The sequence below is a fragment of the Arthrobacter silvisoli genome, assembly GCF_003369445.1.
GTDB lineage: Bacteria > Actinomycetota > Actinomycetes > Actinomycetales > Micrococcaceae > Arthrobacter > Arthrobacter silvisoli.
This window is the reverse complement of sequence record NZ_QRCU01000042.1, coordinates 1-44798: the sequence shown is the minus strand read 5'-3', so window position 1 is coordinate 44798 and position 44798 is coordinate 1. Positions and strand designations below refer to the sequence as shown.

General features: G+C 66.9%; 45 protein-coding genes, 1 tRNA gene and 1 riboswitch. Of the genes, 10 read left to right on the top strand and 36 right to left on the bottom strand.

Features of this window, described 5'->3' with window-relative positions; all coding sequences use genetic code 11:
* On the top strand, positions 1-1371 hold a 1371-nt coding region (locus DWV11_RS12825), incomplete at its 5' end, for a tyrosine-type recombinase/integrase (RefSeq protein WP_210725740.1).
* A 107-nt stretch (positions 1372-1478) separates the two neighbouring features.
* On the opposite strand, the gene DWV11_RS12820 is transcribed toward DWV11_RS12825, so the two are convergent.
* The 23 genes from DWV11_RS12820 to DWV11_RS12710 all read right to left on the bottom strand — a co-directional run bounded on the left by DWV11_RS12820 (position 1479) and on the right by DWV11_RS12710 (position 25024).
* Positions 1479-1552: transfer RNA gene (locus tag DWV11_RS12820), tRNA-Leu, on the bottom strand.
* 91 nt (positions 1553-1643) lie between these two features.
* The gene (locus DWV11_RS12815) at positions 1644-2579 is read right to left on the bottom strand and encodes an N-acetyltransferase (RefSeq protein WP_115789315.1); all 936 of its coding nucleotides are present in this window, start codon (positions 2577-2579) and stop codon (positions 1644-1646) included.
* Between the two features lie 167 nt (positions 2580-2746).
* Positions 2747-4195 (bottom strand): NAD(P)/FAD-dependent oxidoreductase, encoded by a 1449-nt coding sequence (locus DWV11_RS12810; protein ID WP_115789314.1) that lies wholly within the window; start codon positions 4193-4195, stop codon positions 2747-2749.
* A 72-nt stretch (positions 4196-4267) separates the two neighbouring features.
* The gene (locus tag DWV11_RS12805) at positions 4268-5662 is read right to left on the bottom strand and encodes a S8 family serine peptidase (RefSeq protein WP_115789320.1); all 1395 of its coding nucleotides are present in this window, start codon (positions 5660-5662) and stop codon (positions 4268-4270) included.
* Between the two features lie 14 nt (positions 5663-5676).
* Positions 5677-6639, bottom strand: a complete 963-nt coding sequence (locus tag DWV11_RS12800) for a Ppx/GppA phosphatase family protein (RefSeq protein ID WP_115789313.1) — start codon at positions 6637-6639, stop codon at positions 5677-5679.
* Positions 6636-7319: a DUF501 domain-containing protein gene (locus tag DWV11_RS12795; RefSeq protein ID WP_210725739.1), complete on the bottom strand. Its 684-nt coding sequence runs from the start codon at positions 7317-7319 to the stop codon at positions 6636-6638. The genes DWV11_RS12800 and DWV11_RS12795 overlap by 4 nt, the downstream gene beginning before the upstream one ends.
* Before the next feature lie 66 nt (positions 7320-7385).
* Positions 7386-8099, bottom strand: coding sequence for an FtsB family cell division protein (locus tag DWV11_RS12790; protein WP_115789311.1), 714 nt, complete (start codon positions 8097-8099; stop codon positions 7386-7388).
* 172 nt (positions 8100-8271) lie between these two features.
* A complete protein-coding gene (eno, locus tag DWV11_RS12785) occupies positions 8272-9552 on the bottom strand; it encodes a phosphopyruvate hydratase (RefSeq protein ID WP_115789310.1) in 1281 nt (426 codons plus the stop codon).
* A gap of 120 nt (positions 9553-9672) precedes the next feature.
* Positions 9673-10269: a MazG nucleotide pyrophosphohydrolase domain-containing protein gene (locus tag DWV11_RS12780; RefSeq protein WP_115789309.1), complete on the bottom strand. Its 597-nt coding sequence runs from the start codon at positions 10267-10269 to the stop codon at positions 9673-9675.
* Positions 10270-10375: 106 nt separating this feature from the next.
* Positions 10376-11521: an adenosine deaminase gene (locus DWV11_RS12775; protein WP_115789308.1), complete on the bottom strand. Its 1146-nt coding sequence runs from the start codon at positions 11519-11521 to the stop codon at positions 10376-10378.
* 68 nt (positions 11522-11589) lie between these two features.
* Positions 11590-12246 (bottom strand): DedA family protein, encoded by a 657-nt coding sequence (locus tag DWV11_RS12770; protein ID WP_245953619.1) that lies wholly within the window; start codon positions 12244-12246, stop codon positions 11590-11592.
* A gap of 256 nt (positions 12247-12502) precedes the next feature.
* Positions 12503-13120: a DedA family protein gene (locus tag DWV11_RS12765; RefSeq protein WP_115789306.1), complete on the bottom strand. Its 618-nt coding sequence runs from the start codon at positions 13118-13120 to the stop codon at positions 12503-12505.
* 38 nt (positions 13121-13158) lie between these two features.
* Complete coding sequence (locus tag DWV11_RS12760) at positions 13159-14472, bottom strand: thymidine phosphorylase (protein ID WP_115789305.1); 1314 nt, start codon at positions 14470-14472, stop codon at positions 13159-13161.
* Positions 14456-14818, bottom strand: coding sequence for a cytidine deaminase (locus tag DWV11_RS12755; protein WP_245953618.1), 363 nt, complete (start codon positions 14816-14818; stop codon positions 14456-14458). The genes DWV11_RS12760 and DWV11_RS12755 overlap by 17 nt, the downstream gene beginning before the upstream one ends.
* 57 nt (positions 14819-14875) lie before the next feature.
* Positions 14876-16165, bottom strand: a complete 1290-nt coding sequence (locus DWV11_RS12750) for an ABC transporter permease (protein ID WP_115789303.1) — start codon at positions 16163-16165, stop codon at positions 14876-14878.
* A complete protein-coding gene (locus tag DWV11_RS12745; protein WP_115789302.1) occupies positions 16162-17511 on the bottom strand; it encodes an ABC transporter permease in 1350 nt (449 codons plus the stop codon). Before DWV11_RS12745 ends, DWV11_RS12750 begins: the two co-directional genes overlap by 4 nt.
* On the bottom strand, positions 17501-19021 hold the full coding sequence (locus DWV11_RS12740) for an ABC transporter ATP-binding protein (RefSeq protein WP_115789301.1): 1521 nt from the start codon (positions 19019-19021) through the stop codon (positions 17501-17503). The genes DWV11_RS12745 and DWV11_RS12740 overlap by 11 nt, the downstream gene beginning before the upstream one ends.
* A 165-nt stretch (positions 19022-19186) precedes the next feature.
* Positions 19187-20293: a BMP family lipoprotein gene (locus DWV11_RS12735; RefSeq protein WP_245953616.1), complete on the bottom strand. Its 1107-nt coding sequence runs from the start codon at positions 20291-20293 to the stop codon at positions 19187-19189.
* 242 nt (positions 20294-20535) lie between these two features.
* Entirely contained in the window at positions 20536-21552 is a 1017-nt protein-coding gene (locus DWV11_RS12730) for an NADP-dependent oxidoreductase (protein WP_115789299.1), read from the bottom strand.
* Positions 21549-21980: an organic hydroperoxide resistance protein gene (locus DWV11_RS12725; RefSeq protein ID WP_115789298.1), complete on the bottom strand. Its 432-nt coding sequence runs from the start codon at positions 21978-21980 to the stop codon at positions 21549-21551. Before DWV11_RS12725 ends, DWV11_RS12730 begins: the two co-directional genes overlap by 4 nt.
* A gap of 57 nt (positions 21981-22037) precedes the next feature.
* Positions 22038-22478, bottom strand: a complete 441-nt coding sequence (locus DWV11_RS12720) for a MarR family winged helix-turn-helix transcriptional regulator (RefSeq protein ID WP_115789297.1) — start codon at positions 22476-22478, stop codon at positions 22038-22040.
* 125 nt (positions 22479-22603) lie between these two features.
* Entirely contained in the window at positions 22604-23803 is a 1200-nt protein-coding gene (locus DWV11_RS12715) for an amidohydrolase (protein ID WP_115789296.1), read from the bottom strand.
* An 87-nt stretch (positions 23804-23890) separates the two neighbouring features.
* On the bottom strand, positions 23891-25024 hold the full coding sequence (locus DWV11_RS12710; RefSeq protein WP_115789295.1) for a mannose-1-phosphate guanylyltransferase: 1134 nt from the start codon (positions 25022-25024) through the stop codon (positions 23891-23893).
* A gap of 240 nt (positions 25025-25264) precedes the next feature.
* Here DWV11_RS12710 and sdhC point away from each other — a divergent pair, with 240 nt between their 5' ends.
* The 5 genes from sdhC to DWV11_RS12685 all read left to right on the top strand — a co-directional run bounded on the left by sdhC (position 25265) and on the right by DWV11_RS12685 (position 29692).
* The gene (sdhC, locus tag DWV11_RS12705) at positions 25265-25645 is read left to right on the top strand and encodes a succinate dehydrogenase, cytochrome b556 subunit (RefSeq protein WP_074586309.1); all 381 of its coding nucleotides are present in this window, start codon (positions 25265-25267) and stop codon (positions 25643-25645) included.
* A 3-nt stretch (positions 25646-25648) separates the two neighbouring features.
* Entirely contained in the window at positions 25649-26125 is a 477-nt protein-coding gene (locus tag DWV11_RS12700) for a succinate dehydrogenase hydrophobic membrane anchor subunit (protein WP_115789294.1), read from the top strand.
* An 87-nt stretch (positions 26126-26212) separates the two neighbouring features.
* Positions 26213-28012 (top strand): succinate dehydrogenase flavoprotein subunit, encoded by a 1800-nt coding sequence (gene sdhA / locus DWV11_RS12695; RefSeq protein WP_115789293.1) that lies wholly within the window; start codon positions 26213-26215, stop codon positions 28010-28012.
* Positions 28012-28794 carry a succinate dehydrogenase iron-sulfur subunit gene (locus DWV11_RS12690; RefSeq protein WP_115789292.1) on the top strand — a complete coding sequence of 261 codons (783 nt, stop codon included), beginning with the start codon at positions 28012-28014 and terminating at the stop codon, positions 28792-28794. The genes sdhA and DWV11_RS12690 overlap by 1 nt, the downstream gene beginning before the upstream one ends.
* A gap of 133 nt (positions 28795-28927) precedes the next feature.
* Positions 28928-29692 carry an alpha/beta hydrolase family protein gene (locus tag DWV11_RS12685; RefSeq protein ID WP_115789291.1) on the top strand — a complete coding sequence of 255 codons (765 nt, stop codon included), beginning with the start codon at positions 28928-28930 and terminating at the stop codon, positions 29690-29692.
* A 75-nt stretch (positions 29693-29767) separates the two neighbouring features.
* Here DWV11_RS12685 and DWV11_RS12680 read toward each other — a convergent pair whose 3' ends face one another.
* The 11 genes from DWV11_RS12680 to DWV11_RS12630 form a co-directional block, all read right to left on the bottom strand.
* Positions 29768-30913: a YihY/virulence factor BrkB family protein gene (locus DWV11_RS12680; protein WP_245953614.1), complete on the bottom strand. Its 1146-nt coding sequence runs from the start codon at positions 30911-30913 to the stop codon at positions 29768-29770.
* Complete coding sequence (locus tag DWV11_RS12675; RefSeq protein ID WP_115789290.1) at positions 30795-31523, bottom strand: 2'-5' RNA ligase family protein; 729 nt, start codon at positions 31521-31523, stop codon at positions 30795-30797. The genes DWV11_RS12680 and DWV11_RS12675 overlap by 119 nt, the downstream gene beginning before the upstream one ends.
* A 4-nt stretch (positions 31524-31527) precedes the next feature.
* Complete coding sequence (gene trpS, locus DWV11_RS12670) at positions 31528-32601, bottom strand: tryptophan--tRNA ligase (protein ID WP_115789289.1); 1074 nt, start codon at positions 32599-32601, stop codon at positions 31528-31530.
* Between the two features lie 18 nt (positions 32602-32619).
* Positions 32620-33453 carry an exodeoxyribonuclease III gene (locus tag DWV11_RS12665; RefSeq protein WP_115789288.1) on the bottom strand — a complete coding sequence of 278 codons (834 nt, stop codon included), beginning with the start codon at positions 33451-33453 and terminating at the stop codon, positions 32620-32622.
* A 9-nt stretch (positions 33454-33462) separates the two neighbouring features.
* Positions 33463-34035, bottom strand: coding sequence for a hypothetical protein (locus DWV11_RS12660; RefSeq protein ID WP_115789287.1), 573 nt, complete (start codon positions 34033-34035; stop codon positions 33463-33465).
* A gap of 103 nt (positions 34036-34138) precedes the next feature.
* On the bottom strand, positions 34139-34996 hold the full coding sequence (locus DWV11_RS12655; protein WP_115789286.1) for an ABC transporter permease: 858 nt from the start codon (positions 34994-34996) through the stop codon (positions 34139-34141).
* Positions 34993-35856: an ABC transporter permease gene (locus DWV11_RS12650; RefSeq protein WP_245953612.1), complete on the bottom strand. Its 864-nt coding sequence runs from the start codon at positions 35854-35856 to the stop codon at positions 34993-34995. The genes DWV11_RS12655 and DWV11_RS12650 overlap by 4 nt, the downstream gene beginning before the upstream one ends.
* Positions 35849-36778 (bottom strand): ABC transporter ATP-binding protein, encoded by a 930-nt coding sequence (locus tag DWV11_RS12645; RefSeq protein ID WP_115789285.1) that lies wholly within the window; start codon positions 36776-36778, stop codon positions 35849-35851. Before DWV11_RS12645 ends, DWV11_RS12650 begins: the two co-directional genes overlap by 8 nt.
* A gap of 186 nt (positions 36779-36964) precedes the next feature.
* Positions 36965-37231, bottom strand: coding sequence for an SHOCT domain-containing protein (locus DWV11_RS12640; RefSeq protein ID WP_115789317.1), 267 nt, complete (start codon positions 37229-37231; stop codon positions 36965-36967).
* A 160-nt stretch (positions 37232-37391) separates the two neighbouring features.
* The gene (locus tag DWV11_RS12635; RefSeq protein WP_115789284.1) at positions 37392-38057 is read right to left on the bottom strand and encodes a response regulator; all 666 of its coding nucleotides are present in this window, start codon (positions 38055-38057) and stop codon (positions 37392-37394) included.
* Complete coding sequence (locus tag DWV11_RS12630; RefSeq protein ID WP_115789283.1) at positions 38054-39250, bottom strand: sensor histidine kinase; 1197 nt, start codon at positions 39248-39250, stop codon at positions 38054-38056. The genes DWV11_RS12635 and DWV11_RS12630 overlap by 4 nt, the downstream gene beginning before the upstream one ends.
* 171 nt (positions 39251-39421) lie before the next feature.
* On the opposite strand from DWV11_RS12630, the gene DWV11_RS12625 reads away from it, so the two are divergent.
* Complete coding sequence (locus DWV11_RS12625; protein WP_115789282.1) at positions 39422-39868, top strand: CHRD domain-containing protein; 447 nt, start codon at positions 39422-39424, stop codon at positions 39866-39868.
* 102 nt (positions 39869-39970) lie between these two features.
* Here the strand turns inward: DWV11_RS12625 and DWV11_RS12620 are convergent, their stop codons facing one another.
* Positions 39971-40864, bottom strand: a complete 894-nt coding sequence (locus DWV11_RS12620) for a bifunctional methylenetetrahydrofolate dehydrogenase/methenyltetrahydrofolate cyclohydrolase (protein ID WP_115789281.1) — start codon at positions 40862-40864, stop codon at positions 39971-39973.
* Positions 40865-40872: 8 nt separating this feature from the next.
* Positions 40873-42168, bottom strand: a complete 1296-nt coding sequence (gene glyA / locus DWV11_RS12615) for a serine hydroxymethyltransferase (protein WP_115789280.1) — start codon at positions 42166-42168, stop codon at positions 40873-40875.
* Between the two features lie 125 nt (positions 42169-42293).
* Positions 42294-42379: riboswitch (ZMP/ZTP riboswitch) on the bottom strand.
* Between the two features lie 35 nt (positions 42380-42414).
* Here glyA and purU point away from each other — a divergent pair.
* From purU to DWV11_RS12600, 3 genes are all read left to right on the top strand, one after another.
* Positions 42415-43275 (top strand): formyltetrahydrofolate deformylase, encoded by an 861-nt coding sequence (gene purU, locus DWV11_RS12610; RefSeq protein WP_115789279.1) that lies wholly within the window; start codon positions 42415-42417, stop codon positions 43273-43275.
* Between the two features lie 93 nt (positions 43276-43368).
* Positions 43369-44073 (top strand): class I SAM-dependent methyltransferase, encoded by a 705-nt coding sequence (locus DWV11_RS12605; protein ID WP_115789278.1) that lies wholly within the window; start codon positions 43369-43371, stop codon positions 44071-44073.
* Positions 44074-44156: 83 nt separating this feature from the next.
* Positions 44157-44675: a gamma carbonic anhydrase family protein gene (locus DWV11_RS12600; protein WP_115789277.1), complete on the top strand. Its 519-nt coding sequence runs from the start codon at positions 44157-44159 to the stop codon at positions 44673-44675.
* Positions 44676-44798 lie beyond the last annotated feature (123 nt).

The following is a 44798-nucleotide window of genomic DNA, read 5'->3' as shown; positions in this document are numbered from 1 at the left end:
AACCGTCACAACCACACCGGCGAGTCAGGAAGTGGGGCCAGAAATAACCGTCCTACCGGGGCCAAACAAACCTGTCACAGTCACCCGAAAGGCGACGGCGGTGAGGCTTACCAACTCCCGGACGGGCGGTGGCGCGCCGAGGTTGACCTCGGCCGAGGCGCGGACGGCAAGCGGCGCCGGGTCGCTGTCTATGGCAAGACCGCCGCTGCGGCGAACGCGGCGCGGCGGGATGCGGTGCGCCGGAAGGAAGACGGGCTCTTGGCCAGCACCCGATCTCCCACCCTGATCGACTGGCTGGAGTACTGGCTGACCAACATCGCCGCGGTCAAGCTGAAACCGCGAACACTGGTCGGCTACCGCTCCTACATTCGGACATGGGTAGTCGGAACCAAGGTCGCCAAGGTCCGCCTGGACAAGCTCACCCCTGAGCACCTGGAGCAACTCTACGGGGCGATGCGCGAGGCCAAACGATCCGAATCGACAGTCTCCCAGCTACACCGGATCCTTTCCCGGTCGATGACTGTTGCCGTGCAGCGCGGCCGACTTGGCGCCAACCCGGCCAAGAAGTTGGAAGCACCCCAGCCGGCGGCATTCGATCCTCACCTGCTCACTCCCGACGATGCCCGCAAGCTTCGCGTCGTCGCCGAGCGGACTGAGGGCGGCACGCGATGGCTTGTTGCTCTGGCCCTCGGACTACGCCAGGGCGAAGCCCTCGCGCTTGCCTGGGACAAAGTCGATCTCGACACCGGCGTCCTGCACGTCCACCGCGAGCTCTACTCCCTCTCATGGCAACACGGTTGCCCCGAGAGTGAGCCGTGCGGCCGGCACGCTTTCAAATGCCCCGAGCGGCACGGGGGCGGCCGGTTCGTTGGGACGCCGAAGTCGGCCGCCGGCAGGCGCACCCTTCCCCTGCCACCCCAATTGCTCTCCGCACTCCGGCGCCACAAAGAGACGCAGGCCCGGATCCGCATCGAAGAGGGCAAGCACTGGACCGGCTTCAAGCCACAGAACGGTGACAAGCTCGACCTCGTGTTCTCGCAGCGGGACGGCAAGGCGTTCCACGCTTCCACGGACTGGGAGACCTGGAAGGCTTTCATCGCTCAGTGCGGAGTGCCCGAGGTGCGGCTGCACGATGCCCGCCATACGGCAGCCACCCTGCTCCTGCTCATGGGGGTGGACGGGCGCATCGTTATGGAGATGATGGGCTGGTCGTCGGTGACCATGCTCAAGCGCTACCAGCATGTCCTAGAAGAGATGAAGATCGAGGCCGCGAAGCGGGTCGAGCAGGCCCTGTGGGAAGCGCCTCGGCCGACCGAGCCGGACGCCGCGGTTGTCTCGCTGGATGCCTTCCGACGCAAGCGGAATGCCTGATAGGCCACCAAATAGGCCACCGTCCAAGGCCCGGGCAGGCTCACTGAAACGTCGAAGCAGCCCCGCCTCCCTTGAAAAACAAAGGGAAGCGGGGCTGCCTTGCGTCGTGCCCCAGCAGGGACTCGAACCCTGACTTTGCGGATTTTAAGTCCGCTGCCTCTGCCAATTGGGCTACTGGGGCGCCCGGATTATCCTAACCCGGCGGACCAGCCCAGGTGGGGCTGCGGCGGACGCGCCACGGCCTGGCCCCGCCGGCCGCCTCCCGGGCCCAGCTACAGCCGCTGGAAAGGCGCCGCATAGCGGAAGGTCCCCCTGACGCCGCCGGATGTGCCGCCGTCGGGCATTCCGGGCAGCGGCAGCACCTGGAAATGCTCGCCCCAGGCAGGATCGGGAGCGCCAATGCCCACCGAGCCGGCGGGGACAAAGCCGAAGCGCGGGTAGTACACGGTGCTGCCGAGCAACGCGATGCCGGCCTCCCCCGCAGCCTCGGCGCGGCGGGCTGTTTCGCGGAGCAGGGCCGAGCCGATTCCGCGCCGCTGCAGGTGCGGCTCCACGCTGATGGGCCCGAGCCCGAGGAAGGCGAGCCCGTCCACGGCGCCGCGGGTGCTGATGACGTGCCCCACGATCTCACCGCCCAACTCGGCCACGATGCTGAACTCGGGGAGGTATTCCTCACATGCGAAGAGTTCCGCCAGGAGCCCCACCTCCGCCGGGATACCGTCCACCGGCAGGCCGGTGACCGGGCTGATCGAGAACGCCGATGCTGCCAGGGCCAGGATCGCCTCGCGGTCCGCAGGGACCTCGCCGCGCAGCACCAGCCCCTGCTGAAGGAGGGTGAGGACTTCCATCGCATGGCCTGCCTGTGCGGTGGGCACCAGGAGGTGGTCGTGGTGGAAGCCGGCCAGGACGTTGCAGCTGATCCCCGCAGCACCGAGCGCAGAACTGACGGCAGCCGTCAGGCCCACGGCTTCCAGCGCGGAATGGACCTGCAGGGTGATCCAGGCTGCCACGAAGTCGTAGGCGAGGCCCAGCCGTTCGGCTTCGTCGCGGTGCAGCACCACCGTGAGGCCCTCGGCTTCGCGGACGGCAGCCTCGATGTCGCCCTCCAGGGGCTTGCCATGCGGCCACAGCGCATATACGTACTCGCCCTCCCGGAGGACCGGATGCATCGATGCGAGAAGCGCCGTCAGATCAGTTTCGCCTGCCATGGCAGACAGTCTAGGGCTGGGCGGTCCGTGTCCGGGCATGTGCCCGGCAGATACGACGACGGCGGCCGCCTCCCCGCGCGGGGAGACGGCCGCCGTTCTCGTAAGCAGGGGCCACGCCGCCCGGGTTCCCTGGCTGAGCGTAGCGAAGCGAGGGGGGCGGTGGGGACTTACTTGGCGTCGGCCGTGACCGGCGCCTTGTCCTTGTCCTCGGCCGGGGCCGCGGGTGCCGGGGCAGCAGCGGGCTTGGGGGCCGGGGTGGCAGCGGCCACGAAGGCGCCGCGCGGGTTGTCCAGGTCGATCAGCTGGGTGGTGTCTCGGCCTGCGAAGAAGGCCAGGATCCAGCCGAAGATCACGCGGAACTTGCGCTCGACGGTGGGCATGGCAAGGCCGTGGTAGCCGCGGTGCGCCAGCCAGGCCAGGCCGCCCTTGAGGCCGATGCGGCCCAGGAGGTTGATGTTGGCAACGCCCTTCCATTCACCGAAGCCGGCCACAGCACCGAGGTTCTTGTGCTTGTAGTCGGTCAGCGGCTTGTCCCAGCGGGAGGCCCAGAGGTTCTTGGCGAGCTTCTTGGCCTGGCGCAGGGCGTGCTGGGCGTTCGGCACGCAGGTACCGTCCGGCAGGCCCTTGCCGGTGAGGTCCGGAACAGCGGCGATGTCGCCGGCGGCCCAGGCGTTCTCCACGATGCCTTCGTCGCCGCCGATGCGCAGGTCCGGGAGGACCTTGACGCGGCCGCGGGGTTCCAGCGGGAAGTCGGTGGAGCGGACCATCGGGTTGGCCTGCACGCCGGCGGCCCACACCAGGGTGTCGGCAGCTACTTCCTCGGCCGGGGACTTGTCCGGCATGTTGATCAGCTTCAGGGTGCCCTCGGCGTTGTCGAGGGAGGTGTTCAGCAGCACCTCGATGCCGCGGCTGCGCAGGTGCTCGACGACCCACTCGGCCTGCGGTGCGGTGACCTCGGGCATGATGCGGCCCATGGCTTCGACCAGGATGAAGCGGACTTCCTCCTGCTTGATGCGCGGGTTGTTCTTGACCGCGGCGCGGGCGAGGTCTTCCATTTCGGTGATGCACTCGATGCCGGCGAAGCCGCCGCCGACGACCACGAAGGTCAAGGCCTTGGCGCGCGCTGCAGCGTCGGTCATGGTGGACGCGGCTTCGATGCGCTCGAGGACCTTGTTGCGCAGCGCAACGGCTTCCTCGATGGTCTTCAGGCCGATGCCCTTGTCCGCGAGGCCCTTGATCGGGAAGGTGCGGGTGATGGCACCGGCGGCCAAGACGACGTCGAAGTACGGGATCTCGAACGGGGCGCCGCCGTCGGCCGGGGCAACAACCGCAGTGCGGTTGGCGTGGTCGATGCTGGTGACGCGGCCCTGGATCAGCTCGGTGTGCTTCAGGTGCTGGCGGTGGGAGACGACGGCGTGGCGCGCCTCGATGTTGCCACCGGCAACTTCCGGGAGGAAGGGCTGGTAGGTCATGTAGGGCAGGGGATCGACGACGGTGACGATGCCGCCGGCGTTTGCGATCTTCTTCTGCAACTTCAGTGCGACGTAGAGGCCGACGTAACCGCCGCCGACAACGAGAACACGGGGACGGTCAATAAGCTCAGGGGTGGGTGCCATGAATCCAGAATAGCGCACTTTGTGAAAATCTTCACTAGCTGCTTTTGAGGGCTCCCCTGCGGGGCACGGCGGCTACTTCCTGGCGCCCGGCTCCACTGCGTCCAGGGTGCCTGTGTCCGGTTCTGCGGGGGTGGTCCGATAGACCCTGCGCAGCTGGATGACGGCGCCCGCAACGATGGCGACGAACAGGACACCGAAGCCGATCACCACCACGCCCGGAAGTGCAGTTCCGGCGTCGGCCGGGGTTTTGGCCGCGGGGACAGTGGGGTCCTTCAAGGTGGGCTTGGCGCTTGCCTTCTTGGTGGGGCTTGGCTCCGGCGTCGGGGTGCTGAAGTCGCCGCGCCGGTGGACGCGGATCCAGTCGCTGATGGAACCGAGAGGGTTGCTCTTGGCCTCAGGGACGGTTGCGCCCAGGGCTGCCTTGGCGTCGAGCACCCCGTAGCCATAGATCGGGTCCTTGCCCTTGACCCCGGAGTCCTTCGCGGTGCTGACGATCCGGTTGATCACCTGCTTGGCGCTCATGTCCGGCCACTTGGAGCGGATCAACGCTGCCACGCCCGAGACGATCGGCGTGGCCCCGGAAGTTCCCGCCCAGTCGGCGTAGCGCCCGCCCGGCATGCCGCCGACGAGCTCTTCCGCAGGGGCCGCGACCCCGATGCTGATGCCCTGCGACGACGAATCCACGCTCGCATTGCCGTCCCGGTCAAGGCCACCGACCGTCAGCACGCCCGGGATCGTGGCCGGCGCGCCGACCTGCACGTTCCCGCCGATGCGGTTGCCCGCGGCGGCGACGATCACCACATCCTTCTGTTCCGCGTACAGGAAAGCCGCGTCCCAGCTTTGCGGCCACTCCGGGGAGGTGCTGCCCAGGGAGATGTTGATGACCTTGGCCCCGTGGTCCACAGCCCAGCGCACGGCCAGTGGGATCTGCTCCTGGTCGGTCTTGCCTGCGGGGTTCGCCGAACCGAGCCAGGTGGAGACGGAGAGGATGTCCGCCTCGGGGGCGACCCCGATAATGCCTTCCGGTCCCCCGCTGCTGTCGGCACCGGCCGAGGCGGAGGGGCTTGCCTTCTGGTGGCCGCGGCCTGCAAGCATGGTGGCCACGAGGGTGCCGTGTTCGGGCTTGGCGCCGATGCTCTTCTGCCCGTCCGGGTTGCCCGCACCGGACACATCCGTGCCGCCGACCACCGCACCCTTCAGGTCCGGGTGGCGGCCGTCCACGCCGCTGTCGATGATCGCGACCTTCACCCCGGCGCCCTTGGATTCCTTCCAGGCTTCGGCGATCCCGGATTCCTTGAGCCAGTACTCCTTGTCCCGCCAGGTGTCGGCGGCGGCGGGCTGCGCCGTGGCCAGGCCGCCGGCGGCCAAAACCGCGGCGAGCCCGGTGGAGGCAAGCAGGCCCGCCAGCGTGGCAGACAGGGTCCGGCGGCGCCGTCGTGGTCCGGAGGCCTTCGGCAGATGCGTCATCAGCGGCTCCCCCATTACTTGATGCTCAGCGCGATGCCGTCGAGGATGTCATGTTCGCTGGAGGTGGCACCGGTGATGGTCCCGGCGCTGGACTGCGCGAGCCGCTGCAGGATGCGCCGCCAGACCAGTGCGCCTGCGCCGATGACGTCCACCCGTCCCGGGTGCATGTACGGCAGTTTCGCGCGCTCTTCGCGGGTCATGTCCAGCAGCTCCGTGGCGGCTTTGCTGATCTGCTCGAGGCTGAGGGTCGCGCCGTGGATCCGCTGGGGTTCGTAGCGGTCCAGGCCGAGCGCGTGTGCCGTGATGGTGGTGATGGAACCGGCCACCCCGACGACGGCGGTGCTGCGTTCCAGCGGAACGGTTCCGGCTGCGAGGTCGAGGGCGGCGTCGACGTCGGCTTCCGCCGCGGCGATTTCCGCCGCGGTAGGCGGATCGCTGCGCAGGTGCCGTTCGGTGAGGCGCACGCAGCCGATGTCGACCGACTTGGCCGCGATCACGCCGTCGGCGTCGCCGAGCACGAACTCGGTACTGCCGCCGCCCAGGTCCACCACCAGCACCGGGTCCTTGCCGCGCGACGGCAGCACGCTGCTGGCGCCGGCGAAGGACAGGGCGGCTTCCTCGTCGCCGGACACCACTTCCGGCTCGACGCCGAACAAATCGCGGATACCGTCCACGAAGACCTGCCGGTTGCGGGCGTCACGGCTCGCTGAGGTGGCCACGAAGCGGACGCCGCCGGCGCCGTGCTCCTCGATCAGCCGGGCGTAGTCGCGGCTCGCGTCGAAGGTCCGTTCCAGGGCTTCCGGGGCGAGCTCGCCGGTGGCGTCCACGCCCTGGCCGAGGCGCACCACGCGCATTTCGCGGACGACGTCGCTCAGCGGGGCGCCTCCGCCAGTACCGTTCACATCGGCCCCGTTCACGTCGGCAATGAGGAGGCGGATGGAGTTGGTGCCGCAGTCAATCGCAGCCACGCGCTTCATGCGGTGCCTTCTTCCGTGGTCTCGGCGGTGTCCTGGCCCTTGCGGACAGGTGCGGGGCGGCCCACGATGGCGGGCAGGCCCTGCGGTCCGTGCCGGCTGAGGTCTTTGGACGGCGCCTCGCCCTCGGTCTCCCAGGCGCCCTCGCAGTAGCAACGGTCCTTGGTCCACCACTCGGCGATGGCTTCCAGTGCCTCGTCGCCCAGGGGGTTGACGCCCGGGCCCGCGGCCAGGGAATGCCCCACCAGGACGTGCAGGCACTTGACGCGGGTGGGCATGCCACCGGCAGAGACACCGGCGATTTCCGGAACCTCGCCCGTGCCCGCGCGGCCGGCGATCTCGTCCCGGGCCCGCAGGTAGGCCTCATGCGCTTCGCGGTAGGCATCGGCCAGCCTGGAATCGGCGGCAAGGCGGTCGTTCATCTCGTTCATCGTGCCGCCGGCTTCGAGGCGCGACACGGCGGAGGTGATGACCGGGTGCGTCAGGTAGAAAGTGGTGGGAAACGGAGTACCGTTGCCCAGCCGGGGTGCCGTTGCCGCAACCAGGGGGTTGCCACAGACGCAGCGGGCGGGGATTTCCACCACGTCGCGCACGGGCCGGCCGAGCTGGCGGCTCAGGACGTCCAGGTCATGTGCCGAGGGCATGCGGGATTCCTCCGTCGCAGGGGCCGTGTTCTCTTGCACTGGCGCTGCCACCTTCCTGCCCTGTTCTGCCGTTCCCTCAGGGCGCGACGGCGGCGGGCACCGCGTCTAGTCTGTTGCCGAGCGTCGGATCGACTCCCACAGGCCATCCACCCAAGGCAGGTTTCCAGGGGTTCCGGACGCTCCATCGCCGGTGCGGCCACCGGGTGTACCGGCGGGAACTTCCGCACCAAATACCCAGTAGCCCGTTTCACCCGGCATAACCATGTTAATGCGGTCGCGCGCCTGCTGTTTGACGTAGTTGGGGTCCTGCCAGCGCGAGATCTGCTTTTTGAGGTCTTCCTGCTCGGCCTGTTTGCCCGCGATTTCGGCCTCCAGGGCGGAGATCTCGGCGCGTTTCTCCAGGAAGATTTTCACCGTCGGGGCAAGCAGGATGGTAATGGCGACCATGACGACGGCCAGCGCCAGCATGCGTCCCGAGAAGCCTTTCGCCGGGACAGGATCGTCCCCCTCCCCGGTGGCGCCGCCTTCTTTGCCATCAGTTCTGGAAATCACCGGCCGCGGCGCGGCCCTGCCCGGGGCGGCCTTCGACGCCGGCCCTTTCGGTTTTGCAGCCGTGGCAGTCTTTTCGTCTGTGCCTTGTGCCGCCGCTGTGCCGGTTGCCGAAGCAGCGGCAGCGGGCGACGCCGGGGCGTGGATGTCCGGAGCGGGGGCGGCTTTGCGGGATTCGCCGAAATCCGCCCGGATAACGTCGCCGCCGGCCTTCTGCTGGGGCCGGCCGAGGGCGTCAGCCCGGGGGACCTTGGGGCGGCGGGTTGCCATGACACTCCTGTACTGCTCGCCTGTACTACATGGTGCACGCCCGGCTGCTTGCTGGGTTCTACGCTCGCACGGCCGCCCGACGCGCTGTTCGATTAAACGCGGTGTCCGATTAAACGGAACCGGCGGCCATGGTCTTTCCACCATAGCCACCGGTCAGCCGTTTTCGCGGATACTAGCCCTTGAAACGCGGGAACGCGCTGCGGCCGGCGTAGCGTGCGGCGTCGTCGAGTTCCTCTTCGATGCGCAGCAGCTGGTTGTACTTGGCAACGCGCTCGGAGCGGGCCGGGGCACCGGTCTTGATCTGGCCGGCATTGGTGGCGACGGCGATGTCAGCGATGGTGGTGTCCTCGGTTTCGCCGGAGCGGTGCGAGGTGATGGTGGTGTAACCGTTGCGCTGTGCCAGGGACACGGCGTCGAGGGTTTCGGTCAACGAACCGATCTGGTTGACCTTGACCAGCAGGGAGTTGGCCGTGGCGGCGTCGATGCCCTGCTGCAGGCGCTCCGGGTTGGTGACGAAGAGGTCGTCGCCCACCAGCTGGACCTTGTCACCGATGGCGTCGGTGAGGATCTTCCAGCCTTCCCAGTCGTTCTCGTCCAGCGGGTCCTCGATGGAGACCAGCGGGTAGTCGGCAACGAGCTCGGCGTAGTAGGCGCTCATGTCGGCGGAGCTGAGGGCCTTGCCTTCGAACTGGTAAGCGCCGTCCTTGAAGAACTCGGAGGAGGCAACGTCCAGGGCCAGGGCGATGTCCTTGCCCGGGGTGTAACCGGCCTTCTTGATCGCTTCCTGGATAAGGTCCAGGGCGGCGCGGTTGGACGGCAGGTTCGGGGCGAAGCCGCCCTCGTCGCCCAGGCCGGTGGCCAGGCCCTTTTCGTTCAGCACGGACTTGAGGTTGTGGTAAACCTCCACGCCCCAGCGCAGGCCCTCGGAGAAGGTCTCTGCACCGATCGGGGCGATCATGAATTCCTGGATGTCGACGTCGGAGTCGGCGTGGGAGCCACCGTTGAGGATGTTCATCAGCGGGACCGGCAGGACGTGGGCGTTCGGGCCGCCCAGGTACTTGTACAGCGGCAGGTCGGCAGAGGCGGCGGCGGCGTTGGCCACGGCCAGGGAGACGCCGAGGATGGCGTTGGCGCCAAGCTTGCCCTTGTTCGGGGTGCCGTCCAGGTCGATCATGGCCTGGTCGATGCTGCGCTGGTCGGTGGCGTCGAAGCCGATCAGGGCCGGGGAGATTTCGTCGATGACGGCGTCGACGGCCTTCTGGACACCCTTGCCGAGGTAACGGCCCTTGTCGCCGTCGCGCAGTTCGACTGCCTCGTGCTCACCGGTGGAGGCACCGGAAGGAACCGCGGCGCGGCCGATCTGGCCGTCGGAGAGCAGAACCTCTACTTCTACGGTCGGGTTTCCGCGGGAGTCAAGGATCTCGCGGGCGTGGATGGCATCGATAAGCGCCATGGATTGCTCCTTATGGTGAAGCGATTTACTGGGAATCTAGAGGGAAAGTCTCGACGTCCTCGTCGGCACTAGCCTAGTCGAGAGTGGCCAAGGTTACGGAACGGTTTCCTGGAAGGCACCTCAGGGGGTTCCTTCCTCGCGGCCCTGGTAGCGGCGCACGGCGCCACGCAGGGCCCGTTCGGCGTCGAATCCCTGCTCCCTCGCGGCCGCGGTGACGGCGAGCAGGTAGTCGCCGAGCTCGGCTTCCGTCTCATGGACCGGGACGGGCACGACGGCGGGATCCGGCTTTCCGGCGCGGCCCGCTTTTTCTGCCCGGTCAGCCCGGTCGAGGGATTTCTGCGCGAGCGCGAGGGCGGGCAGGTGCGGCGGGATGCCTTCGAAGGGATCACTGCGCCCCGGCTTTTCGGCTTTCTTGACGGCATCCCATTTCTGCACGATCTCCTCCACCGTGGCCGGGAAAGAATCCTGCAGGGTACCGTCGGGCCGGAACACGTGCGGGTTGCGGCGGACCATTTTCGCGGTGATGGCACGGGCGACGTCGTCGAAATCGAAGCGGCCGTTCTCCTCGGCGAGCCGGGCGTGCAGCACCACCTGGAGCAGGACGTCGCCCAGTTCACCGGCGAGTTCCTCCTCCTTGCCCGCCTCGATCGAGTCCACCACTTCGTAGGCTTCCTCGATCAGGTACTCCACGAGTGATTCGTGGGTGAGGGCGCCCATCCACGGGCAGTGCTCACGCAGGGCCGCGATCACCTCCACGAGACGGGACACGGCTCCCCCGGGGACAAGGCCGCCGGAGGAGCCATCTGCGCCGTGTGCCGGATGGTCAGCCGGCAAGGTTGGCGTAGGCGTCATTGATGTATTCGACCAGGGCTTCCTTCTCGTCCAGCGAGAGGAAGGAGGCCTCGGCAGCGTTGAGGGTGAGCTCCAACAGGTCGTCGAGATCGTAGTCGAAGGTTTCCACCAGCAGCTCGAACTCGTTGGTGAGGGTCACGCCGCTCATGAGCCGGTTGTCGGTGTTGACCGTGACGTTGAAGCCCAGCTGGTACAGCATGTCGATCGGGTGGCTCTCGATGCCCTCGCCGAACTCGGCGATGGCTCCGGTCTGCAGGTTGGAGGAGGGGCAGATCTCCAGGGCGATGCCGCGGTCGCGGACCCAGGCGGCCACCTCACCAAGGGTCACCATGCCCACAGCCTCTTCGCCGTCGTTCTCCGGATCCACCTCGAACTCAACGGAGATGTCCTCGGCGATCCGGACGCCGTGGCCCAGCCGCAGGGCACGGCCGTCGACGAGGGCGGAACGGATGCTGTCCAGGCCCGCCGCTTCGCCGGCGTGCACGGTGGCCGGGAAGTGCTGCTCGGCGAGGTAGGTGAAGGCGTCCCTGAAGCGCGACGGCGGGAAGCCGTCCTCGGCGCCGGCGATGTCGAAGCCCACGGCACCGTTTGAGCGGTGGCGGACGGCGAGTTCGGCGATCTCCTGGCTGCGGTCCGCGTGGCGCATGGCGGTGATGAGCTGGCCCACCTGGATGTCGCGGCCACGTGCGGCGACAGCTTCCACACCTGCTTCGATGCCTTCCTGAACGGCGTCCACGGCCTCGTCCAGGGTGAGGCCCTTCCGGAGGTGCTGCTCCGGCGCCCAGCGCACCTCACCGTAGACGACGCCGTCGTCCGCGAGGTCCTCGACGAATTCCTTGGCAACTCGCACCAGGGCGTCCTTGGTCTGCATCACGGCGATGGTGTGGTCGAAGGTCTCGAGGTAGCGGACCAGCGAGCCGGAGTCCGCGGACTCACGGAACCATTCGCCCAGGGCCACGGGATCCGTGGACGGCAGGGTGTGGCCGACGGCTTCGGCGAGTTCAATGATGGTGGCCGGGCGCAGTCCGCCGTCCAGATGGTCGTGAAGGGAGACCTTGGGCAGGCTCTTCAGATCGAAGTCGAGGGCAGGGGCGGCATCAACAATGGGTTCAGTCACGGACTAAGAGTAACGTGCAGGGGTCCCCGGCCGTGGGCCCACATCGCGGGGGCGGTGGAGGCGGCCGTTTACCCGGCGTCCGGGATCCGGGCGGCTTCCTTCTCGTCCTGCACCTCCGGCTCCGCGGCCACGGCGGCATCCTTCTTCTCCAGGTGCCGGTGCCACCAGCGCAGCGCGTGGTCCACCACGAAGCCAAGGACGACGGCGAACGCCACCGCGATGCCGACGCCCAACAGCGGGTTGTTGTGCACCCAGCGCCCCGCGAGGAGACCGACGCCGATCGAGTAGCCCACCCAGGTGAGGCAGGCGAAGGCGTCCAGGAAGAAGAAGGTACGGTGCCGGAACCCGGTCTGCCCGGCGACGTAGTTGACGGCCACACGGCCCCAGGGGATGTAGCGGGCGGTGAAGATCAGCACGGCCCCGCGCTTGCCGAGCTCGTACTGGGCCCAGGCGAACATCTTCCTGACCTTCGGCCGGCGCATCCATTTCCAGCGGTCCAGGCCGATCTTGCGGCCCAGCAAGTAGGCCATGTTGTCCCCGGCCATCGCGCCGACGAGGGCAGTGGCGCCGAGGATCCAGAGGTTCGGTTCGCCGTGGTGCAGGGAGAGGGCGGACAGGCCCACGATGGCGGTTTCGCTCGGCAGGATCGTGGCGAAGCCGTCGATGAAGAAGAACACCAGGAGCACAGGGTAGATCCACGGTTGCCCGGCGGCGTGCTCAAGCATCTGGTTCAGGAATTCCACGGACGACGGCTCCTAGTACTGACCGGGCGATCTGACCGGGGGAAATAAGGGCGGGGAAATAAGGGCTGGACAGCTTGTCCAAGTGTCCCACGGCCGGCGCGTCGTTCGCTACGCCCCGGCCGGGGGAATCACCGCTTCAAACGCTATCCCGGCAGGCGGCATCGGCGGCTCCCCCTGCGGGGTGATTTTCCGGCGTCGGGCGCCTCATACCCAGGGTTGAGGGGCCACAGGGACGGGATCAGGCCCTGTCCAGGTCTTCGGGCAGGGGACCGCGCACCTTGCTGATGATCCGGTCCACGATCACGCCCAGGATCACTGCGGCAATGATGGCGATCACGGCGCCCAGCAGGTGGTTGTGCTCAAACCATTGGCCGAAGAAGACGCCGATCCCCACCGAGTAGCCGGCCCACAGGACGGCGGACAAACCGGTGAGGGCGATGAACTCGCCGTGCCGGAAGTGCGTGGCGCCGGCAGTGAGGTTCACCGCTACCCGCCCGATCGGAATGAAGCGGGCCACCAGGATGAGTGAGGCTGCCCGGCGGCCCAGTTCCCGCGACGCCCAGCGGAACGCCCCCTGCATGCGCTGGGTCCGCATCCACCCCCAGCGCCTGGTCCCTATCCTGCGGCCGAGGAGGTAGGCGATGTTGTCGCCACTGAAAGCGCCGATGGCGGCCACGAGGATCAGCAGCCAGGCGTTGGGCACCCCGGCCGTGGCGGAGACTGCGGCCAGGCCCACCACCACGGATTCGCTGGGGATCGGCGGGAAGAAACCGTCGATCAGGCAACAGGCGAGAACAAGGAACAGGACCCAGGGTTGCCCGGCGGCCGCGAGGATGAAGTCATTGATTGCCTGCACGGTTTCCTAACGAGGGGTCCGGCCGTGGCGTTCCGATTCTAGGAAATCCGGTCAATGATCAGCCGCTGTGCCGGACGGGAGCCTTCCGGGCCGATCACGACGGAGTCCTGCAGCGCTTCCTTGGCCCGCTCGAACTTTTCCGGGGTGTCGGTCAGGAGGGTCATGAGCGGTTCGCCGGCGCGCACATAGGCGCCGGGCTTGGCGTGCATCCGCACCCCGGCCCCGGCCTGCACGGCGTCTTCCTTCCGGGCCCGGCCGGCCCCGAGCCGCCAGGCCGCCACGCCCACGGACAGCGCGTCCAGTTCCAGGAGCACGCCGTCGGCCGGAGCGTAGACCACCTCGGACTCCTTCGCCACCGGCAGCGGTGCTTTGGGGTCTCCGCCCTGGGCCTCGATCATCCGGTTCCACACGTCCATCGCCCGGCCGTCCTTGAGCGCGGCGGCGGGATCGGCGTCGTTGATACCGGCGCAGGCCAGCATCTCTTCGGCGAGCCGGACGGTGAGTTCGACGACGTCTTCCGGGCCGCCGCCGGCCAGCACCTCCACGGATTCCTGGACCTCGATGGCGTTACCGGCGGTAAGGCCCAGCGGGGTGTCCATGTTGGTCAGCAGGGCCACGGTGTTCACGCCCGCGTCCTTGCCCAGGGCCACCATGGTCTCGGCCAGTTCCCGCGCCCGGTCCTCGTCCTTCATGAAGGCACCCGAGCCCACCTTGACGTCCAGGACCAGAGAGCCGGTCCCTTCGGCGATCTTCTTGCTCATGATCGACGACGCGATGAGCGGAATCGCCTCGACCGTTCCAGTGACGTCGCGGAGGGCATAGAGCTTCTTGTCTGCCGGTGCCAGGCCGCTGCCGGCGGCGCAGATGACGGCTCCGATGTCCTGCAACTGGTCCAGGATTTCCTGGTTGCTCAGCGCTGCCCGCCACCCGGGGATGGCCTCGAGCTTGTCCAGGGTGCCGCCGGTGTGGCCGAGGCCGCGGCCGGACAGCTGCGGCACGGCCACCCCGAACACGGCCACCAAGGGCGCGAGCGGAAGGGTGATCTTGTCCCCCACTCCCCCGGTGGAGTGCTTGTCCACCGTTGCCTTCACACCGCCGTCGGGACGCCGCAGGCCGGAGAAGTCCATCCGCTCGCCCGAGGCGATCATCGCTGCCGTCCAGCGGGAGATTTCCGCCCGGTCCATGCCGTTGAGCAGGATGGCCATGTTCAGCGCGGACATCTGCTCGTCGGCGATGACGCCGCGGGTGTAGGCGTCGATGGTCCAGTCGATCTGTTCCGGGGTCAGGGTGCCCTTGTCCCGTTTGATGGTGATGATCTGGACTGCGTCGAACGGTTCATTTGCTTGTGTCATTGAGGTTCCTCCAAATTTCCGGACCAAAGGCATCGGGCAGCACCTGGTCCATGCTCTTGATGCCCTGCGTAGTCATGAGCTGCATCCCCGGCGCCCGGAATTCGTAGAGCAATTGCCGGCAGCGGCCGCAAGGCATGAGCACGGCGCCCTGGGCGTCGACGCAATAGAAGGCCGCCAGGCGGCCCCCGCCGCTCATGTGCAGTGCCCCCACGAGCGCGCATTCGGCGCACAGGGTTAGGCCATAGCTGGCATTTTCGACGTTGCAGCCGCTGATGATCCGGCCGTCCTCGGTGAGGGCTGCCGCTCCCACCGGAAACTTCGAATACGGCGCGTAGGCCCGTTCCATAGCGGCGACGGCGGCCGACTCCAAGGCCTCCCAGTCCACGTACCTTTCGACCAAGGCTCAGCCCTTCACGTACGGTATGCCGCTGGCCGCCGGGGGCCGGGACCTGCCCACCAGCCCGGCGACGGCGAAGATCGTCACCAGGTAGGGCAGCATCGCCATGAACTGGCTGGGCACGGGGGTGCCGATGATGCCCAGGATGGACTGGAGATTGTAGGCGAAACCGAACAGCAGGGAGGCCAGAAAGGCACCGATCGGGTTCCACCGGCCGAAGATCAGGGCCGCCAAGGCGATGAAGCCGCGGCCGCCGGAAATCTCCTTGGTGAAGGAATCGATGGTCACCAAGGTGAAGATGGCGCCGCCGATGCCCGCAATCGCGCCGCCCAGGGTGACGTTCCAGAAGCGGGTGGCGTTGACGTTGATGCCCAGGGTGTCCGCCGCCTGCGGATGCTCTCCGACGGCGCGGACCCGCAGGCCCCAACGGGTCTTGAACAGGCCCACCCAGACCACTGCCACGGCCACGTACATCAGGTAGCCCGCCACGGACTGTTCGAACAGGATCGGCCCGATCAGCGGAATGTCCGAGAGCAGCGGGATCGGCAGGATGTCCAGCCGAGGCGGGGTGTTGAACAGCTCCTTGTCCGGCGCCATGACCGTGCCGAAAAGGAAGCCGGTCAAGCCGGACACCAGGACGTTCAGCACCACGCCCACGATGATCTGGTTGACCAGGTACTTGATGCTGAACACGGCCAACACCATCGACACCAAGGCGCCCGCCGCCGCCGCGGCGAGCAAGCCGATGTAGGCATTGTGGGTCACCGTGGCCACGAGCGCGGCAGTGAACGCACCGCCCAGCAGCTGGCCTTCGATGGCGATATTGACGACGCCGACCCGCTCGCAGAGAACACCGGACAAGGAGCCGAAAACCAGCGGCACGGCCAGGGTCACAGAGCCGGCAATCAAGCCGGCCAGCGAAATGGACGGCTCACGGGCGCCGGCAACGATCCACACCAGCAGGGCGAACACGAACACCACCGCAAACGCGATAGGGAGCCACTTCGGCGAGCGCTCGCCCCGGTTCCAGAGGTAGATGGAGTAGGCGGCCATGGCCAGCAGCAGGATGGCCAGCACGATGCCGCCGGCCTGGCCCGGGATCTGCAGCGCGGGCAGGACGATCGCGTCGCCCTGCTCACTGATCTTCATCTCGGCGGTCTTGCCCGGCCCGAGGAAACCGAAGAACACCAGGGCCACCAGGGAAAGCACCCCGAGCGACACGGGAACCTTCAGCGACGGGCGGAGCGCCGTCGTCGGCCCTGCGGCGCCGGGCGCCGGCTTGGTTGCGGTGGTCATTTGGCACCTCCGGTGGCGACGGCGGCCTTCACCGCAGTCTTGGCGCGCTTCTTCCTGCCGGGGTTGAGCCCGAAGATCGAGCGGATCAGCGGAGGAGCGGCGATGAACAGGACGATAAGGGACTGCACGACCAGGACGATGTCGATCGGGGTGCCGGTCTGGATCTGCATTTGCACGGCACCGGCTCGGAACGCCCCGAACAGCAGGCCGGCGAAGAGGGTGCCCCATGGTGTGCTGCGCCCCAGCAGGGCCACGGTGATGGAGTCGAAGCCGATCTGCGCGGCGACACCGCCGGTGAGCACCTTCTCCGTTCCCGCCACCTGGGCGATGCCGCCGAAGCCGGCGAGGGCTCCCGCGATCGCCATCACCAGGACGGTGGCGGCCTGGACGTTGACACCGGCGGTCCGGGCAGCTGCCGGGTTGGCGCCGACGGCCCGGAATTCGAAGCCGATGGTGGAGCGGTTGAGCAGCCACCACACACCCGCGGTCAGGGCGACGGCCACCAGGAATCCCAGGTGCAGGCGCGAGCCCGGGATGAGCTGCGGGTAGACCGCCGAGTCATCCAGTCGCGGCGAGATGGGACTGTTGTCCCCGGGACGCCGGAAGGCCTCGGTGTTCAGCAGGAAGTCCAGCAGGAACAGGGCCACGTAGTTGAGCATGATGGTCACGATGACCTCGTGGGCACCGGTCCGGGCCTTGAGGAGGCCCACCACCGCGCCCCAGGCCGCGCCGCCGATCACACCCATGACAATCACCACGAGCAGGTGCAGCACCAGCGGCAAGTGCCAGGCAAACCCGGCGTAAGCGCCCAGGGTGGCGCTGATGATGATCTGGCCCTGGGCGCCGATGTTGAACAGGCCTGCCCGGAACGCCAGCGCGACGCCGAGGCCGGCGCAGATCAGCGGAGTGGCCACGGTCATGGTTTCCAGCAGCGGGGAAAAGCCCTGCCGCGGGTTGAACACCGAGCCCTGGAAAAGCGCAATGTAGCTCTTGGTCATGGCGCCCCACAGCGCCGAAAGGAAATCGCTGGGACGGGCGAAGAAGTAGCCCGCGGACTTCGCCACGGCGGGATCGGTGCTGGCGATCAGCACACCGCCCAGCACCAGGGCCACGAAAACCGCGAGGACCGACACGAAGCCGTTGCCCATGACGATCCGGCGCAGCAGCGTGGCCTGCTGGTGACCGGTGTCCCCGCTTTGGGTCGAGACGGGAACGAGCGAGGGTTCCAGGGTGCCGCCCGCCGTGTCGAGTGCGACGTCGGCGGCCTGGACTTCGGCGCCGGACTCCCCTGTGGGTCCCGGCCCGTCTTCGGGCTCGACCTCGGGATTGGTGTCCTTAGTTGTCATCGGAGCCTCCTTCGGGGCTCACCCCGGCCATCATCAGGCCGAGCGTGTCTCGAGGGGTTCCGGCAGGGACGATGCCCACCAGCTTGCCCTTGTACAGTACGGCGATCCGGTCCGCGAGCTCGGCCACTTCGTCCAGTTCCGTGGACACGATCATCACCGGGGTGCCGGCGTCGCGTTCGGCCACGATCCTGCGGTGCAGGAACTCGACGGAGCCCACGTCCACGCCGCGGGTGGGCTGGCTGGCGATGAAGAGCCGCAGCGGCCGGGACAGTTCCCGGGCCATGACGACCTTTTGCTGGTTACCGCCGGAGAGGGTGCCTGCGGCCGACCCCACGGAGGGGGTGCGGATGTCGAATTCCTTGATTTTGGCGGCGGCGTTTTCGGCCACCTTCGCCGGGCTCATGCCCACGCCCTTGGCGAAGGGGGCGCGGTCGTAGAGGTCCAGGACCAGGTTTTCGGCCACCGAGAAGGGTCCCACGAGCCCGTCGTGGGAGCGGTCTTCGGGGACGAAGCCGACGCCGGAGCGCAGCACTTCCTTGACTGGCAGGCCCAGGAGTTCCTTGCCTTCGAGGGTGACGGAACCCGAGACGTGGTCCTGGACACCCAGGATCGCCTCGGTGAGTTCGGTCTGTCCGTTGCCCTGCACGCCGGCGACGGCGAGGATCTCGCCGCGCGCGATGTCAAAGCTGATGCCGTCCACTACATTGGTGCCGTTGGCAGCGCGGACGGTGAGGTCGCGGACCACGAAGGTGCGCTCCCCTGGTTGTGCCGCTGCTTTGTTCAGGCTCAGGCTGACGGGGCGGCCGACCATCATGGAGGCCAGTTCCGTGGGCGAAGCCGTCGGCGGGGCGTCGCCCACCACCTTTCCGCGACGGATCACCGTGATGACGTCGGAGACGGCCTTGACCTCGCGCAGCTTGTGCGAAATGAAGACGATCGAGGTCCCCGAGGCCTTGAGCTGGCGCATGATGTCCAGCAGTTCGTCCGTCTCCTGCGGAGTGAGCACCGCGGTGGGCTCATCCAGGATGAGCACTTTGGCGTTGCGCACCAGGGCCTTGATGATCTCGACCCGCTGCTGCACGCCGACGGGTAGGTCCTCCACCAGGGCATCGGGATCGACGTCGAACCCGTACCGTTCGGAGATTTCGCGGATCTTCCTGCGGGTCTTCTCCAGGTTGAGGATTCCACCCGGTCCCGCGGGTTCGGCGCCGAGCGCCACGTTTTCCGCCACGGTGAACACGGGAACCAGCATGAAATGCTGGTGGACCATGCCGATCCCGGCGGCCATGGCGTCGCCCGGGCCGCGGAAGGACCGGGGCTGTCCGTCCACCACGATCTGGCCCGCGGTGGGCTCGTACAGACCGTACAGCACGTTCATGAGGGTGGATTTTCCGGCACCGTTTTCGCCGAGGAGGCAGTGGATCTGGCCGGGTTCGACCACAAGGTCGATGTCCTGATTGGCATAGAAGGATCCGAAGGCTTTCGAGATCCCCTTCAATTCGAGTTTCACAACTCCCACCGTTCTTTGAGTCCGAAAGACGGCCACGCTGCCCGTTTCCGGGAGCGTGAGCCAAGCGTATCTCGCGAGGCCCCGGAGCGGGTGAAGCGCCGGCCGGGGCAAAAACACGCCGCCAGTACCGAGGACTCGGTACTGGCGGCGGTCTGGCGGAATCGGCTACTTCTTAGGGCTGGCCTTGGACTCGATCACGAGCTTGCCGGAGACAATATCGGCCTTCAGTGCGTCCACTGCCGACTTTGTCTCCGCTGAAACAGCGGAGTCGAGGTCGTGGAACGGGGCGATCGCGACGCCGTCATTGGCCAGGGTGCCGACGTAGGCGGCGTTGGTGAACTTGCCGTCCTTGTCATCCTTGACGACGGTCTCGACGGCCTCGTCCATCTTCTTGATCACGGAGGTGAGCATGAGGTCCTTGTACTCCGGGGCGGTCAGGTAACCGTCGGAGTCGACCCAGATGAGCTTGACGTCCTTGCCGGCGGCCTTGGCTTCCTTCAGGGCCGCACCGGCCCCCTTTCCGACCGGACCGGCGACGGGCATGATGATGTCCGCGCCCTGGTCCAGGAGGTTCTTGGTGACCTGCTTGCCGGTGTCCTGCTTTTCGAAGTCGCCGGTGAAGGATCCGTTCTGGGAGGCCTTGTCCCAGCCGATCACCTGGACGTTCTTGCTCTTGGCCTTGTTGTAGGCCTGGACGCCGTCATAGAAACCGTCCATGAAGATGGTGACGGTGGGGAGCTTGATGCCCCCGAAGGTGCCCACCTTGCCGGTCTTCGTCGTGGCTGCGGCAACATAGCCGGCCAGGTAGGCCGCCTGCGCGGTGTCGTAGACGACAGGCTTGATGTTGGCGATCGGGTCCTTGTAGGAGTAGTCGATGATTGCGAAGTGCTTGTCCGTGTTGTCGGCGGCAGCCTTCTTGGTGGCATCGCCGAGGAGGAAGCCGACCGTGACGGTGAGGTTGCAGCCGGCACTCATCATGCCGTTGAGGTTGGTTTCGAAATCGCTGTTCGACTTGGATTCAGCCGACTTGAAGTTGATGCCGAGATCCTTCTCCGCCTTCTTCATGCCGTCGTAGGACGACTGGTTGAAGGACTGGTCGTCGAAGCCGCCGGAGTCGGACACGATGCATCCGGTGTAGTTGCTGGCCGACTTGCCCCCGGAGCCGGCATCCGGGGCTGCGCCGCAACCGCTGAGCATGAGGGCTGCTGCACCTGCCGTGGCGATGCCGGCAAACGAACCGCGCTTGAGGGTGGCACGCAGTGATTGCTTCAATTTTCCTCCAGGAAGAAAGTGATTGATGCTACGACGGTCGGTCAATGAGTGTCCGTTTCGAAGACTCGGGCCTGAAATTCTGTTTTCACTGATGCTTCGCAGCACTGCGCCTGGGGCGCACTGATGGCACCACCCTAGTGGCCCGGAACACACCCCGGTAGCAGAAAAACCTGTGGAACGGCAGATTGTTGAACTTTCGTTACTTTGCAGTAGCCAGGGTGCCTGCAGTCCGGATCCGGACGTCAGATCCGCACGAGCATCTTGCCGGTGTTGGCGCCGTCCAGCAGGTCGATGAATGCCTGCGGCGCGTTCTCCAGACCGTCCACGATGGTCTCGTCATAGCGCACGGTTCCGTCCGCGAGCCACGCCGCCATCCGCCCCGCGAACTCCGCCGCGTGCTGGCGCTGCCCGCCCACGAGGAAGCCCCGGAGGGTGAGCTGCTTGCCGATGGCCACGGCCAGGTTGCGCGGGGCGGCGGGCGGTTCGGTGGAGTTGTACTGGGCGATGGCCCCGCACATGGCAACCCGTCCTCCGGTGTTCATGAGCGCAAGGGCGGCTTCGAGGTGTTCGCCGCCGACATTGTCGAAGTAGACGTCGATGCCGCCCTCTCCCGCCGCGGCCTGCAGTTGCTCCAGGACCGGGGCATCGCGGTAGTTGAACGCGGCGTCGAAGCCCAGTTCCAGGAGCCGCTCCACCTTGTCCGGGCTTCCGGCGCTGCCGATGACCTTCGCCGCACCCATTGCCTTGGCGATCTGCCCCACGATCGAACCCACGGCACCGGCCGCACCGGAGACGAACACGACGTCCCCGGCTTTGAACTCGGCCACCTTGAGCAGGCCGGCGTAGGCGGTCAGCCCGGTCATTCCCAGGGCGCCGAGGAAGGCCGAATGCGGCGCCAGTCCTGCCTGCACAGGAGTCGCCGCCGCGGCGTCCACCACCGCGTATTCCCGCCAGCCGCGCTGGTGCACGACGACGTCGCCCGGCTTGTGCGCGTCCGAACGGGACGCGATCACTTTACCGACAGCACCGCCGTCGAGCGCTTCATCCAGGCGGTAGGGAGCCGAGTAGGACTTGCTGTCGTTCATCCGGCCGCGCATGTACGGGTCGACGGACATGAACTCGTTCCGGACCAGGACCTGCCCGTCCCCGAGGGCGGGGATTCCGGCCTCGGCGAGGCGGAAGTTCTCCGGCACAGGACGGCCATGGGGACGGGAAGCGAGCTGGATCTCGCGGCCGCTGAGCGGAAGGTCGCGGCTCACGCGGCCACCTCCACGAGCTTGATGTCGACGTCGATGTTCCCGCGGGTCGCGTTGGAGTAGGGGCAGATCCGGTGGGCCTTGGCCACGAGCTCCTCGGCGGTTTCCCGGTCGAGTGCCGGCAGGGCGATTTCGAGTTCGGCGGCGAGGCCGTAGCCTTCGCCGCCGTCGAGCGCGCCGAAGTGGATCTTCGCGGCGACCGCGGAATCGCTGAGGTCCACGCGGGCCTTGCGGCCCACCAGGCGCAGCGCCGAGTGGAAGCAGGCGGCGTAGCCGGCGGCGAAAAGCTGTTCCGGGTTGGTGCCCTGGCCGTTGCCGCCAAGTTCCACGGGGCTGGCAAGGGTGACGTCCAGCTTGCCGTCCTTGGTGCGTGCGTTGCCGTCGCGGCCTTCGCCGGAGGCCAGTGCCTCCGCGGTGTAGAGGGTCTTCACAGTGTCTTGTCCGTTCTTCGGTGCGGGGTTGGTGGATTCCTGGAGTCGGTTGAGGGTCTAGTGCTTGTCCGCGTCCTGCAGTGCGGCGGTGAGCCGGAGCAAGGTGCCGTGCAGCTGGGACAGTTCGTCCGGCGTCAGACCGGCGGCGTCCGCGAGGCGCTTCGGCACGGCGGACGCGCCTTCGCTGAGTGCGCGGCCGGCGTCGCTCAGGTGGATCTCGACGCGCCGTTCGTCCTCAAGCGAACGACGGCGTTCCACGAGGCCGAGCGCCTCCAGCCGCTTCAGCAGCGGGGACAGTGTGCCGGAGTCGAGTCCGAGCGCGGCACCCAGTTCGCGGACGGTGCGGGGCTCCTCTTCCCAGAGCACCAGCATCACGAGGTACTGCGGGTAGGTCAGGCCGAGCGAATCGAGCACGGGCCGGTAGACCGCCGTCGCCGCCTTCGAGGCGGAGTACAACGCGAAACAGACCTGGTGGTTCAGCCGGGGTGCATCACTCATGCAGAAAACAATAGCTCACAATTAAATTGTGCACAACCTAATCGCCCCAAGAGAAGCGCGAACTGGCAGCAGATGCCCTCAAAATCGCTCCGAGAGGGCATCTGCTGCCAGTTCGCGCTGGAAAGCTAGAGGTCGCGCATGGTGCGCAGCGCTGCCGCGGCGAGGACCTGCACGGCGTAGCCGAGTGCCCGCTCGTCCACAATGAAGTCGCCTCGGTGCAGATCATATTCCTCGCCGCCGGGCGTGTGGGTGCCAAGCCGCATCATGGCCCCCGGAAGGTCGGCCAGGAACCAGGCGAAATCCTCCCCACCCATGGACTGCGGGGTCAAGACGACCGCATGCTCGCCGAGTTCGGCGCGGGCAGCGGCTTCGATGATGGCTGTCTCATCCTCGGAGTTGACCACCGGCGGCACACCGCGGGTGTGCTCCAGATGAACCTCCACACCGTACGGTGCGGCAATCTCGCGGACGACGTCGTCGAGCAGTTCGCCGGCATCGTGCCAGGCGTCACGGTCAAGGCAGCGCATGGTGCCCGCCATGTAACCACTCGCCGGGATCGCGTTCGGTGCCGAACCGGCGGAAATCTGCCCCCACACCACGGAGACACCGCTGCGCACGTCCACCCGTCGGGACAGGACCGCAGGAACATTGACTGCGATCTGCGACAGCGCGAAGACGAGGTCCTCGGTGAGGTGCGGGCGCGAGGTGTGCCCGCCACGGCCGGTCAGTTCGATCTTGATGGTGTCCGAAGCCGAAGTGATCGCGCCGATGCGGGTGCCGATCTGGCCCACATTGATCCGCGGGTCGCAGTGCAGCGCCATGATCCGGGGAACGCCCTCGAGCACGCCCTGATCAATGCAGGACAGCGCACCGCCCGGCATGGTTTCCTCGGCCGGCTGGAAGATGATGCGCACGGCACCGCCGAGCGGCCGGACCTGGTGCATGCCATGCAGCACCAGCGCCACGCCCAGCATGGTGGTGGTGTGCACGTCATGGCCGCAGGCATGGGTGACGCCATGGTTCTTCGAGGCGAAGGGAAGCCCCGTTTCCTCGATGATCGGCAGGGCGTCGATGTCCCCGCGCAGGGCGGTGGCAATCGGCCCCTCCCCCACGTCCACGGTAAGGCCGGTCCCTTCGAGCCGGCGGGGCTTCAGCCCTGCAGCTTCGAGCCGCTCCACGAGCTTGTCCGTAGTGCGGAATTCCTTGAAGGAAAGCTCCGGGTGCGCGTGCAGGTCCCTTCGGAATTCGATGAGTTCCGGCAGGAGTTCTTCGAGCCAGGGACCCACCACGGGAGTCGGCTCGGTTTCAGTCGTGAAATTGCGCACCTCACAACTCTAGCCACCCCGGCGCGCCGCGGACCGAAAGAGGTCTCTTGGTTACGAGATCGTGCCCTTCCGGACCGCGCCTGGGGGCTAGAGGACGTCGGTGTCGCCGCTGGCCTTGAGCGCGTCGACGGCGCCCTTGACCCGCTGGGCATGCTCCTTGGTGGTGACCAGCAGCGCATCCGGGGTATCGACGATCACCACGTCCTTGATGCCGATCAGGGCGATGACGCGCTTCGTGTCGGATACCACCACGCCGCTGGCGTTTTCAGTGAAGACGCGGGCGCCGTCGCCGAGAACGGTGACCTCGTCGACGTCGCCGGCGCTGTTCAGCCGCCCGATGGCGGCGAAATCACCGACGTCGTCCCAACGGAAGGCGCCGGGCACAACGGCGACATCGCCCGCCGCCGCTGCCGGTTCAGCCACGGCGTAGTCGATGGCGATCTTGGGCAGGGTCGGCCACACCCGGGCCGTGACCTCGGCGCGCTGCGGGGTGTCCCACGCGGCGGCGATTTCCTGCAGGCCGGCGAAGAGTTCGGGCTGGTTCGACTCGAGGTGCTTGAGCATCAGCGCCACCGGCGCCACGAACATGCCTGCATTCCAGACGTAGTCGCCGGCCTTGAGGTACTTCCTCGCGACGTCCTCGCTGGGCTTCTCGACGAATTCGACCACGGCATGGGCATTTGGCGCGCCGTCGATGTCAAGCAGCTTGCCGCTGCGGATGTAGCCGAAGCCGGTGGAGGGGTGGGTCGGCTTGATGCCGATGGTGACGATTTTGCCGGTGGCTGCGGTGTGGATGGCTTCCCGGACGCTGTCCTGGAAGACCGTGTCCGGGCTGATGACCTGATCCGCGGCGAAGGAACCCATGATGGTGTCCGGGTCACGGCGGTGCAGGATGGCCGCTGCCAGGCCGATCGCCGCACCGGAGTCCTTGGGCTCGCTTTCGAGGACCAGTTCGTCCTCGCCCACTTCCGGGAGCTGGCGGCAGACGGCCGCACGGTGCGCGACGCCGGTGACCACCAGTACGCGGTTGCCGGCGAGAGGCTCGAGCCGGTCGTAGGTGGAACGCAGCAGGGTGCTGCCGGAACCGGTCAGGTCGTGGAGGAACTTCGGCGCGGCGGCACGCGAAAGGGGCCACAGGCGGGTCCCGACTCCACCGGCCGGAATGACCGCGTGGAAGCGGCTCAGCGGGGATTCAGGGAGGGCAGCATTGTCTGTACTCACCGCCTTACCTTATCCGACCGTGCCCGGATAAACCCTTTTGTGGTGTTCGTCTCATATGCGTATGTAAAAGGCTGAAAACAACGCGGGAAACATTCGATTTCGCCAGCGGGGTAGGGAGACCTGAATTGAATAAGCTGTGAGCGAAGCCTAGATTTAGGCTGAGCTACGAGTGCTCTCGCAGCTGGCGTTCCCCCGCATGGTCCCGTGCCAGCGCCGCTGTGATGCAGGAAGGTTTATTCAGTGCCGACAAAACCAGCTGGCACCTTGTACCGCGGCCGTGAAGGCATGTGGTCCTGGGTTGGACACCGCATTACCGGTGTTGTGATCTTTTTCTTCTTGTTGGTCCATGTCCTGGACACCTCACTGGTGCGTGTGTCCCCCGAGGCCTACACGGCCGTCATCGGCGCCTACAAGAACCCCCTCATGGCCTTGGGTGAAACCGGCCTTGTCGCAGCGATCATCTTCCACGCCTTCAATGGCCTGCGTGTGATCGCCGTCGACTTCTGGAAGAAGGGCGCAAAGTACCAGCGCCAGATGCTGTGGGTTGTCCTGGCGCTCTGGCTGGTGACCTTCGCAGGCTTCGCCATCCGCCACCTGTCCCTCGCATTGGGAGGCCACTAAGCCATGACCGCCATTCAGAACCCACGCAGTGGACAGATCGGCTCCGGCAGGATCGCGCCGCAGTACAAGCGCACCGGCGGCAGCAAGGGCAACTTCGAAATGCTCGCCTGGCTGTTCATGCGCCTTTCCGGCGTCGTCCTGGTGGTGCTGATCTTCGGCCACCTCTTCGTGAACCTGCTGGTGGGCGAAGGTATCCACGCCATCGACTTCGGATTCGTTGCCGGCAAGTGGGCCGATCCGTTCTGGCAGTTCTGGGACCTCGCCATGCTGTGGCTCGCGATGCTGCACGGAACCAACGGTGTGCGCACCATCATCAACGACTACGCCGAGAAGGACGCCACCCGCTTCTGGCTCAAGGTGGTCCTCTACGCTGCCAGCGCAGTCATCGTCATCCTCGGCACCTTGGTGATCTTCACCTTCAACCCGTGCCCCGTTGTCGACGGTGTCCAGCTGCCGGGCGGTTTCTGCCCCGCGCCGTAGCGTTGCTGCCGCGCTGCCCGACGGCGGCGCCCACATCGGCGGAGTTGCTCCGCTGACCATCTGACTTTGAGAGAAAGAGCATCCGGTATGCAGGTCCATAAGTACGACGTCGTAATTGTCGGTGCCGGTGGCGCCGGCATGCGCGCCGCGATCGAATCCGGTCAGCGTGCGCGCACCGCGGTACTGACCAAGCTTTACCCCACCCGTTCCCACACGGGTGCTGCCCAGGGCGGCATGTGCGCGGCCCTGGCAAACGTTGAAGAAGACAACTGGGAATGGCACACCTTCGACACCATCAAGGGTGGCGACTACCTGGTTGACCAGGACGCAGCCGAGGTCATGGCAAAAGAAGCCATCGACGCCGTGCTGGATCTGGAAAAGATGGGCCTGCCCTTCAACCGCACGCCCGAAGGCCGCATCGACCAGCGCCGTTTCGGTGGCCACACCCGTGACCACGGCAAGGCCCCCGTGCGCCGTGCATGCTACGCGGCCGACCGTACCGGCCACATGATCCTGCAGACGCTGTACCAAAACTGCGTCAAGCACAACGTTGAGTTCTACAACGAGTACTACGTCCTGGACCTCCTGCTGGTCGAAGAGGACGCGGTCCGTGAGGACGGCACCCCCTACAAGCAGAAGCGCGTAGCCGGTGTGGTGTCCTACGACCTCGCCTCCGGCGAACTGCACGTGTTCCAGGCAAAGTCCGTGGTCTTCGCCTCCGGCGGCGCCGGCAAGGTCTTCAAGACCACCTCCAACGCCCACACCCTGACCGGTGACGGCATGGGCATCGCCTTCCGCCGTGGCATCCCGCTGGAAGACATGGAGTTCTTCCAGTTCCACCCCACCGGCCTGGCCGGCCTGGGCATCCTGCTCACGGAAGGTGCGCGTGGCGAAGGCGCCATCCTGCGCAACTCCGAAGGTGAGCGCTTCATGGAGCGCTACGCCCCCACCATCAAGGACCTCGCGCCGCGTGACATCGTGGCCCGCGCCATGGCCAACGAAGTCCGTGAAGGCCGCGGCTGCGGCCCGAACAAGGACTACGTGCTCCTTGACCTGACGCACCTTGAACCGGAGCACATCGAAGCCAAGCTCCCGGACATCACCGAGTTCGCCCGCACCTACCTCGGTGTGGAACCGTTCACGGAACCCGTCCCGGTGTTCCCGACCGCGCACTATGCCATGGGCGGCATCCCCACCAACATCTCCACGGAGGTCCTCCAGGACAACGACACGGTTGTTCCGGGCCTGTTCGCTGCCGGTGAGGTTGCCTGCGTTTCGGTCCACGGCTCCAACCGCCTGGGCACCAACTCCCTGCTGGACATCAACGTCTTCGGCAAGCGCGCCGGCATCGCCGCCGCGGAATACTCCAAGACTGCCGACTTCGTGGAACTCCCCGAGGACCCGGAGGCCCAGACCCGTGGCATGCTCAACGGACTGCTGAGCGGCACCGGCACCGAGCGAGTGGCCCAGATCCGCAAGGAACTGCAGGACACCATGGATGCCAACATGCAGGTGTTCCGCACGAAGGAATCCCTGGAGCAGGTGCTCAGCGACATCGCTTCCTTCGAGGAGCGCTACAAGAACGTGGTTGTCCAGGACAAGGGCAGGCGCTTCAACCTGGACCTGCTGGAGGCCGTCGAGCTTGGCTTCCTCCTGGACATGGCGAAGGTCATGACCGTGGGTGCGCTGCACCGCGAAGAGTCCCGCGGCGGCCACTACCGTGAAGACTTCCCGGACCGTGATGACGAGAAGTTCATGAAGCACTCCATGGCTTACAAGGATTCCTCGGTGACCACCGAGTCCTCGGCCGAGTCCGTTGCGGGCATCCGTCTGGAGACGAAGCCCGTTGTCTTCACCCGTTACGAGCCGATGGAGCGTAAGTACTAATGACGAGCGAAATGGCTGAGCCGGCCTCCAAGATCGAGCTTCCCGCGGGCGTTGGCGGTGGCGGGGAAATCCCCACCTTCAACATCACCCTGCGGGTCCGCCGCTACAACCCGGAAGTCTCTGAAGAGGCTGCCTGGGAAGACCACCAGCTGACCATGTACGGCACGGACCGCGTGCTGGACGCCCTGCACAAGGTCAAGTGGGAGATCGACGGTTCGCTGTCCTTCCGCCGCTCCTGTGCCCACGGCATCTGCGGTTCCGATGCCATGCGCATCAACGGCCGCAACCGCCTGGCCTGCAAGACCCTGCTCAAGGACCTGGACACGTCCAAGCCCATCACCGTCGAGCCCATCAAGGGCCTGCCGGTCGAAAAGGACCTGATCGTGGACATGGAACCGTTCTTCCAGTCCTTCCGCGAGGTCATGCCGTTCCTGATCTCCAAGGGCCATGAGCCCACCAAGGAACGCCTGCAGTCCATCGAGGACCGTGAGCGCTTCGATGACACCACCAAGTGCATCCTCTGCGCCGCCTGCACCTCCTCCTGCCCGGTGTTCTGGACGGATGGCCAGTACTTCGGCCCGGCAGCGATCGTGAACGCCCACCGCTTCATCTTCGACTCCCGTGACGACGCCGGCGACATGCGCCTGGAGATCCTCAACGACAAGGAAGGCGTGTGGCGCTGCCGCACCACCTTCAACTGCTCCGAGGCCTGCCCCCGCGGCATCCAGGTCACCCAGGCGATCGCAGAGGTCAAGCAGGCCATCCTGGCCCGCAAGATCTAGCGGTTCCCGCAAAGACAGCAGTACAGCCCGACGACGGCGTCCCACCTTCCGGTGGGCCGCCGTCGTCGGCGCTTAATCACCCAAGCCCCTGCCGGACAGTACGCTGGACGGCGGGACAACGAAAGGCGGACAGGTGTCCACATCCGTGAAGGTCAGTTTCGAAGGCAGCACCGGCGCCCAGTTGGCCGGCATCCTGGACGTCCCCGAAGGCCCGGTGCGTGGCTGGGGCCTCTTCTCGCACGGCTTGACCCTCGGCAAGGACAGCCCGTCCGCGTCGCGCATCTGCAAGGGCCTGGCCGAGCAGGGTGTGGGCATGCTGCGCTTCGACAACCTGGGCCTGGGCGATTCGGCCGGGGACTGGTCGGACGGTTCGTTCAGCGTCAAGGTGGCGGACACCATCAAGGCTGCGGAGTTCATGCGCAGCCAGGACAAGACGATCTCGCTGCTGGTGGGGCACTCCTTTGGCGGCGCGGCGGTACTGGCGGCCGCCGGCAGCCTGCCGGAAGTCGCGGCGGTGGCCACTGTCGCCGCGCCGTTCCAGCCGAAGCACGTGGAGCACATGTTCGACGCCGAGGTGGACACCATCCTCAACGAAGGCAGTGCCGAGGTGAACCTGGGCGGCCGCCGCAGGGAAATCCGGCGGCACTTCGTGGAGGACATCGAGAAGGCAGACCTGCGCGACTGCATCCGCACCCTGCACCGTCCCTTGATGGTGCTGCACTCCCCCACCGACAACACCGTGGGCATTGAGAACGCCAGCGAGATCTTCCAGACCGCCCGGCACCCGCGCAGCTTCGTCTTCCTCGAAGGCACGGAACACCTGCTCACCGGCAAGGGACAGGCGGCACGGGTGGCGCGGATTATCTCCGCGTGGGCCGGGCAGTACCTGGACAGCTAGTCCCCACCGCCTCCCTGACCTCCGCTTCGCTGTGGCCAGGGAACCCGGGCGGCGTGGGCCCAGCGGCCTGGCGGCCTAGAGCCGCACCGGCCGCGAGCCGAGGGTCTGGGCCTTCCTGTGCTCCGTGGCGCTAAGGTCCGCGTTCCGGATGGCGGACCAGGAGGCTGAAAGCAGGTAGACCTGGCTGACGAGGTTGAACCAGATCAGCAGGCCGATGATGATGGCAAACGGCGCCAGGATGGGATTCTGGCCGGCGCGGGCCAGCAGCTCGGTGCTGAAGACCTGCAGCACCGTGGTCCCCACGGCGGCCAGGACTGTCCCTTCCAGGAATGCGCGCCTGGGCAGGCGCAGGCCGCCGGCCAGCCGGAACATCACCACGGCCGTGGCCCAGTTCAGCAGCAGCGGCACCACCAGCTTCACGGCCCCCGCGCTGGGACCGGCAACCCGCGCGTCCAGGTTCAACAGGCCGATGAACCAGTCTGCCGCGGTACCAAAGACGAGCGAAACACCCGAACTGGCAATCAGTGCCACGCCCAGCAACAGAAGGGTGCCGGCGTCGGACAGTTTCAGCAGAACGGGGTTCCGCTTCAGCGGAGGCAGGTCCACCACGCCGCGGAGGCCGTCGCGCATGCTCGCGATCCATCCGAGCGAGGTGAACACGGTGACGGCGGCGGCAATGACTGCGGTGAGGCCGAGCCCGCCCGGATTGAGCAGTTCGTGCGGGTCAACGAGACCTTGGCCGCCGTCGACCTTCAACAGGCCCGGGGCGCTCTTGGCGACGCTCGCGACCACGGCGTCCACGAGGGCAGGCTGCCCGGCGAGCACCAGGCCGGCAATGGAGAAACCCGTGGCCAGGAGGCCGGTGATCGAAAAGAACATGGTGAAGCCGATTCCCGCGCTCATCAGCGGTCCGTGGGCCAGGTTGTAATGCTGCCAGACGCGCATGGGCCGGAATACATTGAGCCGGGCCAGCAGGAGCTGCAGGAGCGCGAGCTGCCGGGCCGCGATTCCCTGCCCGGAGCGCCGGGCCTTGCCCCATTCAAGCCTGCGCTGGATCAGGACCAGTTTGAGCTTGGCAAGTTCCGCGGGCGACGGCGGATCCTCAGCCCCGTTCGTGGGCTTGCCGTGAAGGCTCTTCGTGTGATGCGGCAGGTGTTTGGACGCGCGCCCTTTGGTCAGTCGCCGCTTGGTCAGTTTCTGCTTCGTCAGTATCGCCGCCAAAGTCGAATTCTTCCCGTAGCTGCCAGATTCCGTTGCTGTCGTGCTCGTAGAGTCCCATGCTAGCCACAGGGAAGGTGGCGCTGTAGTCCTTCAGCACGGATTCGGCTTCGTCGAGGTTCTCGGGGGCGACGTCGTGGGCGACGGTGACGTGCGGGTGGTACGGGAAGGGAAGGTCGCGTTCCAGCGGGCCGCTTTGCAGTTGTTCGTGCAGGCTGACGCACTCGCCGAAGCCGTCCTCGACCTTCAGGAACACCACCGGGGAAACGGGCCGGAAAGAGCCGGTACCGGAGATAGTGACCGTGAACGGGGCCTGGCGGCCGGCGATGCTGCGGACGTGGCGGGTGGTGGCTTCCCAGTCGTGGGCCGGCGTGGTGGTGACCAGGGTGATGTGCGCCGGGATGACTTCGGCCATGGGGTCGCCGAAGGACGCCCGCCACCGCTGGAGTTCCGCGGCGATGTCCGCCGGGAAGCCCAGGATGACGCCGACGCTCGGGTTCCCCCCGTCGCCGACGCCTTCCGGCTCGTCTTTCGCTGCCAGGGCATCCTCGGCCGGGCCGGTTCCCCTGGTGCGGGAACCGGCCTCGGCCGTGAGCTTGCTGGCAGGACGCATCGGCCTAGCGGGCTCCGCCGTACGGCAGGAAACCAACCTTCGCGTAGACATCGGCGAGCGTGGCCGAGGCAATCTCGCGGGCCTTGTCCGCGCCGTGGGCCAGGAGGCGGTCCAGTTCTGCCGGGTCCGCCAGGAGTTCCTGTGCCCGCTCCCGGATCGGGGTGAGGTGGTTGGTGACCAGTTCGGCGAGGTCCACCTTCAGGTGTCCGTACATCTTGCCTTGGTAGTCCGCCACGATCTTCTCCACCGGCTGTCCACTGATGGTGGAGTAGATGGTGAGCAGGTTGGAGATCCCGGGCTTGGCCTCGCGGTCGAAGCGGATTTCCGTCTCGGTGTCCGTCACGGCGGACTTGATGCGCTTGGCGGTGGTCTTCGGATCGTCCAGCAGGTTGATCAGGCCTGCGGGAGACTCCGCGGACTTGGACATCTTCGCGGTGGGGTTCTGCAGGTCGTAGATCTTGGCCGATTCCTTCTGGATGAAGGCCTCCGGAACCTGGAAGGTCTCGCCGAAACGGGAGTTGAACCGGTTGGCCAGGTCCCGGCTGAGCTCGACATGCTGGCGCTGATCTTCGCCCACGGGAACTCCGTGCGGCTGGTAGAGCAGGATGTCCGCGGCCTGCAGGATCGGATAGGTGAACAGCCCGACGCTTGCCTGGTCCGTGCCCTGCTTCTGGGCCTTGTCCTTGAACTGGGTCATCCGGGAGGCCTCACCGAATCCGGTGATGCAGTTCAGCACCCACGCCAGCTGGGCATGTTCGGGCACCTGCGACTGGACGAACAAGGTGCACTTGTCCACGTCCACGCCGCCGGCGATGTACTGCGCCGCGGTCACCCGGGTGCGGTGGGCGAGCTCGGCGGGATCCTGCGGCACTGTGATGGCGTGCAGGTCCGGGATGAAGAAGATGGCATCGTACTCGTCCTGCATCCGGACCCAGTTGACCAGGGCCCCGATGTAGTTGCCCAGGTGCAGGGAATCGGCGGAGGGCTGCATGCCGGAGAGCACGCGGTGCTTCTGGCCTGCGGCGAGTTTGGTGGACGTTGCGGGCACGGCAACGGTTTCAGTCGTGGAGCTTGTCATGGAAGAACTTTCGGGAGCTTAGAGCCGGTAGTCCACTACCAGCGGGGCATGGTCGGAGAAGCGGGTGTCATAGGACGCAGCCCGGTCCACGACCGCCACAACAGCGGCGTCGGCGAGCCCCGGGGTGGCCATGTGATAGTCGATGCGCCAGCCTGTGTCGGTATCGAAGGCCTTGCCGCGCTGGGACCACCACGTGTAGGGGCCGTCAATGGCTCCCGCCAGGCCCCTGTGGACATCCCTCCAACCGATTTCCTCGCCGAAGAAGCGGTCGAAGTAGGCACGTTCCTCGAGGAGGAAGCCCGCCCGCTTCGTGTTGCCCTTCCAGTTCTTGATATCAAACTCGGTGTGGCCCACGTTGAGGTCGCCCACCACGAGGGCGTGATCGCTGTGCTTGGCCAGTTCCGGCAGGCGCTTGATCATGACGTCCAGGAAACGGTACTTGTCCACCTGCTTGGGGGTGTCCACTTCGCCGGAGTGCACGTAGGCGCTGACAACGGTGAGGGCGCTGTCCTCTCCGGTGGAGGTCTTCACCGCGTAATCGGCCTCGACCCAGCGGCCCGCGGTGGCGAAGTAGTCGTCGCCGATGCCCACGCGAGTGGCCACGGGTTCCTGCCGGGAGGCGATGGCCACGCCGGCGCGGCCCTTCGCCTCGGCTTCGGCGTGCAGGATGTGCCAGCCCTCGCCGATCAGCTCGCGGACAATGGCATCAGGCGCCCTGACTTCCTGCATGCACAGGATGTCCACCTCGCGGGGTTCCAGCCATTCAGCCATGCCCTTGCGGTAGGCGGCGCGGAGGCCGTTGACGTTGACCGTTGCGATGCGAAGGAAATCCTTCTTCAATGCCAAGCTCACCCGCCTACTCTAATCGATGATGGTGCCGGTCACGGGCTCCCCGGAATCGCCGGGCGTCTTGATCATGTCCCGGGCGTTGGAGGACGTGATGGCGATGGTCTCCAAGGCCCGGTTGATGGTGTCCTGGTTGGCTGCCTCGCCCTTGGCCCGCTCGTCCTCGATCACACGCACCTGGACCTGGACGATCTTGAAGGAGTGGTCCAGCTTGAGGTCACGGATGTCGTCGGCTTCGCTGCGTTCGGACACCACCCGGGTGCCTCCGTGGTCAGCGCTCGACGACGACGGCGCCCGGCCGGTGGCGGCATTGAAGGCGTTCTGCGCCTCGGTGAACTTCTGGCTGGCCCTGCGGGCGGCCTTCTGGATGCTGAACACCACGAAGGCGGCAAGGAGCAGCCAGCCGAGTGAGATGACGGCGACAATCCAGCCCACCACGTCGTTCTGGTTGGCAGCGAAGATCACGGCCACCAGGAACGCGATGAGCACCACTGTCATGCCAAGCCCGCCGATGCGGAAGCCCTTGAACAGGCCCTGCGCCGGGGACTGGGATGGGACGGAAGACGGAGAGTCGCCAAGAGATTGCATTCCCCTATTGTCGCAAACTCCGCGGGCCATCCTGCCCGCTTCCACCTCCGGCGAACACGGCGGTCCATCGGCCGCGGGCGGCCTCAGCCTCCCCGGTAGGCACCTACTTCAGGAACAGCTTGCGCAGCCGCCCCGTGGTGAGGGCGACACCGACGACGATCATCACCAGGTAGTAGCCGATGTGGAGCCCGGTAGCGGGGCTGAAGGCGCCCACGCTGATCTGCCGCAGCAGTTCCACGCCGTGCCAGAGAGGCATGGCCTGGATGAGCCACTGGATGCTTTCCGGGTAGACGCTCAAGGGGTAGAACGTGGCACTGAACAGGAACATCGGCAGCATGAAGAAGTTGATCCAGTCCATCTGCTGGAAGGTCTTCATGAAGCTGGTGATGCCCATGCCCAGGCTCGCGAAGCCGAACGCGATCAGCAGCGACGCCGGGATCATCAGCACGGCCCAGAACGTGGTGAGCAGTCCCATCACGCCCATCACTGCGGTGAATCCCGTCGCGTAGAGGAGCCCGCGCAGCAGCGCCAGGAAGATCTCGCCCATGGCCACGTCCAGCGGGCCCAGCGAGGTGTAGAGCATGCCCTGGTACAGCTTGGCGAAGTTCATCTTGAAGAAGACATTCCAGGTGGAGTCGTAAACGGCGCCGTTCATCGCGGAAACCGCCAGCAATGCCGGCGCGATGTAGGCCGCATAGCTGATCATCTGCCCGCCGGGGCCTTCCACGTCGCCCACGATCGTGCCGAGCCCCACACCCATGGCGATGAGGTACAGCACCGGCTCGAAGAACCCGGAGACCAGGATCAGCCAGGTGCTGCTCTTGGCGGCCATGAGCCCGCGCGCAACGACGGCCTGGACGTTGCGTGAATAGAGGGCACCGAACTTGCGCTGCCGGGCAGCTTCGGTGACGCTGTGCGGGCCACCAGGGGTATTGCCTTGCCCTGCTGCAACCTCGCTCATTGGCCCATCCTTTTCACGAACTGCCGGCGGGTCAGGACCCAGCCGGCTGCGGCCGCGGCCACCAGGTAGAGCACGTGGACCACGGTGAGCACCGGGCTCTCCTCCATGCCGTAGGTGAACATGCGGCCCAGCTCCGTGCCGTGCCACACCGGGGAGATCCAGCCGATCCAGCGCACGGCAAGGGGCAGGGAATCCAAGGGGAAGAACGTTCCGGAGAACAAGAACAGCGGGACCACGATGAAGCGCTGCACGAGGGCGAACTGGCCGCTGTCCTTGGTGATGCTGGAGGCGTAGGCCATGAGCGGCAGCCCGAAAGAGAGACCGGCCAGCGTTGCCACCAGGGCGCATATCCAGCCCCAGGCCCCGGGCGATCCATTGAAGAGCGCCACAATGATGAAGTAGGCCACGGACTGCACCAGGAACTTGAGGGTCACGGCGATCACGTGGCCCGCGGCGATCTGCTGCGGCACCAGCGGCGAGGCGTGCGGGCCGTAGAAAACGCGGCGCCATTTGAAGCCGTCCATGATCGGGTACGAGAACTCGCCCGACGCCGTCATGACCGCTGCCGAGACGATGAGCGCGGGTGCGATGAACTGCAGGTAGCTCACGCCGCCGAACGCCGCCGCCCCGTTGGCGTCCACGAGGGTGGCCAGGCCGACGCCCATGGCGAAGAGGTAGGCCGCCGGCTGGGCGATGCTGTACATGATGAAGGACCAGGAGTAGCCGCGCATCACGCGCAGCACCTGCTCCGCGTAGAAGAAGGAGCCCCAACGCCGGGCCCGGGCGGCCGAGACGGCAGGCGCGTGGGCGCGCAGGCCGGGGTCCGCCGTCGGAAGCTGCTTGTCCGTTCCGTTAGTCAACGAGGCTCCGTCCGGTCAGCCGGAGGAAGACGTCCTCCAAGGAGGAGCGGCGCACCAGGGAGGTCAGCGGGTGCAGGCCGCGGGCGGAGACCTGCTCGAGGGCCGTTTCGCCGTCCTCGGCGTAGATCAGTACCCGGTCCGGCAGGGTTTCCAGGCGTTCGCCGACGCCCTGGAGTTCGGCGCCGATGGTGGCGTTGCGCTCGGAACCAAAGCGCAGCTCGAGGACCTCGCGCGTGGAGTGTTCCCGGATCAGGGAGGCGGGCGAGCCCTCGGCCATGATCCGGCCCTTGTCCACCACGATCAGCCGGTCGCACAGCTGCTCGGCCTCGTCCATGTAGTGGGTGGTGAGGATCAGGGTGACGCCTTGTTCCTTGAGCCGGAAGAGCCGGTCCCAGAGGATGTGCCGGGCCTGCGGGTCGAGTCCCGTGGTGGGCTCGTCCAGGAGCAGGATCTTGGGCTCGTTGATCAGCGAGCGCGCGATGGTGAGCCGCCGCTTCATGCCGCCGGAGAGCGCGTCCACGCGGGACTTGGCTTTGTCCGTCAGCTGCGCGAACTCCAACAGTTCGTCCGCTTTGGGTCGCAGGTAACTCAGCGGCAGGCCGAAGTAGCGGCCGTAGACGATCAGGTTCTCGCGGACTTTGAGTTCTTCATCCAGGTTGTCCTGCTGCGGCACCACGCCCAGGTGCGCCCGGACTTCCGGGCCGTTGACGTCCGGGTCCAGGCCCATGATGCTCAGCTTCCCGGAAGTACGCTGCGAAACGCCGCCGATCATCTTCATGGTGGTGGACTTGCCCGCGCCGTTCGGGCCGAGGAGACCGAACGACTCCCCCGCCGGCACCTCGAAGGAAATGCCGTCGACGGCGGCGACGTCGCCGTAGTTCTTGCGCAGTTGCTCGGCGCTGATCACTGCATCAGGGTTCATCTGGGCGCTTGCTGGAGTGGTTGCGGAACGGGTGGCTTCATTGTGCACCCTCAGCACCCTAGTTGAGCCGGGAAAAACGTGAAAGAGCTATTGCACAACTTTCTGGAACAATCCCCACCGCCTCCCTGGCCTGGCTTCGCTGCGGCCAGGGAACCCGGGCGGCGTGGGCCCAACACCGCTACCCCGCTACTTCGGATTCGCGCGCAGGACTTCCAGGCGCTGGCGGTATTCGGTCTCGTCGATTTCACCCCGTGCGTACCGTTCGCGCAGCACGCCTTCGGCTCCCTGGGCGGCGGCCCAGTGGTGGTTGTGCCGCCAGCTGCGGCGGGCGAAGAAGATGAAGAAGCCGATCACCAGGATCCAGAAGAGCGGAATCAGCAGGAAAAATGGCCAGAAGCCGCCTCCGTCCCATGGCCCGTGGGCTGCGACGAGGGCGTTCAGTGATGTCAACATGTCAGGGTCCAAACTCTTGGCGGTCGGGCCCGGGTCCTCCGGGCCGTCCAAGCCTGTTCCGGCTCTGTATCCAGTCTGTTTTCCGGGTCGCCCGGAAACGTCTGCCCCAGGGAGGCAATCCGGATCCGGCGCCTACTCCACCGGGAGGCCCCGGAATACTTCAACTGCTCCAGCCGGGCCGGACCAGGCCCGATTCGTAGGCCAGCACCACCAACTGGGCGCGGTCACGCACCATGAGCTTGCTCATGATCCGCGAGACGTGGGTCTTCGCGGTGAGCGGGGTGATGAAGAGCCGCTCGGCGATCTCGGCGTTGTTCAGCCCTTCGCCCACCAAGGCCAGGACTTCCCGCTCCCGCCCGGTGATCTGTTCCAGCGCCACCGGTTCCGCGGCCGCCCGGCTGTGCACGGCCAGCTGGGCCATGATGCGACGGGTCACCGAAGGCGAAAGGAGGGCGTCGCCGTCGTGCACCACGCGCACGGCCCGGATCAGTTCGGCCGGTTCAGTGTCCTTGAGCAGGAAGCCGGCGGCGCCGGCACGGACGGCTTCGGCGATGTATTCGTCAAGCTCGAAGGTGGTGAGGATGATGATCCGGGTCCCGGCCAGGCGCGGCTCCGCCATGATCCGGCGGGTGGCATCCAGGCCGTCGCCGTCGGGCATCCGGATGTCCATCAGGACCACGTCCGGCGCCTCCCGCACGGCCAGCCGGAGGGCGTCCCTCCCGGTCCCGGCCTCGCCCACCACCTGCATGTCCGGCTCGGCGTCAAGCAGGGCCCGGAACCCGGCACGAATGAGGGTCTGGTCGTCGGCCAGCAGGATGCGGATCATGGTCCGGCCGCCTCTCGCAGGGGAATCCTTGCCTCGACCCGCAGGCCTCTGTTCGGCGGGGGACCGTCCAGCGGCAGCAGGGCGAGGCTGCCACCCAGTGCTTCCACCCGCTCCCGCATCCCGGTGAGCCCGTTGCCGGGTTCCGCTCCGCCCTGCTTTGACCAATCCAGGCCCGTGCCGTCGTCGTCGACCGTCACCTCCAGCGTGTTCCCGGCAACCGCAAGGCGTACGACGGCGGACACCGCACCGGAGTGCCGGCGGACGTTGCTCAGCGCTTCCTGGACCACCCGGAAGGCCGCTTCCTGCTGCTGTTCGCGCACCGTTGCCGGGTCCACCGCGTTGGCCAGCTCCACCCGCAGCCCGGCCAGCCGTGCGTGCTCCACCAGTTCCGGGATGCGGGCCAGCCCCGGTCGCGTACCGGGATGCAGCGGGGCATCGTCGCGCAGCACGCCGAGCAACTGCCGGACTTCCGCGAGGGATTCCTTGCTGGCGGCTTTGATGGCCTCCAGTGCCGGGCGGAGCCGTTCGGGTTCGTTTGTGCCCAGGTGCAGCGCCACGGAGGCCTGGACGTTGATCATGGACAGTGAATGGGCCACGACGTCGTGGATGTCCCGGGCCAGGGTGAGCCGGTATTCGTCCCGCTCGGCCTGCTCTGCTGCCGCACGCCGGCGCCGGTACTCGGCGATCTGCTCCCTGCGCCGCCGGAACCCCTCACCGAGCAGGACCAGGATGGCGGCCCAGGCCGCGGCGGCGGCGGAGCGCAGCGGCCAGGCCTCGTCGCCGCCGAGGACAGACCAGAGCAGCACGGTGAGGGCGGCGGCGCCGGCGCCCAGCCAGGCCAGCCAGCTCAGGCCCGCGGCGGCGCTCAGCAGCAGCGACACCGCGAAGGACACCACCACAGGGCCCCATGGGTAACCGGCCAGGAGGTAGGCAAGGGCTGCGGCGAAGGTCAGGGGCAGCATCAGCACCGGCATCCGGCGCCGCAGCAGCAGCGCGGCGGGGCCGGCAAGGAGCAGCACGAAGGCAGGCGCATCCAAGGGCCGGGCGTTCTCCTGGTGGCTGGCGGCGAAGACCGTCCCTATCACTTGGATCAGGGCCACGGAGATGGCGATGAAGGACGTGGGCGGCCCCTTGCGCCTGCCGGGTCCCGGACCCTGGTGGAAACCGTGCCCGCCGCTGAAACCGCGCTGCATGCTCCGAGCCTAGCCCCCGCGGCCTGCGGCGTCGTCCGGTTCAGGGAGCAAACGGCCTACTCCCCCGGGAGTAGGCGGTGTCCCTGTTGTCCGGCCCCGGCCGGGCGTACCGTGGTCAACGTTGGGGGACTTCCGCTGAACAACAGTGCTTGTCTTCAAGGAGGACCAGAAATGCCAGCAATCCGCACACTCAAACCACTCGCCGTGCTGGGCGTCGTCGCCGCCCTGGCAGCCGGAGGTGCCGGTGTCGCCACCGCGAATCCCGGAGGGGTTCCTGCCATCCCGCTGAACACCGAGCAGGAGACGACGGGCTCAAACACCGGGGCCAGCGGCTTCTTCAGCTACACGATAAGCGGCGGGGAACTCTGCTACACGCTCACGGCACGCAACTTGTCGCTCCCGGCGCTCGCCGCCCACATCCACCTCGCTCCGCGCGGCGTCGCCGGGCCTGTGGTGGTGCCCCTCACCGTGGGCAGCGGAACCACCTGGACCCAGGAGGCCTGCACCACCGCCGACCCCGCCCTCCTCGCGGCCATCGTGGCCAGCCCCCGCAGCTACTACGTCAACGTGCACACCCCGAACTTCCCGGGTGGTGAGATCCGCGGGCAGCTGAAGTAAGGCGGACGCAAGTTCCCTTAAACGGCGACGGCGGCAGCCGGGTGGCTGCCGCCGTCGTCGTGGCGGATGGACGCACACCGGTGCGTCCGGTTGCTTGGGTGATCAGGCCTTGGCCGCTGCCCGCTCCGCTGCTTCGACCACATTGGTCATGAGGAGCGCGACGGTCATCGGACCCACGCCGCCCGGGTTCGGCGAAATGTATCCCGCGACCTCGGCCACGGCCGGGTCGACGTCGCCGAATACCTTGGGCTTTCCGCCCTCGGGATCGTCCTCGCGCGTCACGCCGACGTCGAGCACCGCGGCGCCCGGCTTGACGTCTTCGGCCTTGACGATGTGCTTGACGCCCGCCGCGGCCACGATGACGTCTGCCTCGCGCAGGTGCTTGGACATGTCCGGGGTGCCTGTGTGGACAACCGTCACGGTCGCGTTGACCTCACGGCGCGTGAGCAGGAGCGGCATCGGCCGCCCGATGGTCACGCCACGGCCGACGACGACGACGTGCTTGCCCTTGAGCTCGTAGCCGTTGCGCAGGAGCAGCTCGATCACGCCGCGGGGCGTGCACGGAAGCGGCGTGTCGATCTGCCCGTTGACGTTGAGCACCAGCTTGCCGAGGTTGGTCGGGTGAAGCCCGTCAGCATCCTTGGCGGGGTCGATGCGCTCGAGGATCGCGTCCGTGTCCAGGTGCTTCGGCAGCGGCAGCTGCACGATGTAGCCGTGGCAGGACGGGTCCGCGTTGAGTTCGTCGATGAGGGCCTCGACCTGTTCCTGGGTCGCGTCCGCCGGCAGTTCCTTCTGGATCGAGTTCATCCCGATCGCCTTGGACTGCTTGTGCTTCATGCCGACGTACAGCTGCGAGGCCGGATCGGCGCCAACCAGCACCGTGGCGATGCCCGGAGTAACGCCCCGGGCCTTGAGCGCGGCGACGCGTTCAGTCAGTTCGGCCTTGATGGAGGCGGAAGCTGCCTTGCCGTCGAGGATCTTGGCGGTCTGTGCCATCGATGCGTTCACCACTGTTCGTGCTCGGGGTAAAGGGGGAAATCGGCGGCGAGCTTGTCGACGCGGGCCTGCAGGGCCTCAACGTTGGTGGCGGAGCCGGCCTTGAGGGCGGTGGCGATGATGTCCGCAACCTCGGTAAACTCTGCGGCGCCGAAGCCGCGGGTGGCCAGGGCCGGAGTGCCGATGCGCAGGCCGGAGGTGACCATCGGCGGGCGGGGATCGAACGGCACGGCGTTGCGGTTGACCGTGATGCCCACCGAGTGCAGGAGGTCTTCGGCCTGCTGGCCGTCCAGCTGCGAGTTGCGCAGGTCCACCAGGACCAGGTGCACGTCCGTGCCGCCCGTGAGGACCGAGACGCCGGCGTCGGCGACGTCCGGCTGGGTGAGGCGTTCGGCGATGATCTTGGCGCCTTCCAGGACGCGCTGCTGGCGCTCCTTGAACTCCTCGCCAGCGGCGATCTTGAAGGCCACTGCCTTGGCGGCGATCACGTGCATCAGCGGGCCGCCCTGCTGGCCCGGGAACACGTTGGAGTTGAGCTTCTTGCCGTACTGCTCCTTGGCCAGGATCACACCGGAGCGCGGGCCGGCGAGGGTCTTGTGCACGGTGGAGGTGACGACGTCGGAGTGCGGCACCGGGCTCGGGTGCAGGCCTGCTGCGACGAGGCCGGCGAAGTGGGCCATGTCCGTCCAGAGCAGTGCGCCGACCTCGTCAGCGATGGAGCGGAAGGCGGCGAAATCCAGGTGGCGCGGGTACGCGGACCAGCCGGCGATAATGACCTGCGGCTTTTCGGCGATGGCCTGCTCGCGGAGCTTGTCCATGTCCACGCGGAAGGTGTCTTCTTCCACCTGGTAGGCGGCGACCTGGTAGAGCTTGCCGGAGAAGTTCAGCTTCATGCCGTGGGTCAGGTGTCCGCCGTGGGCCAGCGAGAGGCCCAGGATCTTGTCGCCCGGGTTGATCAGGGCGGAGAGGGCTGCGGCGTTGGCCTGGGCGCCGGAGTGCGGCTGGACGTTGGCGAACTCGGCGCCGAAGAGGGCCTTGACGCGGTCGATGGCCAGCTGCTCGGCAACGTCGACGTATTCGCAGCCGCCGTAGTAGCGCTTGCCCGGGTAGCCCTCGGCGTACTTGTTGGTGAGGACGGAACCCTGTGCTTCCATGACGGCACGGGGAGCGAAGTTTTCGGAGGCGATCATTTCCAGGGTGCCGCGCTGGCGGCCGAGTTCCTGTTCCAGGACGGCTGCGATCTCGGGATCGAGTTCGGCAAGCGGCTGGTTACTGATAGTCGCAGAGGTGATGTTGGTCGACACAAAGATCTCCTGGCTAGGGAACTGGTACTTCTCACAGGTCAGGCTACCGTCTGGCATATCCGGAGTCACTCATAATTACGGACTACGTAAGCAATGAGGCGCGGCAGGGCCAAAGGTAAGACATGACCCTCGGCCCAGGCGTACGATCCGTGGTCTTCATCCGTGCCGCTCCCTGGTGGTTCACCACCCAACGCCAGTCGCGACGGTCTTAACAGTACAGCAGCCGCGCAACGGTAGGCTTGTCAGGTGATTGACTCCACCCTTCCCGCGTCTTTTGTTGTGACCCTGTCCTGCCCGGACCGGCCCGGAATCGTGCACGCCGTTGCCGGCGCCCTGCTTGGGGCCGGCTGCAACATCACCGATTCCCAGCAGTACGGCAGCCCCACCACCGGGAACTTCTTCATGCGTGTGGAAGCCACCACGTCATCCACGCAGGAAGAACTGGCAGCGGCGCTGGAACCGGTGGCCGCCGAGTTCGGCATGAAGTGGGACATCAACCCCGTGGGCCGGAAGCTGCGCACCCTCATCCTGGGATCGAAGGACGCCCACTGCCTTAACGACCTCCTCTTCCAGCAGCGCAGCGGCACCCTGCCCATTGAGGTACCGGCCATTGTCTCGAACCACCGGGACCTCGAAGGCCTCGCCGAGTTCTACGGCATCCCCTTCCACCACATTCCCGTCACCCCGGATACCAAGCAGCAGGCCGAGGCGCAGCTGCTTAAGCTGATCAGGGAGCACGACATCGAACTGACCGTGCTGGCCCGCTACATGCAAGTGCTCTCCAATGAGCTGTGCACCGAGCTCAACGGCAAGGCCATCAACATCCACCACTCGTTCCTGCCGTCCTTCAAGGGCGCCAAGCCGTACCACCAGGCGCATGCCCGCGGCGTGAAGCTGATCGGCGCCACCGCCCACTACGTCACGGCGGACCTGGACGAGGGCCCGATCATCGAGCAGGAAGTCATCCGGGTGGACCACGCCCGCACCGCCGCCCAGTTCGTGCAGATGGGCCGGGACGTGGAGGGCCGCACCCTGGCGCAGGCCGTGCAGTGGCACGCCGAACACCGTGTGCTGCTGGACGGCAACCGGACGGTCGTCTTCAACTAGCTGCGCTGCCCCACGTAACTCGGAGTTGAGGTCGTTTGGGGGCTCAAAACGCCTTTAACTGCGAGGCAGCAGGGGGAGGTCTACCCTTGAGCCATGGACGGGGAACCATTGCGCGGCGGCCATGAACCCGGCAACAGCCATGAACCCGGCGGCTACGAAACGGACCTGGCGACGTACTACAACCGCGAGGCTGCTGCCCGGGATGCGCGGCCCCTGACTCCGCGGCGGGTGGCCTGCCGCGAATGGTTCATCACCTTCCTCAAGTCCGAACATCGGCACGGCCTGCTGGAACTCGGCTGCGGTTCCGGCGTCGACGGGCTCGGCTTTGTCCAGGCGGGTCTGCACTACTGCGGCGTGGACCTCTCGGAGGAAAGCGTCCGGCTCGCCCGCGCCAAGGGCCTGGACGCCTCGGTGGCCAGCGGCCGCGCGCTGCCGTTCGCGGACGCCGCCTTCCCCGCCGCGTGGTCGATGAGCACCCTGCTGCACGTACCCAACAGCGCCATCGACGACGTCGTCCGCGAACTCGTGCGGGTCACCGGACCGGGTGCGCCGATCGCCGTCGGGCTCTGGTCAGGCGAGGACGAAGAGGTCCTGAACCCGGAAGACGACATCGAACCGCGGCGCTTCTTCAGCCGCCGCAGCGATGCTGCGGTGCGGGAGATCTTCGGCCGGCATGGCACGGTGGAGCATTTCGAGACGTGGCCGGAAGGCGTCGGCCCCGAATCCGGGCCAGGCGCCGGGCAGTGGGTACAGCACTATCAGTTCCTGGTGCTGCGGACGCCAGCGCTGCCCGACTAGCTCGCAGCAGTTGGCGTTTTGGGCGCCCGTAACGGCAACAATGCGACCCGGTTGGGTGGGCCCGCTCGGCTAGGCTTGCCTGCATGGCTCCCATTTACACCTTCGCCGGGGACACCCCGGAGATCCATGAAACGGCTTTCGTGGCCCCAAGCGCCTCGATCATCGGCAAGGCAAGCCTCGGCGAGAACGCGAGCGCCTTCTACGGCGTCTCCGTGCGCGCCGACACCGCCGCGATCAGCGTGGGCGCAGGCTCGAACCTGCAGGACAACGTGGTACTGCACGCCGACCCCGGCTTCCCCTGCACGGTCGGCGAACGGGTCAGCGTGGGCCACTCCGCCGTCGTGCACGGATGCACCGTGGAGGATGACTGCCTGATCGGCATGAGCGCCACCATCCTCAACGGCGCGGTGATCGGCAGCGGCTCCCTTGTGGCCGCGGGCGCCGTGGTGCTCGAAGGCAGCGTCATCCCGCCGCGTTCCCTCGTTGCCGGCGTCCCGGCGAAAGTCCGCCGGGAGCTCAGCGACGAGGAATTCGACGGCGTCAAGCACAACGCAGCCCACTACGTGGAGCTCGCGGCGGCGCACCGGGAGATGCACGCCTAAGCGCGAAACAAGTGGTCGGGTCCGCCCGGAGGCGGCCCTTCGCCGACCCTTCTATAGCTGTCAAGCCCCGCGGGTGCTCGGGTTTGTCGCGTTGAGTGTTCGGTAGATCGATCGGGCGAGATA

Bases quoted from the DNA above. Each gene is read 5' to 3' on its own strand.
- trpS (WP_115789289.1), bottom strand. From the start codon at position 32,601: ATGACAAGCTCCACGACTGAAACCGTTGCCGTGCCCGCAACGTCCACC.
- DWV11_RS12655 (WP_115789286.1), bottom strand. From the start codon at position 34,996: ATGAGCGAGGTTGCAGCAGGGCAAGGCAATACCCCTGGTGGCCCGCAC.
- DWV11_RS12640 (WP_115789317.1), bottom strand. From the start codon at position 37,231: ATGTTGACATCACTGAACGCCCTCGTCGCAGCCCACGGGCCATGGGAC.
- DWV11_RS12635 (WP_115789284.1), bottom strand. From the start codon at position 38,057: ATGATCCGCATCCTGCTGGCCGACGACCAGACCCTCATTCGTGCCGGG.
- DWV11_RS12810 (WP_115789314.1), bottom strand. From the start codon at position 4,195: ATGGCACCCACCCCTGAGCTTATTGACCGTCCCCGTGTTCTCGTTGTC.
- DWV11_RS12750 (WP_115789303.1), bottom strand. From the start codon at position 16,165: ATGACCACCGCAACCAAGCCGGCGCCCGGCGCCGCAGGGCCGACGACG.
- DWV11_RS12630 (WP_115789283.1), bottom strand. From the start codon at position 39,250: ATGCAGCGCGGTTTCAGCGGCGGGCACGGTTTCCACCAGGGTCCGGGA.
- DWV11_RS12600 (WP_115789277.1), top strand. From the start codon at position 44,157: ATGGCTCCCATTTACACCTTCGCCGGGGACACCCCGGAGATCCATGAA.
- DWV11_RS12760 (WP_115789305.1), bottom strand. From the start codon at position 14,472: ATGACACAAGCAAATGAACCGTTCGACGCAGTCCAGATCATCACCATC.
- eno (WP_115789310.1), bottom strand. From the start codon at position 9,552: ATGGCGCTTATCGATGCCATCCACGCCCGCGAGATCCTTGACTCCCGC.
- DWV11_RS12720 (WP_115789297.1), bottom strand. From the start codon at position 22,478: ATGAGTGATGCACCCCGGCTGAACCACCAGGTCTGTTTCGCGTTGTAC.
- DWV11_RS12770 (WP_245953619.1), bottom strand. From the start codon at position 12,246: ATGCTTGAGCACGCCGCCGGGCAACCGTGGATCTACCCTGTGCTCCTG.
- DWV11_RS12605 (WP_115789278.1), top strand. From the start codon at position 43,369: ATGGACGGGGAACCATTGCGCGGCGGCCATGAACCCGGCAACAGCCAT.
- DWV11_RS12790 (WP_115789311.1), bottom strand. From the start codon at position 8,099: ATGGCAACCCGCCGCCCCAAGGTCCCCCGGGCTGACGCCCTCGGCCGG.
- DWV11_RS12800 (WP_115789313.1), bottom strand. From the start codon at position 6,639: ATGAAGCGCGTGGCTGCGATTGACTGCGGCACCAACTCCATCCGCCTC.
- DWV11_RS12620 (WP_115789281.1), bottom strand. From the start codon at position 40,864: ATGGCACAGACCGCCAAGATCCTCGACGGCAAGGCAGCTTCCGCCTCC.
- DWV11_RS12645 (WP_115789285.1), bottom strand. From the start codon at position 36,778: ATGAACCCTGATGCAGTGATCAGCGCCGAGCAACTGCGCAAGAACTAC.
- DWV11_RS12780 (WP_115789309.1), bottom strand. From the start codon at position 10,269: ATGGGCGCCCTCACCCACGAATCACTCGTGGAGTACCTGATCGAGGAA.
- DWV11_RS12805 (WP_115789320.1), bottom strand. From the start codon at position 5,662: ATGACGCATCTGCCGAAGGCCTCCGGACCACGACGGCGCCGCCGGACC.
- DWV11_RS12660 (WP_115789287.1), bottom strand. From the start codon at position 34,035: ATGCAATCTCTTGGCGACTCTCCGTCTTCCGTCCCATCCCAGTCCCCG.
- DWV11_RS12755 (WP_245953618.1), bottom strand. From the start codon at position 14,818: ATGGAACGGGCCTACGCGCCGTATTCGAAGTTTCCGGTGGGAGCGGCA.
- DWV11_RS12815 (WP_115789315.1), bottom strand. From the start codon at position 2,579: ATGGCAGGCGAAACTGATCTGACGGCGCTTCTCGCATCGATGCATCCG.
- DWV11_RS12745 (WP_115789302.1), bottom strand. From the start codon at position 17,511: ATGACAACTAAGGACACCAATCCCGAGGTCGAGCCCGAAGACGGGCCG.
- DWV11_RS12700 (WP_115789294.1), top strand. From the start codon at position 25,649: ATGACCGCCATTCAGAACCCACGCAGTGGACAGATCGGCTCCGGCAGG.
- DWV11_RS12690 (WP_115789292.1), top strand. From the start codon at position 28,012: ATGACGAGCGAAATGGCTGAGCCGGCCTCCAAGATCGAGCTTCCCGCG.
- sdhA (WP_115789293.1), top strand. From the start codon at position 26,213: ATGCAGGTCCATAAGTACGACGTCGTAATTGTCGGTGCCGGTGGCGCC.
- DWV11_RS12625 (WP_115789282.1), top strand. From the start codon at position 39,422: ATGCCAGCAATCCGCACACTCAAACCACTCGCCGTGCTGGGCGTCGTC.
- DWV11_RS12675 (WP_115789290.1), bottom strand. From the start codon at position 31,523: ATGCGTCCTGCCAGCAAGCTCACGGCCGAGGCCGGTTCCCGCACCAGG.